At 66.9% G+C, this 57,671-nt stretch carries 48 protein-coding genes and 3 pseudogenes (2 of these 51 running past the window's edge); 17 read left to right on the top strand and 34 right to left on the bottom strand.

The features are described 5' to 3' along the window. Window positions 1-1,168: the 3' portion of a class I SAM-dependent methyltransferase gene (locus ON062_RS02005; protein ID WP_274645448.1), read on the top strand. 29 nt of this gene lie to the left of the window's left edge; the window shows 1,168 of its 1,197 coding nt (coding positions 30-1,197); its start codon lies beyond the left edge, outside the window; its stop codon occupies window positions 1,166-1,168. 111 nt (window positions 1,169-1,279) lie between these two features. On the opposite strand, the gene ON062_RS02000 is transcribed toward ON062_RS02005, so the two are convergent. The 19 genes from ON062_RS02000 to coaA form a co-directional block, all read right to left on the bottom strand. Next, window positions 1,280-1,882, bottom strand: coding sequence for a hypothetical protein (locus tag ON062_RS02000; RefSeq protein WP_274645447.1), 603 nt, complete (start codon window positions 1,880-1,882; stop codon window positions 1,280-1,282). Further along, a complete protein-coding gene (gene tsaD / locus ON062_RS01995) occupies window positions 1,879-2,943 on the bottom strand; it encodes a tRNA (adenosine(37)-N6)-threonylcarbamoyltransferase complex transferase subunit TsaD (protein ID WP_274645446.1) in 1,065 nt (354 codons plus the stop codon). The genes ON062_RS02000 and tsaD overlap by 4 nt, the downstream gene beginning before the upstream one ends. Further along, complete coding sequence (rimI, locus tag ON062_RS01990) at window positions 2,940-3,464, bottom strand: ribosomal protein S18-alanine N-acetyltransferase (protein WP_274645445.1); 525 nt, start codon at window positions 3,462-3,464, stop codon at window positions 2,940-2,942. Before rimI ends, tsaD begins: the two co-directional genes overlap by 4 nt. Then, on the bottom strand, window positions 3,461-4,162 hold the full coding sequence (tsaB, locus tag ON062_RS01985) for a tRNA (adenosine(37)-N6)-threonylcarbamoyltransferase complex dimerization subunit type 1 TsaB (RefSeq protein ID WP_274645444.1): 702 nt from the start codon (window positions 4,160-4,162) through the stop codon (window positions 3,461-3,463). The genes rimI and tsaB overlap by 4 nt, the downstream gene beginning before the upstream one ends. A 290-nt stretch (window positions 4,163-4,452) precedes the next feature. Continuing rightward, entirely contained in the window at window positions 4,453-4,953 is a 501-nt protein-coding gene (tsaE, locus tag ON062_RS01980; protein WP_274645443.1) for a tRNA (adenosine(37)-N6)-threonylcarbamoyltransferase complex ATPase subunit type 1 TsaE, read from the bottom strand. 34 nt (window positions 4,954-4,987) lie between these two features. Then, window positions 4,988-6,112: an alanine racemase gene (gene alr, locus ON062_RS01975; RefSeq protein WP_274645442.1), complete on the bottom strand. Its 1,125-nt coding sequence runs from the start codon at window positions 6,110-6,112 to the stop codon at window positions 4,988-4,990. Continuing rightward, on the bottom strand, window positions 6,109-6,537 hold the full coding sequence (locus tag ON062_RS01970) for a holo-ACP synthase (RefSeq protein ID WP_274645466.1): 429 nt from the start codon (window positions 6,535-6,537) through the stop codon (window positions 6,109-6,111). Before ON062_RS01970 ends, alr begins: the two co-directional genes overlap by 4 nt. Window positions 6,538-7,163: 626 nt before the next feature. Further along, a complete protein-coding gene (locus ON062_RS13920; RefSeq protein ID WP_274645441.1) occupies window positions 7,164-8,996 on the bottom strand; it encodes a helix-turn-helix domain-containing protein in 1,833 nt (610 codons plus the stop codon). Between the two features lie 212 nt (window positions 8,997-9,208). Next, window positions 9,209-10,312 (bottom strand): o-succinylbenzoate synthase, encoded by a 1,104-nt coding sequence (menC, locus tag ON062_RS01960; protein ID WP_274645440.1) that lies wholly within the window; start codon window positions 10,310-10,312, stop codon window positions 9,209-9,211. Next, window positions 10,309-11,322, bottom strand: a complete 1,014-nt coding sequence (locus tag ON062_RS01955; RefSeq protein WP_274645439.1) for a GNAT family N-acetyltransferase — start codon at window positions 11,320-11,322, stop codon at window positions 10,309-10,311. The genes menC and ON062_RS01955 overlap by 4 nt, the downstream gene beginning before the upstream one ends. After that, the gene (locus tag ON062_RS01950) at window positions 11,319-12,512 is read right to left on the bottom strand and encodes a M20 family metallopeptidase (RefSeq protein ID WP_274645438.1); all 1,194 of its coding nucleotides are present in this window, start codon (window positions 12,510-12,512) and stop codon (window positions 11,319-11,321) included. Before ON062_RS01950 ends, ON062_RS01955 begins: the two co-directional genes overlap by 4 nt. Further along, window positions 12,509-15,856 (bottom strand): LpqB family beta-propeller domain-containing protein, encoded by a 3,348-nt coding sequence (locus ON062_RS01945; protein WP_274645437.1) that lies wholly within the window; start codon window positions 15,854-15,856, stop codon window positions 12,509-12,511. The genes ON062_RS01950 and ON062_RS01945 overlap by 4 nt, the downstream gene beginning before the upstream one ends. Further along, window positions 15,853-16,644, bottom strand: coding sequence for an ABC transporter ATP-binding protein (locus tag ON062_RS01940; protein ID WP_274645436.1), 792 nt, complete (start codon window positions 16,642-16,644; stop codon window positions 15,853-15,855). The genes ON062_RS01945 and ON062_RS01940 overlap by 4 nt, the downstream gene beginning before the upstream one ends. After that, on the bottom strand, window positions 16,641-18,695 hold the full coding sequence (locus tag ON062_RS01935; RefSeq protein ID WP_274645435.1) for a dipeptide/oligopeptide/nickel ABC transporter permease/ATP-binding protein: 2,055 nt from the start codon (window positions 18,693-18,695) through the stop codon (window positions 16,641-16,643). Before ON062_RS01935 ends, ON062_RS01940 begins: the two co-directional genes overlap by 4 nt. Continuing rightward, entirely contained in the window at window positions 18,695-19,708 is a 1,014-nt protein-coding gene (locus ON062_RS01930; RefSeq protein ID WP_274645434.1) for an ABC transporter permease, read from the bottom strand. Before ON062_RS01930 ends, ON062_RS01935 begins: the two co-directional genes overlap by 1 nt. 10 nt (window positions 19,709-19,718) lie before the next feature. After that, window positions 19,719-21,302, bottom strand: coding sequence for an ABC transporter substrate-binding protein (locus ON062_RS01925; RefSeq protein ID WP_274645433.1), 1,584 nt, complete (start codon window positions 21,300-21,302; stop codon window positions 19,719-19,721). Window positions 21,303-21,388: 86 nt separating this feature from the next. After that, complete coding sequence (locus ON062_RS01920; RefSeq protein WP_274645432.1) at window positions 21,389-22,777, bottom strand: serine hydrolase; 1,389 nt, start codon at window positions 22,775-22,777, stop codon at window positions 21,389-21,391. 483 nt (window positions 22,778-23,260) lie between these two features. Continuing rightward, the gene (gene glmS, locus ON062_RS01915; protein WP_274645431.1) at window positions 23,261-25,114 is read right to left on the bottom strand and encodes a glutamine--fructose-6-phosphate transaminase (isomerizing); all 1,854 of its coding nucleotides are present in this window, start codon (window positions 25,112-25,114) and stop codon (window positions 23,261-23,263) included. An 87-nt stretch (window positions 25,115-25,201) separates the two neighbouring features. Next, window positions 25,202-26,152 (bottom strand): type I pantothenate kinase, encoded by a 951-nt coding sequence (gene coaA, locus ON062_RS01910; protein ID WP_274645430.1) that lies wholly within the window; start codon window positions 26,150-26,152, stop codon window positions 25,202-25,204. 75 nt (window positions 26,153-26,227) lie between these two features. On the opposite strand from coaA, the pseudogene ON062_RS01905 reads away from it, so the two are divergent. Then, window positions 26,228-27,006: pseudogene (locus ON062_RS01905) on the top strand (Ppx/GppA phosphatase family protein). A gap of 29 nt (window positions 27,007-27,035) precedes the next feature. Beyond that, window positions 27,036-27,341, top strand: a complete 306-nt coding sequence (locus ON062_RS01900) for a hypothetical protein (protein WP_274645429.1) — start codon at window positions 27,036-27,038, stop codon at window positions 27,339-27,341. A 32-nt stretch (window positions 27,342-27,373) separates the two neighbouring features. Here ON062_RS01900 and glmM read toward each other — a convergent pair whose 3' ends face one another. From glmM to rplM, 3 genes are read right to left on the bottom strand one after another with little or no spacing between them, the layout of a single operon-like run. Further along, window positions 27,374-28,729 carry a phosphoglucosamine mutase gene (gene glmM, locus ON062_RS01895; protein ID WP_274645428.1) on the bottom strand — a complete coding sequence of 452 codons (1,356 nt, stop codon included), beginning with the start codon at window positions 28,727-28,729 and terminating at the stop codon, window positions 27,374-27,376. Window positions 28,730-28,746: 17 nt separating this feature from the next. Next, window positions 28,747-29,220 carry a 30S ribosomal protein S9 gene (gene rpsI, locus ON062_RS01890; protein ID WP_274645427.1) on the bottom strand — a complete coding sequence of 158 codons (474 nt, stop codon included), beginning with the start codon at window positions 29,218-29,220 and terminating at the stop codon, window positions 28,747-28,749. A gap of 28 nt (window positions 29,221-29,248) precedes the next feature. Continuing rightward, window positions 29,249-29,695, bottom strand: coding sequence for a 50S ribosomal protein L13 (rplM, locus tag ON062_RS01885; protein WP_274645426.1), 447 nt, complete (start codon window positions 29,693-29,695; stop codon window positions 29,249-29,251). 353 nt (window positions 29,696-30,048) lie between these two features. On the opposite strand from rplM, the gene ON062_RS01880 reads away from it, so the two are divergent. Continuing rightward, window positions 30,049-31,041, top strand: a complete 993-nt coding sequence (locus tag ON062_RS01880) for a TerC family protein (RefSeq protein ID WP_274645425.1) — start codon at window positions 30,049-30,051, stop codon at window positions 31,039-31,041. A gap of 181 nt (window positions 31,042-31,222) precedes the next feature. After that, on the top strand, window positions 31,223-31,648 hold the full coding sequence (locus ON062_RS01875) for a hypothetical protein (RefSeq protein ID WP_274645424.1): 426 nt from the start codon (window positions 31,223-31,225) through the stop codon (window positions 31,646-31,648). A gap of 62 nt (window positions 31,649-31,710) precedes the next feature. On the opposite strand, the gene ON062_RS01870 is transcribed toward ON062_RS01875, so the two are convergent. Further along, window positions 31,711-33,495: an HNH endonuclease signature motif containing protein gene (locus ON062_RS01870; RefSeq protein ID WP_274645423.1), complete on the bottom strand. Its 1,785-nt coding sequence runs from the start codon at window positions 33,493-33,495 to the stop codon at window positions 31,711-31,713. Between the two features lie 142 nt (window positions 33,496-33,637). Between ON062_RS01870 and ON062_RS01865 the strand changes: the two genes are divergently transcribed. Further along, window positions 33,638-34,162 (top strand): AAA family ATPase, encoded by a 525-nt coding sequence (locus ON062_RS01865; RefSeq protein ID WP_274645422.1) that lies wholly within the window; start codon window positions 33,638-33,640, stop codon window positions 34,160-34,162. 30 nt (window positions 34,163-34,192) lie between these two features. Here ON062_RS01865 and ON062_RS01860 read toward each other — a convergent pair whose 3' ends face one another. The 3 genes from ON062_RS01860 to ON062_RS13915 form a co-directional block, all read right to left on the bottom strand. Continuing rightward, window positions 34,193-35,017, bottom strand: coding sequence for a CPBP family intramembrane glutamic endopeptidase (locus tag ON062_RS01860; RefSeq protein ID WP_274645421.1), 825 nt, complete (start codon window positions 35,015-35,017; stop codon window positions 34,193-34,195). A gap of 259 nt (window positions 35,018-35,276) precedes the next feature. Continuing rightward, window positions 35,277-35,855 carry a hypothetical protein gene (locus ON062_RS01855; protein WP_274645420.1) on the bottom strand — a complete coding sequence of 193 codons (579 nt, stop codon included), beginning with the start codon at window positions 35,853-35,855 and terminating at the stop codon, window positions 35,277-35,279. Window positions 35,856-36,071: 216 nt separating this feature from the next. Beyond that, complete coding sequence (locus tag ON062_RS13915; protein ID WP_274645419.1) at window positions 36,072-36,917, bottom strand: CPBP family intramembrane glutamic endopeptidase; 846 nt, start codon at window positions 36,915-36,917, stop codon at window positions 36,072-36,074. Between the two features lie 28 nt (window positions 36,918-36,945). Here ON062_RS13915 and ON062_RS01845 point away from each other — a divergent pair, with 28 nt between their 5' ends. The 4 genes from ON062_RS01845 (at window position 36,946) to ON062_RS01830 (ending at window position 41,807) form a co-directional block, all read left to right on the top strand. Beyond that, window positions 36,946-37,542 carry a low molecular weight phosphatase family protein gene (locus ON062_RS01845; RefSeq protein ID WP_274645418.1) on the top strand — a complete coding sequence of 199 codons (597 nt, stop codon included), beginning with the start codon at window positions 36,946-36,948 and terminating at the stop codon, window positions 37,540-37,542. An 87-nt stretch (window positions 37,543-37,629) separates the two neighbouring features. Further along, complete coding sequence (locus ON062_RS01840; protein ID WP_274645417.1) at window positions 37,630-39,273, top strand: polysaccharide biosynthesis tyrosine autokinase; 1,644 nt, start codon at window positions 37,630-37,632, stop codon at window positions 39,271-39,273. Between the two features lie 6 nt (window positions 39,274-39,279). Continuing rightward, window positions 39,280-40,185, top strand: a complete 906-nt coding sequence (locus tag ON062_RS01835) for a hypothetical protein (RefSeq protein ID WP_274645416.1) — start codon at window positions 39,280-39,282, stop codon at window positions 40,183-40,185. 152 nt (window positions 40,186-40,337) lie between these two features. Then, window positions 40,338-41,807 (top strand): sugar transferase, encoded by a 1,470-nt coding sequence (locus ON062_RS01830; RefSeq protein ID WP_274645415.1) that lies wholly within the window; start codon window positions 40,338-40,340, stop codon window positions 41,805-41,807. Between the two features lie 61 nt (window positions 41,808-41,868). On the opposite strand, the pseudogene ON062_RS01825 reads toward ON062_RS01830, so the two are convergent. Further along, window positions 41,869-42,191: pseudogene (locus ON062_RS01825) on the bottom strand (IS3 family transposase); the annotation flags it as partial. A gap of 634 nt (window positions 42,192-42,825) precedes the next feature. Beyond that, a pseudogene (locus ON062_RS01820) lies at window positions 42,826-43,596 on the bottom strand (IS3 family transposase); the annotation flags it as partial. A 132-nt stretch (window positions 43,597-43,728) separates the two neighbouring features. On the opposite strand from ON062_RS01820, the gene istA reads away from it, so the two are divergent. Next, window positions 43,729-45,288 (top strand): IS21 family transposase, encoded by a 1,560-nt coding sequence (gene istA, locus ON062_RS01815; protein ID WP_274645414.1) that lies wholly within the window; start codon window positions 43,729-43,731, stop codon window positions 45,286-45,288. Further along, window positions 45,285-46,034: an ATP-binding protein gene (locus ON062_RS01810; protein WP_274645413.1), complete on the top strand. Its 750-nt coding sequence runs from the start codon at window positions 45,285-45,287 to the stop codon at window positions 46,032-46,034. Before istA ends, ON062_RS01810 begins: the two co-directional genes overlap by 4 nt. A gap of 238 nt (window positions 46,035-46,272) precedes the next feature. Here ON062_RS01810 and ON062_RS01805 read toward each other — a convergent pair whose 3' ends face one another. Next, window positions 46,273-46,581 carry a transposase gene (locus ON062_RS01805; protein ID WP_274645412.1) on the bottom strand — a complete coding sequence of 103 codons (309 nt, stop codon included), beginning with the start codon at window positions 46,579-46,581 and terminating at the stop codon, window positions 46,273-46,275. Between the two features lie 43 nt (window positions 46,582-46,624). Here ON062_RS01805 and ON062_RS01800 point away from each other — a divergent pair, with 43 nt between their 5' ends. Beyond that, a complete protein-coding gene (locus ON062_RS01800; protein WP_274645469.1) occupies window positions 46,625-46,789 on the top strand; it encodes a hypothetical protein in 165 nt (54 codons plus the stop codon). Between the two features lie 253 nt (window positions 46,790-47,042). On the opposite strand, the gene ON062_RS01795 is transcribed toward ON062_RS01800, so the two are convergent. From ON062_RS01795 to ON062_RS01780, 5 genes are all read right to left on the bottom strand, one after another. Continuing rightward, the gene (locus tag ON062_RS01795; protein ID WP_274645411.1) at window positions 47,043-48,020 is read right to left on the bottom strand and encodes an O-antigen ligase; all 978 of its coding nucleotides are present in this window, start codon (window positions 48,018-48,020) and stop codon (window positions 47,043-47,045) included. A 270-nt stretch (window positions 48,021-48,290) separates the two neighbouring features. Then, window positions 48,291-48,899 carry a glycosyltransferase family 4 protein gene (locus tag ON062_RS01790; protein WP_274645410.1) on the bottom strand — a complete coding sequence of 203 codons (609 nt, stop codon included), beginning with the start codon at window positions 48,897-48,899 and terminating at the stop codon, window positions 48,291-48,293. Between the two features lie 475 nt (window positions 48,900-49,374). Next, window positions 49,375-50,349 (bottom strand): polysaccharide pyruvyl transferase family protein, encoded by a 975-nt coding sequence (locus ON062_RS01785; protein ID WP_274645409.1) that lies wholly within the window; start codon window positions 50,347-50,349, stop codon window positions 49,375-49,377. A gap of 118 nt (window positions 50,350-50,467) precedes the next feature. After that, window positions 50,468-51,679 carry an oligosaccharide flippase family protein gene (locus ON062_RS13960; protein ID WP_368859972.1) on the bottom strand — a complete coding sequence of 404 codons (1,212 nt, stop codon included), beginning with the start codon at window positions 51,677-51,679 and terminating at the stop codon, window positions 50,468-50,470. Window positions 51,680-51,746: 67 nt separating this feature from the next. Then, a complete protein-coding gene (locus ON062_RS01780) occupies window positions 51,747-52,784 on the bottom strand; it encodes a polysaccharide pyruvyl transferase family protein (protein WP_274645408.1) in 1,038 nt (345 codons plus the stop codon). Window positions 52,785-54,106: 1,322 nt separating this feature from the next. Between ON062_RS01780 and ON062_RS01775 the strand changes: the two genes are divergently transcribed. The 4 genes in view from ON062_RS01775 to ON062_RS01760 are tightly spaced (at most 2 nt apart) and all read left to right on the top strand, a layout consistent with a single transcriptional unit that may run on beyond the window. After that, on the top strand, window positions 54,107-55,477 hold the full coding sequence (locus tag ON062_RS01775) for a glycosyltransferase (RefSeq protein ID WP_306802098.1): 1,371 nt from the start codon (window positions 54,107-54,109) through the stop codon (window positions 55,475-55,477). Further along, window positions 55,470-56,516 (top strand): GDP-mannose 4,6-dehydratase, encoded by a 1,047-nt coding sequence (gmd, locus tag ON062_RS01770; protein ID WP_274645406.1) that lies wholly within the window; start codon window positions 55,470-55,472, stop codon window positions 56,514-56,516. Before ON062_RS01775 ends, gmd begins: the two co-directional genes overlap by 8 nt. After that, entirely contained in the window at window positions 56,513-57,496 is a 984-nt protein-coding gene (locus ON062_RS01765; RefSeq protein ID WP_274645405.1) for a GDP-L-fucose synthase, read from the top strand. The genes gmd and ON062_RS01765 overlap by 4 nt, the downstream gene beginning before the upstream one ends. Window positions 57,497-57,498: 2 nt before the next feature. Next, window positions 57,499-57,671 carry the 5' portion of a Dabb family protein gene (locus tag ON062_RS01760; protein WP_274645404.1) on the top strand. 109 nt of this gene lie beyond the right edge of the window, so 173 of the gene's 282 nt are visible here — the first part of the coding sequence; the start codon lies at window positions 57,499-57,501; the stop codon falls past the right edge of the window.

The raw sequence follows: 57,671 nt of genomic DNA, 5'->3' as shown, positions 1-57,671 counted from the left end.
CACCCCCGACGGGCTGCGCCTGCTCGACGAGGTCGGCGAGATCACCAGCACCGACGACGCAGCCCGCACGGTGTCGCGCCTGCGCGCGGGCGGGCACTCCCCCGACCTGGTCTCGGCGGTCGTCACGCAGGCCCGGCTACGGCAGAAGGCACACGCGAAGTTCGGCGAATTTGCGGGGCGGATGCTGTTCACCCGCGCCGGGCTCGAGCAGGCCACGCGGCTCCCTATCGCCGCACGCCACGCCGCACGGTTCCGCGATGCCGAAGCCACCCGCGTGGCCGACCTCGGCTGCGGGATCGGCGGCGACGCGCTCGGGCTCGCGGGCCTCGGGCTACACGTCGATGCGGTGGATGTCGACGAGGTCACCGCCGCCATCGCGGCCTATAACCTGGCGCCCTTCGGCGACGCGGTGACGGTGCAGCAGGGGTCAGCGGAAGCATCCGATCTCTCCCTCGCCGATGCGGCGTGGCTTGATCCCGCGCGCCGCACGGCCGGCCACAGCGAGACATCGCGCACGCGCCCTGAAGACTGGTCGCCATCGCTGGATTGGGTGTTCGATCTCGCGCGCCGCATGCCCGCCGGCGTGAAGCTCGGGCCGGGGCTCGATCGCGCGCTGATTCCGGATGACGTCGAGGCGCAGTGGGTGAGCGCCGATGGGTCGACGATCGAGCTCGTCCTGTGGTCGGGGCCCCTCGCGCGCAACGGTGTGCGGCGCTCCGCGCTCGTGGTGCGCGGCGATGCGGCACACGAGATCACGAGTGAAGCGGATGCCCCTGACGCGCCCGTCCGCGAGATCGGAGCGTTCCTCCACGAGCCCGAAGGCGCCGTCATCCGCGCGCGTTTGATCGGCGATGTCGCGCGGTCGCTCGACGCGGGCATGCTCGATGAGCACCTGGCGTATCTGACGGGTGATGCCGCCGTGACGAGCCCGTTCGTGCAGTCGTTCCGGGTGCGCGAGGTGATGCCGATGAAGACGTCGACGATCAACGCGTCGCTGCGGGTGAACGACATCGGCACGCTTGAGATCAAGAAGCGCGGCGTGGATGTGGATCCGGCCCGGTTCCGCCGCACGCTCGTGTTGCGCGGCCGCGAGTCGGCGACGCTCCTGCTCGCGCGCGTCGGCAGCAAGCGCCTGGCGATCCTGGCCGACCGCGTCGCGGCCGCGTAGCGCGCGCGGGATCCGGCCGCAGCGTAGTGTGCCGCGCCGGCCGCAGCGCCGTGTGCCGCGCCGGGTGTCGCGGTCGCGGCCGCGTAGTCCGCGCGCCGCGCCGGCGCCCGCTCAGCCCCAGATGTTGGCGACGTTCGCGGCGTAAATGAGCCACCCGGCGCTATAGATCACCGACACGGACCCCAGCACGATGGCCCAGACCGCGATCGCCCGCGATTCGAGGGGGCGAAACAGCGCGATGATCGCCGACACGATCGCAACGAGGCCGATCGGGAACCCCCACCCCACGAACAGCGACACCACGAGTCCGATGATCGCGAAACCGAGCGCCCATCCGGCGAGCCCGCGATACGGCGGCGCTTCGGCGGGCATCAGCCACTGCGCGACCGGCGTCGGGTCCGTGTCAGTGCCCGGCTCTTTCGGCGCCGACTGCGACGTGATCGGGGTGGGCGCGGTCGGCAGGCGCGTGAAGCCCCCGCGGTGGGCTCCGGGAAGAGTGGATGCCACGCCATGCGGCCTGTCCTCGGGAGCACCCTCGGTGCGGGGCCGTGCCTCGCTCCGGGTGCGCGCCGAAGCGGGCGCGGGCGCGGGTTCAGGCGCAGGAGCCGCGGGCGCGGCCGGCGACGACTCGGCAGCGGGCGCCGGCGACGACTCACCAGGAGCAGCACCCACCGGCGGATCGGCGGGGGGCGGCATCCGCTCGTCGTCGCTCATGCCCGCGCGACCTGGATTTCCGTGACCGGCAGGGTCGAGTCTGCGCCGAACTCAAGCGTCGAGGCCGGTCGGCCCGACATGATGAGCTCCGACGCGAGCGCGGCGATCATCGCGCCGTTGTCGGTGCACAGCGACAGCGGCGGAATCCGCACCGCGACACCGGCCGCTGCGGCACGTTCGAGGGCGACGTCGCGCAGGCGCTTGTTGGCGATCACGCCTCCGCCAAGGAGCAGGCGCGGCACGTCGTAGTCGCGACACGCGTTGAGCGCCTTCGTCACGAGCACGTCGACGACGGCCTCGCGGAACGACGCGGCGACATCGCCGACCGGGACGTCTTCCCCGGCATCCCGTCGCTGTTCGACCCACCGGGCGACGGCGGTCTTCAGCCCCGAGAACGAGAAGTCGTAGCGATGGGTCGCCATGTCGGACGCGCGCGAGAGGCCGCGCGGGAACGGGATCGCGTTCGGGTCGCCCTCGGCGGCGGCGCGGTCGATCTGCGGGCCGCCGGGGTAGGGCAGACCGAGCAGCCGCGCGACCTTGTCGAAGGCTTCGCCGGCGGCATCGTCCATCGTTTCGCCGAGCATCTCGACGTCGGTCGTGAGGTCGCGCACGAGCAGCAGCGAGGTGTGCCCTCCCGACACGAGCAACGCGACCGTGGGGTACTCGATCGCTGCGCCGTCGTCAGTGAGCACGTCGGCGGCGATGTGCCCGACGAGGTGGTTGACGGCGTACAGCGGCTTGCCGAGTGACACCGCGAGCGCCTTCGCCGCGCCCACGCCGACCATCAGCGCACCGGCGAGCCCCGGGCCCGACGTCACGGCGACGGCATCCAGATCACTCAGTGAGACGTTCGCTTCGGCGAGCGCGGCCTCGATCGAGGGCTGCAGCGCCTCGAGGTGCGCGCGGGCGGCGACCTCGGGGACCACACCGCCGTAGCGTGCGTGCTCGTCCATCGAACTGGCGATCGTGTTCGACAGCAGGGTTCGCCCACGCACGATCCCGATTCCGGTCTCGTCGCAGCTCGTCTCGATGCCGAGCACCAGGGGTTCCGTGCGGTTCACGAGCACACTCCTCCCTGCGCGCGCGCAGCGTCTGCGGCCGATGCGGAGGATTCCGGATGCCGCGCCGCGACCCATCCGCGCAGATCGGCCTTCATCACCACGGCGTCGACATCGTCGGGTTGGTAGTAGCGGGGGCGGCGGCCGATCTCTTGGAAGCCCTCTGAGACATACAGCGCCTGGGCGACGGGGTTGTCGTCGCGCACCTCGAGGAATACGTCGTGCACGCCGCGGTCAGAGGCCTCGGCCATCAGGGCGCGCAGCAACGCGCGACCCCGCCCTCGCCCGCGGGCGGACTCGGCGATGGTGATGGTCTGCACGTCAGCGTCTTTCGCCCCGCGCACCGCGCGGAGCCCGGCGTACCCGACAAGGGCGCCCGCCTGCTCGTCAACGATGTACCAGCCGTGCGGCGACGCGATCTCTTCGGCCATCATCGCCTCGGACCACGCATCCGACGGAAAGCTCGCGCGCTCGAGTGCCATGATCGCGCCGAGGTCATCCGCCGTCGCGCGTCGCAGGGTCATCGCGTGCCCCCGTCCGCCGCACCCGCACCCGCAGCCGCAGCCGGCGTGACCTTCTTCGGTCCGTGCGGCATCGTCACATCGGGAGAACGCAGATACAGGGCGTCACTCGAGGCGACCGATCGCCCGGCCGCCACCGCGCGTGCGGCGACGAGCCCCAGCATCCCGGCAGGAATCGCTTCCGCATCGCGGCGCAGAATCGAACCCGTTTCGAGAATCCCGTCCAAGTCATCGCGCGGGGTGAGCGCCGGCTCGGCCACGCGAACGGGGAGTCCGTCGGCGTCGAGACCGCGATAGACCGTGTACGCGAACTCGCGGCGCCGCGCGTCGGTGACGACGGCGAAGGGTTCGTCCGGGGCATCCTGAAACCCGCCGGCGAGGGCGTCGAAGAGCAGAAGTTCCAGCGCGACGGCGTCGTGGCTGGCGACCGGAATGACCGGGATGCCGCGCCCGAGCGCGAAGGTGCGCGCGGCGGCGATACCGACGCGAAGCCCCGTGAAGGGGCCCGGCCCCATGCCCGCCGCGACGGCGTCAATCGCGGATGCGTCGACCGACGCCTCGGCGAGCGCGCGCTGGATCAGCGTGCCGATCACTTCGGCGTGGCCACGGGGGTCGCTGCTGGTCGCTTGCGCAGCGATCACCCCGTCATCCTCCACGACGGCGACGGCGGTGCCGAGGGAGGTATCGATCGCGAGGAACACCCCTCCAGGTTAGTCGCGCAAGATTGTCCACCAAACGGCCGACATACAATCCGAATGTGGTTCGGTAACGTTGTCGTCACGGTTGGATCCCCAGCCGACCATGCGCCCTGGCAGGCTGACTTTCGCCGCCGGGCTCACGTGCCCCTCATGTCCCCAGCGTGAGGGGCACGAAACTTTTTGCGGGGTGCGATGTGGCCCGCCGCGGGAGCGGTCGGTGACGGGTGTGCCCCACCGCAAGGGCCGCGCGAGAGCGGCCCCGCCGCGAACAGTCGCGCGCCGGCCGCAAGCAGCTACGGCCGCCGCGAGACGGTGACCGCACGCGGAGAGTCGGCATCCAGCGCCTCGGTCGCGCGCGAGTACGTGCCGCAAGCGGTGTCGACGCCGCGGCCGTGCCACTCGCGGTCGAGTTCGATCTCCCACCACTGTTCTCGCAGGCCGTCAACCATGCCCTTGCCCCACTCGACGATCACGACCGAACGGTCGAAGTCGATGTCGAGATCGTCGAGCTCGCCCGGCGACCCGAGCCGATACGCGTCGACGTGCACGAGCGGCGCTCCGCCCACGAGAGACGGGTGCGTGCGGGCGATCACGAACGTCGGGCTCTGCACGGGTCCGCGCACGCCGAGGCCCGCGCCGATGCCGCGCGTGAGCGTGGTCTTCCCCGCTCCGAGGGGACCGGTGAGGACGATCATGTCGCCGGGGCGCAGCATCCGCCCCAGTTCTTCGCCGAAGGCGTGCATATCGTCGGGCGAAGCGATTTCGCGCGTGCCGAGGATGTCGTCGAGGGTCATGGGTGCTCCTTTCGCGCGAGAAGGATGCCGCCGCTCACGTCGTCACCTGTCGCCGCGGCACGCGCGCACCGATGCGGGTGACGATCTCGTAGTTGATGGTTCCGGCCGCGCGTGCCCAGTCGTCGGCAGCCGGCGCACCGAGGGTGGGGTCGCCGAACAGGGTCACCTCGTCGCCCACTGACACCGCGGCGTCGCCGACGTCGACGACGAACTGGTCCATGGCGATGCGGCCCGCGACGGTGAAAGTCTGGCCGCCGATCGACACCGTGCCACGGCCCGATGCCTGGCGCGGCACGCCGTCGGCGTACCCGAGCGGCACGAGCGCGAGCGTCGTCTCGCGGTCGGCACGGTAGTCGAATCCGTACGAGACTCCGGTGCCGGGGCCGACACGTCGCGTCGACGCGACCGCCCCACGAAGAGTCATCGCCGGGCGCAAGCCGAGCTCGGCCGACGAGCGATCATCGAACGGCGACAGCCCGTAGATCCCGATGCCCACGCGCACGCACCCCAGCCGCGCCTCGGGCAGGTCGATGGCCGCGGCCGTCGCGGCGATGTGCCGGACGTGCGGCCGAAGCCCCACGAGCGCCGCCGCGGTGACACCCTCGTGAAAGCGCGCGAGCTGGGCAAGGTCTTCGCTTTTCGACGTATTCGAGAAGTGGCTGAACAGCCCCACCACGCTCACTCGCCCCAGCCGTTCGAGCCGCGCCGCCTCTGCGAACACCATCGCCTGTTCGGCCGGAGCGATGCCGCTTCGCGACAGTCCGGTGTCGAGTTTCAGATGCACCTTCACAGGTCGATCAGCGGATGCCGCAGCCGCGGCGCTCAGCAGTTGATCGCCGTTCGAGATGCCCAACTCGATGCCGTGCGCCGCCGCTTCGTCGAAGGAAGTACCGGGCGCGTGCAGCCATGCGATGACGGGCGCATCGATGCCGCCGCGTCGCAGCGCGAGCGCCTCGCCGATGTCGGCGACGCCGAGCCGTGTGGCGCCGCCTGCGAGCGCTGCCGCCGCCGCACGCACGGCGCCGTGGCCGTAGCCGTCGGCTTTGACGACCGCGATGACCTCGGATTCCGTCAACCGGCGCAGGTGGCGCACGTTGGCCTCGATCGCGCTGAGGTCGATGATCGCTTCGCGCATGACCCCGTCGGGCAGGCGGGTCATGGGGTGGCCTCCTTTGGCGTGGCGAGGGGTGCGGCATCCGGGCCCGCGTCCTCCGCCCTATTGCCCGCTCCAGCCGCGCGCTCGGCGATCACGTAGGCCGATGCGAAGCCTCCGTCGTGGGTCATCGAGAGGTGGATGCTGCTGATCCCGCGTTCAACGATGACGTCGGCCGTGCTGCCGGTGAGCGTGAACCAGGGGCGACCGGATGCTTCGGGAGTGACTTCGATCTCGGTCCAGTGGACTCCGTCCGAACCGCCGAGGGCTTTGATGAGCGCCTCTTTGGCGGCGTATCGAGCGGCCAGCGAGTGCGGCTTGAGCGCGCGCTCTGCTGGCGTGAAGAGTCGCTCAAGCAGTCGCGGCGTGCGCTCGATGGTCTTCTCGAAGCGCGCGATGTCGACCATGTCGACGCCGATTCCCGCGATCACCACAGCCTCCACTCGCGCCGCGGTTGCGGCATCCGTCACTTTATCGCGCCCCGGGTGCGTCGCCCGCTTCGCGCCCGACCCGCGGCGCCACCGCACCCGCGGCGCCACCCGTCGCCACCCCGCCCTCGCCACTCGCCCCTCGCCCCTCGCCCCTCGCTACCCAGCCCACCCGCTCATATGTCACGACACGCCGGGCCACACGCCCAAAACCCGCAAAGTGCGCCATATGAACACCGGGCATTGGTGCCGGAAAGCCGCGCCAACCCTCGCTCCCCCGGTTCATCTGTCACGACACGCCGGGCCATACGCCCACAGACCGCAGAGTGCGCCAGATGAACATGGGCGGCGCGCAGAAAGTACGACCCTCGGCTCTGCGCGACTCCCGCGTTGCGCCACCGCGCCCAGGCATCGGAGCTCTGGCCACCAGGGTCGCCGCTAGCGCCTCCGGCGGCGATAACTGAGGAAGATTCACCCCATGAGGACCAGCGCTCATGGAATCGCCCTCGGGGGCGGAATTCTCCTCAGTTGCTGTCCCGCACGCGAAGCGCACCCCGCACGCGAAGCGCACCCCGCACGCGAAGCGCACCCCGCGCCCGCAGCGCTACCGCCCGCGGCGCGAGCAAGCGCTACCGCCCGCCGCGCGGGGCGAGCACGCGCAGCTGCAGCATGGCGGCGAAGCGCTGCTCGGGGTCGTCCAGGTCGATCCCGCCCACTTCGGCGATGCGGCGCAGCCGGTAACGGAACGTGTTGGGGTGCACGAACAGCCGCGCAGCGGCGGTGCTCACGTCGCCGAACGCATCGAGCCACGCGCGCAGCGTGTCGACCAGATCACCGCTGTGCTCGGCGTCGTACTCCATGAGCCTCGCCACCGGCCCGGTCGGGGTATCCCCGCGCGCCAGCGCGTGGTCGCGCAGTTCGAGGACGAGCGTCTCGGTCTGCACGTCCGACAGCGGCGCCGCCCGCACCGTCCCGCCCTCTCTCAGCACGCGAAGCACTTGGTCCACCGTCGCGCGAGCCCGCGGGAGTGCCGCAATGTCGGCGGCCACCGGCCCGATGCCGACCACAGCCGACAGCCGCCGCCCGACGCGTTCGAGAAAGTCGTCGCATATGCGCCGCGCGCGTTCTTCTGCATGATCGACGGATGCCGCGCCCGCGGCGCTCCGCTCGATATCGCGCCCTGCTGCGGCACTCGCTGTGCCCCTCACGGCCGAAGTCTCGCGCGCGGCGGTCGAGCCCCGCCCCGCGGCAGCACCGCCCGAGCCCCGCCCCGCGGCAGCCCCGCGCGCCGCGACACCGCGCCCGCCGGGCCGAACGCCGCCACCCGCACCGCCACGCCCCGCGGCCCCCGGCAACGGCACGAGCCCGTAGACGACATCGCCGACGAGTGCGGCGGTCGCGCCCGGCTGCGCCGCGGCAAGGTGCATCGAGAAGGCGTCGGCCAGCCGCGACCGGTCGGCGGCGCGGGCGACGTCAACCGTCGGCTCTGGGGCATCGAGCAGCGTGACCCCGAGCACGAGCAGGGGCTGATCGCCGAGACCAAGTCGAGCCAGCGCCGGCTGTGCGCTGGCCCCACCCTCGAGCGCACTCGAGATCAGGTCGGTGTGAAGCCGCCGCTGCACGTCGGCGCCCGCGCGCACCTGCATCAGGTGCAACGCGACGAGAGTCGCCGAGTCGCGCAGGCTCGCGCGTCGCTCGGCGTTCAGATCGCCCGCGACAGCGACCCAGATCGAGCCGAGATACTCATCCCCGGCACGCACAGCGACCGCGAAGCGCGGCACAGTGAAGCCTCCGTCTTCGAGCGCGACCGGCTCGACGCGAATCGGCTCGTCACTGCGCAGCAGCTCGCGAAAGACGCCTCGTTCAGTGAGCACGCTCGCGTACCTCTCGGGCACCTGTCGCCCGAGGATCGTCTCGATGCGCGACGGGTCGGCCTCGTCTTGACGCCCCGAAAATGCCAGCACGCGCGACTCGCGGTCTTCGATCGTGACGGGCGCGTCGACGAGCGCGGCGACCGCGTTGGCCACCGCGAAGAGATCACCCGACGGGATGCCACCCAGTGTCTCGGTCTCCATCGAACCCAGGTCACCGGTGAGCAGCGATCGCAAGAGTGCGGCGAGGTGAGACCAGGATGCCCCGCGCCGAAGCGACAACAGGGAGACACCACCGCGCGCGCTCGCCTGTCGCATGGCGTCGTCGGCGGGGATCGGACCGCGCAGGATTAGCCCGATCGCGTCGCGTTCGGCGAGCTCTTCGAGCAGCACCTGGATCTCGCCCGGATCACCGAGGCCGACGCCGAGCACGAGTGCGCGCCGCGGCAGCGTCACTTCGTCGAGCGGGTCGTGGATGACGAGCCCGCCGATTTCGCGCGGGTCGCCGCTTTCGCCCACGACGAGGTCGAGCAGCGTGTCGCCGAGGTCGTCGAGCACGCGGCCGAGGGTGGCACGGGGTCGAAGTTGCACGGCGGGACGCACCTGTTCGGTTCGCGGGGCCGGGTCGACCCCAGGGGATTCGGCGCCCAGCCTACTTGCCGCCTGCCCCGCAGCGCCCGTCACAGTTCCGCCGACGGCACGCACCGCGACATCGGGCCGAGCACCCGCGACGGCCGGTTCCGCGCACACACCCGCGCACACACCCGCGCACACACCCGCGTGGACCTATCACCCAGCGCCCGTCAGACAGCGATCCATTCGGTATGCGTCGTCCGCTCGCGCAGCGCGTCCTCGCGCGGGGTGACGCCCAGGCCCGGCCCGGTGGGCACGGCGAGGTGCCCCTCTTCGAGGACGAACGGCTCGGTGATGTCGTCGCTGTAATAGCGCCCCGACCCTGACGTGTCACCGGGCAGCGTGAATCCGGGCAGCGCCGCGAGGGCGACGTTCGCCGCGCGACCGAGCCCGGTCTCGAGCATCCCGCCGCACCACACCGGCACACCGTTGGCGGCACACACGTCGTGGATCCGACGCGCTTCGAGGTAGCCCCCGACGCGCCCGGGCTTGATGTTCACGACCGACGTCGCCCCGAGGCGAATCGCTGCCGCCGCAGACTGCGCCGACGTGATCGACTCGTCGAGGCAGATCGGCGTCTGCACCTGACGCGCGAGATCGGCGTGCCCGACGATGTCGTCTTCTTCGAGCGGCTGCTCGATCAGTAGCAGGTCGAATGCGTCGAGGGCCGCCAGGCGTCGCGCATCGCGCAGTGTGTAGGCGGTGTTGGCGTCGACCTGCAGCAGCACGTCGTCGCCGAAGCGCTCGCGCACGGCGCGCACCGGCTCGATGTCCCACCCGGGCTGAATCTTGAGCTTGATCCGCACGTACCCCTCGTCGAGGTACCCGTCGACGGCGTCGAGCAACTCGTCGATCGAGTCCATGATGCCCACCGATACGCCCGACGGGACGCGTGTCGACACGGCCCCGAGCTCACGAGCGAGCGACCGGCCCTCGGCGCGCAGTTCGGCGTCGAGCACACCCATTTCGAGCGCAGCCTTGGCCATCTGGTGACCCTTGAATTGGTGAAGGCGCGCGGCGACCTGCGTGGCATCCAATCCCTCACCGGCGATGGCGGGGATCAAGAACCGGCGCAGCGCGTCGGCGGCACCGTCCACATACTCGGGCGAGTAGCGCGGGTCTGACAGCGCGACGCATTCGCCCCACCCTTCGCCCGCGTCGGTCACGACGCGCAGCAGCAGGATGTCGCGCGAGGTCTGCGTCGAGAATGACGTGCGAAACGGCGAGACGAGGGGCATGGCGATGCGTCGCAGTTCGACGCCGGTGAGTTTCACGATTCACTCCTGAGGGGTGTGGGGTCGGATGCCGCGCCCGCGCGCCGCACAAGATAAGCGCCGCCGCGGTCGAAGCCGATGACACGACCGCCGCCGGCGAGCAGGGGGGCGAGAACGTCGCGCACCGCGCGCCGCCACTGGCGCGCCAGCTCGATGTCGGAGCCGCGCACGGCGGCGATGTCGGCGGGAACGGGAACGATGACGATGTCGGCGTCGGTGGCCACCGGCTCGGGCCGGCCATCGACCAGCCGTACGGCACGCTCGGCGCCGGCGCCGCGCACGCTGAGCTCGTCGACGTGGGGCGCGTGCCCGGCGCAAGCCACAACGACGTCGGGGTCGCGCAGCGGCCAGCGCGCCACCAGTCGGTCGGTGTCGTCGTGACCGTTGATGGCGTCGGCCATCGTGCCGTAGAAGTTCGGCAGGTACTCGACGGGCATCGCTCCGAGCTTCACGATGTTGAAGTAGGCGTTGCGCGAGACCAGCGGATCGAAGGTCCACACGATGTGATCGATGCCACGCTCAAGCGCCCACGCCCGCTGGTGCAGCTTCAACGCCGAGCCGACGTTGCGCCACGGACCGGGACGCACGCCGGCGATATGGCTGTGGAGGGTGCGCACCGCGGGCTCTTCGTGGAACGCGACGGCTCCCCCGATGAGCTCGCCGTCCGAGTACGCACCCGCAACGTAGCTGCCTGCTTTGCTCATCGCGCGCAGCAGCTCGGGCGTCATCGGCGCCCCCTGCTCGCGCCCCCAGATCGTGTGGAAGAGCTGCGAGAGGGCGGTCAGGTCGGCGAGGTCGGTGAGGATGCGCACCTGCACACCCGCGCGCTCGGCGGCGCGCTGAGCGGTCGCGGCGGCTTCGTCGACGACCGCGTCGCGGACGCGCTGGGGCGCATGGTCGGGCGCGGCGGCAGCGTGGTCGGGCGCTTCGGGCGCTGCGGTCGCGGCGCTGGAGCCCGCGGCCGTGCGGCCACCCGCGCCCACGCGGTCCTCTGCGGCGAGATCGGTCATGAGCCACCTGCCAAGAGGTCTTCAATGAGGTCGGCCAGGAATGCGGTGCGCGGCGCGAGAGTGTCGACGATCACGTGCTCGTCGACGGCGTGCGCTCCCCCGCCGACGGCGCCGAGTCCGTCGAGGGTGGGCGTGCCGACTCCGGCGGTGAAGTTCCCATCGGATGCCCCGCCCACCGCGACACCGACGAGGGCCTTCTCTGATCGGCGCTGTGCGATGGCGGTGGCGCGTTCGAACAGCGCGGCCGAGGCTGAGTACTCCAGCGGAGGACGGTTGATCCCGCCCTGCAGCTCGAGCGACGCGCCTTCGAGAACGGGTGCAAGCTCCCGCAGAGCCGCGTCGACGCGCTCCTGCTCGGCAACCGTCGTGGCGCGCACGTCGATGTCGAACCACGCCTCGGCGGGCACGGTGTTGGTCGCCGTGCCGCTCTGCATGAACGTCGGCGTGACGGTCGTCGAACCGGCGGGGTCATCGAGCGCCCGCACGGCGAGCACCTGGTGCGCGGCCTCGACCGACGCGTTGACGCCCTTGTGCGGCTCGAGGCCTGCGTGCGCCGCGCGGCCGTGCACGACGAGCCGGTACATCGAGGCACCCTTGCGGGCGATCTTCACGGCACCGCCGTCGGCAGACGCTTCGAGCACGAGCACGGCGTCAGCGGCGGAGGCCTCTGCTTCGATCAGTGCGCGCGAGGAGTGCGAGCCGATCTCCTCGTCGCCAGTAACCAGAATGGTCACGCCCTCGCGGGATGCGAGAGAGGCGACGGCGTGGAGCGCCATCACGAGCCCGGCCTTCATGTCGAAGCATCCAGGACCGCGCATGACGCCGTCTTCGACGGAGAACGGATGCTGCGCGAGCGAGCCGATGGGCCACACCGTGTCGTGGTGGCACAGCACCACGACACGGTGCGGGTCTGTGGGGTGTGAATCACCGCGGCGTGAGTCGGCGCCCTTGTCGAACCGCCAACGCAGGTGCGTGCACCCGTCGATGACGATCGTCTCGGGGGCGGCCGACAGCAGGTCTTCGCCGACGGTGGCCACGACCTCGGCGCTGCGCGCCACGGCGGCCAGGTCGCGCGAGGGCGATTCGCATTCGACGAGCGTGCGGATGTCGTCCACGAGCGCTTCGGTCGAGCCGACGCGGCCCTGTGAGCGCGCCCGCGTCGTGGAGTCGGTCACTACAGGCGCGGTCACGATAGCTCCGATACGGATGCCGGCTCAGTCAGCGGCGTGGCGCGTGCGCCGAAGTGCAGGTAACGCTGACCGGTCTCGAGGGCGAAGAACGTCACCGGAATCCAGCTGACCGTCCCCGGCGCCTGCAGCGCGAAGATGTGGTCGTTCACGGCCGTGAGCGGGTAGACCTCGGCCTCGTCTTCGGCGAGGTCGGCCATGGCGCCCGTCGTCTCGGTGGTGAGCACGAGACGCCCCTCGGCGTCGTGCATGATCTTCATGCGCACCGACTCGCGCTCGTAGACGCCGAGATACGGCGTGGCGTCGACCTCGACGGGGGTCGCGGGCGGCGTGAACCGCGGGGGCAGCTGCACCTCGGCGACCTCGGCGAAGAACTCGCGCGAGAACTCCCCGAAGAAGTCGTTGGAGTGCCCGCCGTTGACCAGCAGCGTCAGGGCGAGGTTCTGCTCGGGCAGCACACGGAGGAAGCCGTTCTGGCCGAGGGTCGAACCGTCATGGCCGTAGACGCGGTGCCCGCTGTAGTCGAAGCGGATCCAGCCGAGACCCCACGAGTCGCCGAGCGTGATGGAGTCGGGCAGGTCGGCCTGGTGTGCCGCCATCTGGGCGACGGAGTCTTCGCTGAGCAGGCGCGTGCCGTCTGCGGTGACGCCCCCGCGCAGGTGCAGGGCTGCGAATTGCAGCAGGTCTTCGGCCGACTGCACGATGAGTCCGGCAGGGCCCACCGAGCGCGGCATGTCCCACTTGGGCGTCGGGACGATTGAGCCGTCGGGCGCGGGGATGTGCCCGGTCGCCGCACCGAAGCGCAGCGCATCTTCGGCGAGGGTCACGGTGCGAGTCAGTCCCAGGGGTCCCGCGAGGCGCGAAGCGATCGACGCTTCCCACACTTCACCGGTCGTGGCGCGGATGATCTCGCCGAGCATGACGAAGCCGGCGTTGCAGTACGACCACGTCGCCCCGAGCGGGTGGTTCTGCGCGGCATCCGACAACAAAGCCACGAGCTTCTCGACCGCGTCGTCACCGCGGCCGGTGTCGGTGAAGATGTCGCCGTCGATGCCACTGGTGTGGGTGACCAGGTGACGCACGGTCACGTTCGCCTGCACATCGGGGTCGGCGAGCTTCAGCGACGGCAGGATCTCGATCACCGGGGTGTCGAGGGTGAACTTTCCCTCTTCGATCAGCTGCATGATGATCGTCGTCGTCCACACCTTCGAGATCGATCCGATCTGGAAGATGCTCTCGTTCGTCACCGGAGCCGAGGTCGCCTTGTTGAGCGTGCCGAACGAGCCGAGTGCGACCTCGTCGCCGTCGACTCCGGTGCCGAGGCGAATGACACCCATCTGCGCGCCGACGATCCCGTGGCGCTGCGCGAGGGCATCCAGTCGCGACTGCCAGTGGGCGACGTCGATCGGCTCGGGGCGAGCCTGGGCGTCACCGGCGAAGCGGTGCAGCCACTGCAGCACGCGACGGTTGTAGTCCAGGCGGTGCGACAGGCGCCCGGTCAGCGGGAACACGTGCGATCCACCGGGGTACAAGACCATCTCGGTCGGGACGCCGAGGGTCTTCAGCGCCGAGTACCACTGCTGCGCCTGCCCCACGGGGCACCGCCGGTCGGCGTCGCCGTGCAGCACGAGCGTGGGCGTCTTCACCGCCTGCACGTTCGTGATCGGAGACTGCTCGGCGTAGGCGGCGGGGATCTCCCATGGGTACCCCTGCAGCTCGACGTCACCGAGCAGCGCGCCGACGTCCGCGGTGCCGACGAGGCTGCGCAGGTCGCTCACGACACCGCCGGTCACCGCCGCGGCGAAGCGGTCGTCGTTCGCGGTCAGGTAGCACGTCATGTACCCGCCGTAGCTGTAGCCGGCGACGGCGAGCCGTGCAGGGTCGGCGAGCCCTTCGGCAACGAGCTGGTCGACCGGCTCGAGGAAGTCCTTCGCATCCGAGATGCCCCACGCGCCGTCCACGGCGGTGTAGAACTCTTCGCCGTAGCCGTCGCTCCCGCGCGGGTTGAGGATCACCACGGCCCAGCCGCGAGCGACGAGTTCCTGGTGGTAGACGTGCATCTCGTCGGCAACGTCGTTCCAGGCGTTGTGCGGCCCGCCGTGCACGTCGACGAGCAGCGGGCGCGCACCCTGCTGCTCGGGGTCGGCGATGACCCATCCGTGCACCTCGAAGCCATCACTGATCGCGAAGGTGCGCTCGGTCTTCGGGTACACCTCGATGCCCTCGAGCGCGTCACCGTGCGAGGTGCGCACAGTTTCGGCGCCGGTCGCCAGGTCGACGCTCACGATCTCACCGAACGATTCGCGCGTGATCAGCACGACCGCGGCGCGCGATCCGGCGACCGCAAGGCCCGTCACCACGCGTCCGTCGCCGCCGAGCACGCGTTCGCACTCTCCCCCACCAAGAGCCACCGAGTACAGATGGGTGAGGCCACGGTCGCGCGCGGCGAACAGCACGCGCTGGCCGTCGGCGATGAGCACCGGCGAGGCGCCCGGGTAGGCCGGCCCGCCGGTCATGATGTTCCGATCAAGCGTCGCCGCGAGGTCGATCACCGCGCCGTCTTCGAGGTCGACGCGCACCAGCCGCACATGGCCGCGCGGGGCGCCCGGGTACCCGGCGATCACCAGGCTCGCCGAGTCCGGGGTCCAGAGCACGGTGCTGGCGTATCCGCCCTCGAACGCCACGACCGTGGCATCCGCCTTCTCATTGAGGGCGTCGATCGTCCACACCGACCGCACCATCGACCCGCCCGCCGGGGCTGCGGTGAACGCGATCCGCGCACCGTCGGGCGACCATGCCGGAGCATCGACGATGCCCTCGCCGCGGGTGAGGCAGCGCACGGCTCCGGTGGCGACCTCGACCACGTGCAACTGCGGGTGGCGCGTGCCGAACACTCCGGCTCCGTCGGCCTGGTACTCCGCACGGCGGATCACGATCGGCGCGTGAGAGGCGGCGTCGGGCGCGGCATCCACCATCGCGGTGAAGGCGATCCGCGCGCCGTCGGGTGAGAACACCGGAGCGCCCGCGCCCAGGGGCAGAGAGGTCACTGCGCGTGGTTCGCCGCCCGCGGCATCCATCACGAAGATCTGGGGCACGTCATCGACGGCGCGAACGAACGCGATCAGCGATCCGTCGGGCGAGAATGCGGGGGCCGAATCGTTCGGACCGCTGGTCAGCGGACGCGGGTCGTGACCGTCGGCGGCGAGCCACAGGCGCGTGGTCTGCCCATCGGTGTCGACGTCGGGCGTGCGCACGACGTAAGCGATCGTCTGCCCGTCCGGCGACATCGCCGGCGAGAACGGCACCGTGATGCGGGTGATGTCGTCGATGGTCAGATGACGGGTCATGCGGGGCTCCCGGGGGTCTCGTGGATCGCAGAAGGGGATGAGGATGCCGCGCCCCCGCCGGGAATCGCGGCGAGAAGCGTGCGGGTGTAGTCGTGGTCGGGGCGCTCGAGCACCGCCGCGGTCGCGCCGTGTTCGACGATGCGCCCGCGGTACATCACCGCGACCTCGCTCGCGACGTAGCGGACGACGGCGAGGTTGTGCGAGATGAACAGCATCGAAAAGCCCAGCTCGCGCTGCAGGTCGCGCACGACATTGAGGACGGCGCCCTGAATCGACACGTCGAGGGCCGACGTGATCTCATCGGCGATGATCACCTGCGGGCGGCCGGCGAGCGCGCGGGCGAGGGCCACGCGCTGACGCTGGCCGCCCGACATCTCGCTCGGGTACGACTGCGCGAAGCGTCCGTCGAGCTGCACGAGTTCGAGCAGGCGCTCGGCTTCACGGCGCGCGGCCACACCACGCACGCCGCGCGGCATCGCCTCGATCAGGGTGTCAGAGATGCTCATCCGCGGGTCGAGCGACGAATACGGGTCTTGGAACACCATCTGCACGGCACGCTCGCGCCGCGCGCGTTCGATGGATGCCCCGCCCAGCAGAATGCGCCCTTCGCTGACCGGGGCCAGCCCAACGGCGGCACGCGCCATGGTCGACTTGCCCGACCCGGACTCGCCCACGAGCCCGACGACTTTGCCTTCGGGAACGGTCAGCGACACGTCGTTGACCGCGAGGATCGGATGCCGGCGCGTGCCGTACCGCACGGTCACCGCGTCGAATTTCAGCTCGCTCATGAGGTGACCTCCGTGGCGGGCGCGGGTGCGGGTGCGGCGGCCGCGTCTGCGGCGGTCGCGTTGGCCGCGGGCTCGGCACCGGCGCGCACCGTCGGCAGCGGCAGCGGCTCGCCCGCGTGCCAGCACGCCACGCGGCGGCCGTCCGCCTCGGTGACCAGTGCCGGGTCTTCTTCGCGGCAGCGTGCGCTGGCGAGCGGGCACCGGTCGGCGAATGCGCAGCCGGTCGGCACGTTGGCGGGGTCGATCGAACGCCCCGGAATCACCGCGAGCGGCGCATCGATGTCGGTGGTCATGTCGGGCACGGCGGCAACGAGAGCGCGCGTGTACGGGTGCTTCGCCTCGGTCACGAGACGGTCGGCGGGAATGTCTTCGACGATCTTGCCGGCGTACATCACCAGCACGCGGTCGCACACCTCGCGCACCACGGCGACGTCGTGACTGATCAGCACCAGGGCGACGTCGTTCTCGTGACGCACGCGCGCCAGAAGCTCGAGCACCTGCTTCTGCACCGTCACGTCGAGTGCGGTCGTCGGCTCGTCGGCGATGATCAGCGACGGAGTCCCCATGATGCCCATGCCGATCATGGCGCGCTGACGCATGCCGCCCGAGAATTCGTGTGGGTACTGCCGCGCGCGGCGCTCGGGGTCGGTGAGCTTGACGGCGCCGAGGCGGTACACGGCGCGCTCCATGGCTTGCTTGCGGGTCATCCCTCCGCTGCGCCGCGATACCTCGGCAAGCTGCTTACCCATGCGCATGGTGGGGTTGAACGAGGTCATCGGGTCTTGGAACACCATCGCCAGTTCCTTGCCGAGGTGCCGCTGCGTCGCCGCCGCGTGGCTATTGCGTACGTCCTTACCAGCCACCTCGAGCCGCTCGGCGTCGATCGTGACGGGCTCTTCGATCAGCTGGGCGATCGCGAGAGCCGTAAGCGACTTGCCCGAACCCGACTCACCGACGATGCCGACGGCCTGACCGCGGCCGACCGCGAACGACACTCCCCGCACGGGGCGGATGGGCCCGTTCGCACTCGGGACGGTGACGCGCAGGTCCTGCACATCCAGCACCACATCGTTTTCGGGAGTGGATGCCGCAACCTCGCGCGGCGCGCGGGCGAAAGCCTTCTTCGCCGAGCGGAACGGCACGCCGCCCGCCCCCGGCACGCCGAGGTCCTTCGCGATCGCTTCACCCAGCAGGTTGAACGCGAGGCCGGCGAAGACCACCGCGACGCCGGGCGCGAGCGCGGAGGCGGGGTTGGAGTAGATCTGCGCGAGGCCCTCCTGCATGAGGCGACCCCAGTCGTACGCGGGCGCCTGCACGCCGAGCCCGAGGAACGACAGTCCGGCGAAGGCGAGCAACGTGCCACCGAGGCCGATCGTCGCGTTCACAACGAGGGGTTCGCCGATGTTCGGCAGCACGTGACGGAAGAACAGCGCCGGGCGGTGAGCGCCGACGATGCGCGCGGCCGAGACGAAGTCACGACCCTCGACGCTGGCGACCAGCGTCTGGCACAACCGGGCGAACGAGGGGGCACCGGCGAGACCGATGGCGAACATCGCCGAGATCGGGCCGGGGCCGAAGATCGCCGCGAAAAACAGGGCGAGCAGCAGACCGGGGAAGGCGACGGCGATGTTGACGCCCCACGTGATGACGCTGCCGATGCGGCGCCCGAGCAGCAGTGGCGCGGCGCCGAGGATCAGGCCCAGCACCACCGAGACGCTCGTCGCGCCAAGGGCGAGACCGACGGTGAGTTGGGTCGCCACGAGAACGCGGGCGAGGATGTCGCGCCCCAGCGCATCGGTGCCGAACCAGTGCTCGGGCGACGGACCGGCGAGGATGTTCGACGTATCGAACTCCTCGGCTTGAGCCCCCCAGATCATCGGAGCGAAGAGCGCAAGGAGACCCAGCAGCACCGTGCACGCGACCGCGGCGATCCCCATCGGCGAGCGCAGCAACCGGAATCGGCGACGTCGCGTGCGGGCGGGCGCGGCATCCATCGGCTTGTCGAAAGGCTCGCCCGTGAGGGTGTCGAGCGCGACGGGAAGATCACTCATCAGTTCTCTCCGATCGTGGAGCGCGGATCGAGAATCGCGAGCAGAACGTCGACCAGGGTGTTGGCCAGCAGCACGCCGACGCCGTAAACGAGCACCGTCGCTTGCGCCATCGGGTAGTCCTTCGTCGTGATCGACGACACGATCGTCGAGCCGAGCCCCGGCCACGCGAACACGTTCTCGACGAGGACGGTGCCGGCGACGAGGCCACCGAGCAGCAGACCGCCGATCGTGAGCGATGCGGTCACCGCGTTCGGCAGGGCGTGGCGCAGGTTGATCACCCACGCCGGAAGGCGCTTGGCGCGCGCGGTGCGAATGTAGTCGGCGTCGAGGACGCCCATCATCTCGACGCGCATGATTCGCGAGAGCACCGCCGCCGGCCCGAGCGCGAGCGCGAGCACGGGCAAAATGAACGACTCGGGCCCGCTGCGCCCGGCGACCGGGAGCCAGCCCAGGCCCACCGAGAAGATCGCGACGAGGATGACACCGAGCAGAAAGTCGGGGATCGAACTGATGATCACGCTCGTGCTGGTGAAGGTCAGTTCAGTCTTGCGGCCGCGGCCGCGGCGAGTGAGGATCGCCATCGATACACCGAGCGGCACGGCGATCGCCAGCGCCAGCACGAACGCGATCACGGCCAGTTGCAGCGTCGCCGGGAGTCGCTGCGCAATGGTCTGCGACACGGGAAGCCCCGACATCATCGACACACCGAAGTCGCCCGTGAGCAGGCCCTGCAGGTAGTGCCAGTACTGCACGATCAGCGGGTCGTTCAGGCCCAGGGTCTCGCGGCGCGACTCCACGAGGTCCGCCGGGGCGGTCGGGCCGAGCGCCGCACGCACCGGGTCACCCGGGATCAGGTGGATCATCAAGAAGGATGCCGTCACCAGCACCCACAGTGACACCAGCAGCCGACCGGCTCGGCGAAGACCGAAGCGCACCCAGCGTTCTGAGAACAGCTGTCGCCGCTCGGGGCTCGTGGTCTGGGCAGAGTCGACTGCTGGTGTCACCGTTGTCATGCGTCTACCTTCAGCCCAGCATCCGGACCGACAGCGGCTCGAGGTCGCCACCGACTTCGAACTCCGCGCCGTTACCGAACGTGCGACCCAAGCTGTTCATGTAGGGGAAGACATCCGCCGACGCCACCAGCGCAGACTCTGCCGCCAGCCAAGCGTCGCAGCCGTCGGCGCCGGGCACGGTGGCAGCCTCGGCGATTGCCGCCTCATACTCTTCGTTCGCGATGTGCCCGAAGTTGGTGACCGACTCGCCGCTGACGAAGGTGATGATCTGGTCAGGGCTCGACACGTTCAGCGTGATCCAGACGACATCCCAGTCACCGGTGTTGAAGATGGTGTCCTGGATGACGGTCTCATCCTGCGTCTGCAGGTCGACCTTCACACCCAGCGCCTCCCACTGGCTTGTCGCCAGCTCCGCACCGGCGGTGCCGCCCTGGCCCATGCTGGTCTCATAGCGGAACTTGATCTCGAGCGGAGTGCCGTCCTTCTCGCGCACACCGTCGGACCCCATGACCCAGCCGGCTTCGTCGAGAAGCGCCGCGGCTGCCTCGGTGTCGTATGCAGGCATAGCCGCGGTCACCGAGTCACCCACACATGCAGCCGGAGCCAGCGCGGCAAACGAGGTCGGCGGAGCCCCCTGGCCCATCCCGACGACGTCCATCATCTCGCTGTAGTCGATCGCCTGTGTCAACGCGAGGCGCACGGCGGGGTCTGCCGTCACGTGGCCCTCACCCTGGTTGTGCCACTGCTGGCCACCCAGGGACTCGGTCTCGGTGTAGAACAGACCGGCATCGATCAATCGCTGCGCGTCTGCGCCGCCGGTGCCACCGGCGTTGACCTCACCACTGAGCAGCAGGTTCGCTGCCGTGGTCTCGTTCTCGACGACGCGAACGACAACGGATGCCGGGACTCCCGTTTCGGCCGTCGTTGCCCCATCCGGACCCCACGTGTAGTCCTCGCGAACCTCGTAGGTGTAGTGGTCGTTCGGGACAGCCTCGGTGAGAACGTAGGGGCCTGTGCCGTTGGTAGCAGATGCCAACGTGGAGCGGTCGTCCATGCCGGCGTCGCACACCATCGGCAGGCTCGCGAACGCGTTGATCGCGAACGATGCGGGCGCAGCGAGAGTGACCGTCACGACATTTCCTTCGGCGGTGGCGGTCGCACCGACGGGGAGGAAGGCACCGAGCAACGGGCTCTCGTTGGCAGGGTCACCGACGTACTCGATGTTGCGCACCACGGTGTCAGCAGTGAAGTCACTGCCGTCGGCACAGGTGATGCCATCGGCCAATGTGAAGGTCAGCTCCGTCGTGTCGACCGTCCACTCGGTGGCCAGCTGCGACACGATGCTGCCGTCTGCCGGGTCAGCAGCAACCAGCGAGTCGTACGCGAACTGCGTCATCTGGTTGGTGACACTTCCGGCGTTCATCTGCGGATCCAGCAAGCCGCCGTCTGCGCTGACCGCCATCGTGAAGGTCGCGCCGTCGACGTACGTCGCCTCGCCGCCCTCGCTCGAGCCGGTGTCGCCTGAACCCGAGCAGCCGGCAAGGGCGAGCGCCCCTACCGCGAGGGTGCCGACGATGATCAATGGTCGTTTCATGGTGCTCTTCCTTACGTGAAGCACACGCCGGTGCTGTGGGTGTGCGGTCGGGTACTGCTCTTGTGGGGGTGTGGGTCAGCGGGGGTTCATCCCGCGACGCGGGGCATCGCGCGGCCCGTGTGCAAGTAGCGGGCGTTGCCGTCATCGTCGGCGCCGATGAAGACGAAGGGCATGAACATTCCGCTCGTGGGCTCGACCGCGATGATGCGGTCCGGGCCGAACGGTACGTACTCCGATCGCTGCGCGGTCTCGCCGAGTTCGATCGCCAACCCCTTGGGCACGATGTCGATCCAGATGCGCTGCTCAGCATCCTGAGTCACTGTGAGGTCCATCACCGAAGCGCCATACGTCCCGACGAAACGGCTGGCGTCGATGGGCTCGGCGTCGGTCGGGGGCGTGGGGAGGTGCTTGTATTCGACCCCGGCGAGCTCGCCGAGGATGTGCGCGAAGATCTCGCGCGACAGCGGGTAGACGTTGCCTCCGTTGGTGAGGAGGGCCACCGCGATGCCGTGCTCGGGCAGTACGCGCAGGAACGACGCCTGCCCGATCGTGTTGCCGTCGTGGCCGATCATGGTGCCGATGTTGGTATCCATCAGCTCCCACCCGAGGCCCCACGCGTCGCCGAGCATCTCGAGGCGCGGCAGGTCGACCTCGCGCACCTGCATCGCCTCGACCGACGCTTCGCTCAGCACGCGGGTGCCGTCTTCGGCGACGCCGCCCCGCAGGTGCATCGCCGCGAACGCGATCAGGTCGCGCGCGGTCATCGCGAGCATCGACCCGGCCGGTGAGTTCGACCGTTGCATCGCCCAGATCGGCGCGGGGACCACCGGGCCCCCCTCGCCAGCGTCGAGGTGACCGAGTGCCGCACGGAAGCGGATCGCCTGCGCGGCATCCGTGGCCGCGTGCGTCAGACCGAGGGGCGTGATCACGTACTGGTGCAGCGCCTGGTCGTAGGGCATGCCGCGCAGCACCTCGACCAGGCGGCCCAGCACGCAGAAGGCGAGGTTGTTGTAGGAGAACTGCTCCCCCGGGGTGAACAGCTGCGGCACGTCGCCGATGCCGCGGATGAAGATCTCGAGTGCATCGTCGCCGACACCGGTGTCGCGGAAGACGTCACCCTCGAAGCCTGCGGTGTGGGTGAGGAGCTGGCGGACCGTGACGGCGGCCGCGGCATCCGCGTCTTCGAGGGAGAACTCGGGCAGGTAGGTCAGGACGGGCTCGTCGAGGGCGACGATGCCCTCGTCGACGAGCTGCATGACGAGGGTGGCCGTCCACACCTTGGTGATCGAGCCGATCTGGAAGACGCCGTCGACCGTGTTCTCGACCCCCGTGCCGCGGTTGAGCACTCCGGCGCCGTGCTCGACCAGTTCGCCATCAACGTAGACGGCGACGGATGCCGCGGGGATGTCGAGCTCGTCCAGTCGCCGTTCGAGGGTCTCGTGAAGCCATTGCGCAACGTGCTGTGCTCGGGTCATGGCGACAGCCTATGCACGAGCCCGCCGGTCTCGATTGTCCGATACGACGAGGAACCCGGCGGTGACTAGTCGGATCGAACAAGCGCGTCCCTGGCCTGCGTGGGGCTGCTACCTCGCCCTCCCCCAACCCGGGCCGTAACTCCTGAGATCCCGGCCGCCGCGCGGCGCCTGGCGCCCGAGAACTCGCGATTCCGGCCAAGTTTCCGGAGTTACGGACAGATGTCGGGCATGCCGACAAGCGCGGTGACCGGGTCGGCCGGAGCACGGCAGACGGGCGACTCACGAACCGCAACTCCTGAGATCCCGGCCGCGGCGCGCCTCCCGGCGCGCGAAAGCCCGCGCTCTCAGCCAAAACTCCGGAGTTGCGGACTGCTGGCGGGCATGCCGACAAGCGCGGTGGCCGGGTCGGCCGGAGCACGGCAGGCGGGACAGAAGGCGACCGGTCGGGCGGCGGCACGGCAGGTCGCCCGGCCGCGCCGCCGCCTACTCGACCGTGACGGACTTCGCGAGGTTGCGCGGCTGGTCTACGTCGAGGCCCTTGGCCGTCGCCAACCCCATCGCAAAGATGTGCAGCGGCACTACAGCGAGCAGCGGCTCGTACAGCGGGCCCGCCAGCGGGATGCGCAGCACCTCGTCGGCGTACGGCAGCACGGCGGCGTCGCCCTCTTCAGCGACGACGATCACACGCGCGCCGCGCGCACGGATCTCCTGGATGCTCGAGACCACCTTCTTGTGCATCTCAGCCGACTCGCGCGGCGACGGCACGATGACGAAGACCGGCTGACCGGGCTCAATGAGAGCGATCGGCCCGTGCTTCAGCTCGCCCGCGGCAAAGCCCTCGGCGTGGATGTACGAGATCTCCTTGAGCTTCAGCGCACCTTCGAGCGCAATCGGGTAGCCCACGTGGCGCCCCAAGAACAGCACCGAGCGCGTGTCAGCCATCCAGGCCGCGAACTGCTCGATGTGCGCCTGCTCGTCCTCGAGGATGCGGGCAATCTTCGCCGGAACAGCCTCGAGCTCGCGCACCGCATCTGCCACGGCGAGCGCCGACTGAGAACCGCGCACCTGCGCGACGTGCAGCGCGAGCAGGTACAGCGCGGTGATCTGCGCAACGAAAGCCTTCGTCGATGCGACAGCAACCTCGGGTCCCGCGTGGGTGTAGACGATGGCATCCGACTCACGCGGAATCGTCGCCCCCTGCGTGTTGCAGATCGAGACCGTCTTCGCGCCGGCTTCGCGGGCGAACTTGACCGCCATGAGCGTGTCCATGGTCTCGCCCGACTGGCTGATCGACACGATGAGCGTCTCGGGCCCGATCACCGGGTCGCGGTAACGGAACTCGTGCGCGAGCTCGACATCGACGGGGATGCGCGTCCACTGTTCGAAGGCGTACTTGGCCGTCATCCCCGCGTAGGCGGCGGTACCGCACGCGATGATGATGACGCGGTTGATGCCGGCGAACAGGTCGTCGAGGCCTTCGAGCTCGGGCACCGCGACGACGCCGTCACGCACGCGACCGAGCAGAGTCTTAGCGACTGCTTCGGGCTCTTCCGAGACCTCCTTCGCCATGAAGGATGGCCACCCGCCCTTGTCGGCGGCCGCGGCATCCCACTTCACTTCGAAGGGCTCGACCTCGACATCGTTGCCGTCGAAATCGGTCACCTCGACGCCTTCGGGGGTGATCGCGACGATCTGGTCTTGGCCGATCGCGAGGGCGTTGCGAGTGTGCTCGACGAACGCGGCGACGTCGGAGGCGAGAAAGTTCTCACCCTCGCCGAGGCCGATCACGAGCGGCGAGTTGCGGCGCGCACCGACGACGAGACCGGGCTGGTCTTCGTGCATCGCGAGCAGGGTGAAGGCGCCTTCGAGGCGCGCGGCGACCGCGCGGAAAGCGGCGACCAGATCGCCGTCGTGACGGCGGAACTCGCGCCCGAGAAGCACGGCGGCCGCTTCGGTGTCCGTCTCGCTGCGGAAGGTGTACCCCTCAGAAACGAGCTCGGCCTTGATCTCGGCGAAGTTCTCGATGATGCCGTTGTGGATGACGGCGAGCTTGTCGTCGTCGGCCAGGTGCGGGTGCGCGTTCTGGTCGGTCGGCCCGCCGTGGGTCGCCCAGCGCGTGTGCCCGATCCCAGTCGTACCGTCAGCGAGGGGGTGAGCGGCGAGGTCATCGCGCAGCACGCTGAGCTTGCCGGCGCGCTTGCGCATGCCCAGCCCACCGGCGCCGTCGATGACCGCGACGCCGGCCGAGTCGTACCCGCGGTATTCGAGGCGGGCGAGCCCGGCGATGAGGATGGGCTGGCTCTCACGCGGCCCGACGTATCCGACGATTCCACACATGTGATCAATGGTAAGCGCGGGGGTATGCAAGGCGTCCGAACGAATGGGGTCGGATGCCACTGCCCGCAGCCTGCGTGAAGCCGCGCGCTACAGCTTGCGCAACAGCACCCGGTCGACCGAGTGACTGGCGCCCTTGTCGAGCACGAGCGTGGCGCGGTGCTTGGTGGGCGCGACGTTGTCGCGAAGGTTCGGCAGGTTGATGTCGTTCCAGAAGCCCATGGCGGTCTCCACTGCTTCCTCGTCGCTGAGCGAGGCGAACGTGTTGAAGAACGAGTTCGGGTTCGCGAAGGCTCCGGCTCGCAGGGCCAGGAAGCGGTCGACGAACCATCGCGCGACGTGGTTGGGGTCGGCATCCACATACACAGAGAAGTCGAACAGGTCGCTCACGGCGACATCGTTTGGCGACGGCGGCGGCTGCAACACGTTCAAGCCCTCGACGATCACGACGTCGGGCCGGCGCACCGTGACGCGCGCTTCGGGCACGATGTCGTAGCGCATGTGCGAGTAGAAGGGCGCGTGCACCTCGGCCTCGCCGCTCTTGACCTTCGTGAGGAACTCGACGAGCCCGCGCCGGTCATACGACTCGGGGAAGCCTTTGCGGTCCATGATCCCGCGCCGCTCGAGCTCGGCGTTGGAGTAGAGGAAGCCGTCGGTGGTAACCAGCTCGACTCGCGGCGTGCCCGGCCACCGCGACATCAATTCGCGCAGCAGGCGGGCGATGGTCGACTTGCCGACCGCGACCGATCCGGCGACGCCGACGACGAATGGGGTGGTTGAGTCGGGCTCGCCGAGAAACGCACTGGTGTCGGCGCCGAGTCGCTTCGTGGTCTCGGCGTACAGCGACAGCAGTCGCGACAGCGGCAGATACACCTCGGCGACTTCGGCCATGTCGAGGCGATCCCCGAGTCCGCGAATCTGCACGACTTCGGTCTCAGACAACGGTTGCGTGATGCCTTCCGCCAGCCGCGCCCACTCGTCGCGCCCGATCTCGCGGTACAGCGAGTGCGCGGCGGCGGTGTCGAGGGCTTCGGCAGACATCGTCGCCATCGTATCCGGTGAGTGGATGCCACGCCCCGCCGACTGTGGACGGCAGCACCCCACTACTGTGAGATCGTGCGCCTCGGAGTTCTCGACATCGGCTCGAACACGGTCCACCTTCTCATCGCCAACGTTCGCCCCGGCGGCCGGCCACTCGCCACGACGAGCAACCGCACGGTGTTGCGACTCATGCGCTACCTCGGCCCCGACGGGGAAATCATCGAAGAGGGCGTGCAGGCTCTCGTCGCGGCGGTGAAGCAGGCGCGCGAGGTCGCGGCATCCGAGGGAGTCGACGAACTTCTCGCAACGGCGACCAGCGCGGTGCGCGAAGCGACGAACGGCGCCGACGTCATCGCACGCATCGAGGCCGCACTGGGCCAACCTCTTCAGGTACTCGGAGGCGAGACCGAGGCCCGCTACACCTTTCTCGCGGTGCGGCGCTGGTTCGGGTTAAGTCGCACGCCGCGACGCTGCTCGCACCCGTCGCTGAACGCTTTGCCGCGCTCCCCCGTCCCGACCATGTCGTCGGGACGAGCAAGGCGATCCGATCGCTCGCGAAGCTCGCCGGGTACCCGATGGCCGGCTGGTCGGGCAGCGAGCGCATGATATTGCCGCGCTCGGCGCTCAAGGCCTGGATCCCGCGCCTCGCGCGCATCCCTACCGACGCCCGTCAAGAACTCCCCGGCATCACCGCCGATCGCACGTTCCAGATCGTGGCTGCCGCGGTCGTCGTGCACCAGGCGATGAAGGCCATGGACATCGAAGAGCTCGAAGCGTGCCCGTGGGCCCTGCGCGAGGGCGTGCTGCTGCGCTACATCGAGTCACTGTCGTGGAACGCGGCGCCCTCAGCCTGAGCCACGACCGAGCACAAGAAGGAGAGCGGATGCCACACCTCACCGGCACATGGAACATCAGCGTCGCCACGCCAATGGGCGCTCAAGCCTTCGTGCTGCGCCTCGCCGAAGAGGGCGCGACCATCATCGGCGAAGCGCGCCGGGGCGAGACGACCCTGCCCGTGAAGCAGGGCCGCACCGATGGCAACCGCGGCACGTTCGCGTTGAACCTGTCGAGCCCGTTCCCCGTCACGCTGAACTTCGCGGTCACGGCGCAGGGCGACACCCTGTCGGGTGAGGCGATGGCGGGGATGCTCGGCACGTTCATCGTGACGGGCACTCGACTCGCGGCCTGACTGGGGTCACGCCTCGAGGCGCGACCCCAGCACTAAAGCGCCAAGCGCTCCTGAACGACGGCGGCGAGCTTCTCGGCGTGCGCCTGGGCGACCTCCGCCGTGGCGGCTTCGACCATGACGCGCACGAGCGGCTCGGTACCCGACGCGCGGAGCAGCACGCGACCGCTGTCGCCGAGTTCGGCACCAGACTCGGCCACCGCAGCGGCGACGACCTCGTCAGCGACGCGCTCGCGGTCGACGCCGCGCACGTTGATCAGCACCTGCGGGAACACCGTCATCACCGAGGCGAGCTCGGCCAGCGACTTACCGGTGCGCGCCATCTCGGCCACGATGTGCAGGCCCGTGAGCAATCCGTCGCCGGTGGTGGCGAACTCGCTCATGATGACGTGACCCGACTGCTCGCCACCCAGGGAGTAGCCGTTCTCGTTCATCGATTCGAGCACGTAGCGGTCACCGACAGCGGTCGTTGCGACGCGGATGCCGTGGGCCTCCATCGCACGGTGAAGACCGAGGTTACTCATCACCGTCGCGACGAGCGTGTCATCCACGAGCGCCCCGCGCTCCTTCATCGCGACCGCGAGGATCGCCATGATCTGGTCGCCGTCGACGATGTTGCCGTTCGCGTCCACCGCAAGGCAGCGGTCGGCGTCGCCGTCGTGAGCGATTCCGACGTCAGCGCCGTGTTCGACAACGGCGCGCGAGAGCACGTCGAGGTGCGTCGACCCGACACCGTCGTTGATGTTCAGACCGTCGGGGTCGGCACCGATGACGGTGACGCGGGCTCCGGCATCCCGAAACGTCTCAGGTGAGACTCCGGATGCCGCGCCATGCGCGCAGTCGAGCACGACGTGGATTCCGTCGAGGCGATGCGGCAGCGACCCGAGCAGGTGCACCACGTAGCGGTCTTCGGCGTCCGCGAATCGGCGGATCCGACCGACGCCGGCACCGGTGGGCTGCAACTTCTCGCCGGTCATGGCTGCTTCGATACGCGACTCGACGATGTCGGGCAGCTTGACGCCGCCGCGCGCGAAGATCTTGATGCCGTTGTCCGGTGCGGGGTTGTGCGACGCCGAGACCATGACGCCGAAGTCGGCATCCATATCCGCGATCAGATATGCGGTCGCCGGGGTCGGCAACACACCGGCGTCGTACACGTCGACACCCGAAGAGGCGAGACCTGCTTCGACAGCGGCCGACAGGAATTCGCCTGAGACGCGCGGGTCACGCGCGACGACGGCAGTGAGGCGTTTGCCTTCCGCGCGACGGGCGTCGGCGGAACGGCCCTGGCCCAGGACGACAGCAGTCGCCTGGGCCAGGGTGAGTGCGAGATCGGCGGTGAGGGGGCCGTTTGCCAGCCCCCGCACCCCGTCCGTACCGAAAAGCGGCATTCGGAAGGAAGAGCCGATCAGCGCTTCGAGTACTGAGGAGCCTTGCGGGCCTTCTTGAGACCAGCCTTCTTGCGCTCCTTGACGCGTGCGTCACGTGAGAGGAAGCCCGCCTTCTTGAGGGTGGCGCGGTTGTTCTCCGCGTCGATCTCGTTGAGGGCACGGGCAATGCCGAGGCGCAGGGCGCCGGCCTGACCCGAGGGGCCACCACCCGAGATGCGAGCGATGACGTCGTACGCGTCGGTCAGCTGCAGCACGGTGAAGGGGTCGTTGATCAGCTGCTGGTGGAGCTTGTTCGGGAAGTAGTCCTCGATCGTGCGTCCGTTGACAGTGATGGAGCCCGAACCGGGGACGAGGCGCACGCGGGCGATGGCCTGCTTGCGACGGCCGACGGCCGCACCGGGGACGCTGAGCACGGGGCGCTCTGCGACGACGGCGGTCTCGTCGACCGGGGTCTCGGTCGAGTAGTTAGTGGTTTCTTCGATCTTCGCCACGAGTTAGTCCTTAGTCAGTCGGCGGCGCTTACTGGGCGACCTGGTCGAGGGTGAACGTCTTGGGCTGCTGTGCGGCGTGCGGGTGCTCGGCACCGCGGTACACCTTGAGCTTGGTCAGCTGCTGACGGCCGATGCTGTTCTTGGGGAGCATGCCGCGCACAGCCTTCTCCACCGCGCGGATCGAGTTCTTCTCGAGGAGCTCGGCGTAGTTGACCGACGACAGACCGCCCGGGTAGCCCGAGTGACGGTAGGCGCGCTTCTGCTCGAGCTTCTGGCCCGTGAGCGCGACCTTGTCGGCGTTGATGATGATCACGAAGTCGCCGGTGTCGACGTGGTTCGCGAAGGTGGGCTTGTGCTTTCCACGAAGGAGAGCGGCGGCGTGCGAGGCGAGGCGACCCAGAACGACGTCAGTTGCGTCGATGATGAGCCACTCGCGCTGGATTTCGCCAGTCTTGGGGGTGTAAGTGCGCGTCACAGTAGTGCTGCTTTCTTGATTCGAACGGAGAGGTTCGTGAATCCCACTCCGGGGGGTTTGAGGGGCGGATGCCACATCAAACGCACCAGTGGAGGGCTCACGTTCGTGGTACTCGGCCAGCAGGGCTCACGCACCAAAGATCAAGCTTACGTCACCGAGGGCTATACACCAAACTGGCGGCGGATGCGGCATCCACTCCCCTGTGTCACTTATGCTGGTGCGCAATCAAGGGGAGTATTCCCAACGCAGCGACCGCGTCATTACGAGTGTGATGGAGCATTCCGCGCCGCTGGGGCCGATGGCCTGGAAGAGACCTTGGCGTTTTGTGTACGCCTCTCTTTCAGGAGCTTCTTGTGTCTGTATCCCCTTTGGTGTGGTGGATCACGATCGCGGTGACGATCGCGTTCTTCGTCTACGAGTACTTCGCGCATGTGCGAAAGCCTCATGAGCCGTCGATCGGCGAGGCTGCGCGGTGGTCGGCGTTCTATATCGGGTTGGCATTGCTGTTCGGTGTCGGCATCGGGGTGGTGTCGGGCTGGACGTACGGCGGCGAGTACTTCGCGGGGTATCTGACCGAGAAGGCGCTGTCGATCGACAACCTGTTCGTGTTCTTGCTGTTGATGTCCTCGTTCGCGGTGCCGAAGATCTATCAGCAGAAGGTGCTGATGATCGGCATCGTGATCGCGCTGGTCATGCGCGGGGCGTTCATCGCGGTGGGTGCGCAGTTGGTGGCGAATTTCTCGTGGATCTTCTACGTGTTCGGTGCGTTGCTTCTGTTCTTGGCTTATCGGCAGGCGTTCAGCAATCACGAGATGGATCCGGCGCAGTCGCGGTTCATGCGGTTCGTGCGGCGGGTGCTTCCGGTGTCGGATGAGTATGACGGCGACCGTTTGACGACGGTGCGCGATGGCAAACGGTTCGCCACGCCGATGCTGCTGGTGATCGTGGCGATCGGGTTCATCGATCTGATCTTCGCTGTGGATTCGATTCCTGCGATTTATGGTCTGACCGAAGAGGCGTACATCGTCTTCACGGCGAACGCGTTCGCGCTGATGGGTTTGCGGCAGCTGTTCTTCTTGATCGGCGGTCTGCTGGAGCGGTTGGTGTACCTGGCGCAGGGGCTGGCGGTGATTCTCGGGTTCATCGGTGTGAAGCTGGTGCTGCATGCGCTGCACGTGAACGAGTTGCCGTTCGTCAACGGTGGTGAGCCGGTGTTGTGGGCTCCCGAGATTCCGATCTGGTTCTCGTTGTTGTTCATTGGGGCGACGGTGACGGTTGCCGCGGTGGCGAGTTTGGCGAAGACGCGTCGCGATGCCCGGCACGAGGTGGAGTCGCCCGCCGAGTAGCGAGCGTGGGCGCGGTGCGGTGGATGCTTCGACCGAGTGACCGCGCGGGCGTGATCGCGAGGGTGCTCTGCGAGCGCCATCGGCTGCGAGAGCGATCGGCGGCGACATCAATCCACGGCGCCATCGATCGACGGGGCCATAGATCGACGGGGCCATAGATCGACGGGGATAGGGTGACGCTGTGACTCATCGGATGCCGCGCGCTGCCGTCGCTCTCGCCCTCATCGCTGTGGCCGGGGTGTCTCTGACTGCGTGTTCGTTGGATTCGTTGATTTGGGGCGCCGATGGCGCGCACGTGATCTCGACGACTGAGCAACTGATCGATGCGGCGTCGGCGGGTGACGGGGCGGCGTTCGCGTGCGACGGCGCTGAGGTGGAGTGGGGCGAGTCGGCGGCGTGGTCGGGGTTGTCAGCCGAAGAGCCGGAGAAGTTCGTTGCGGAGCACTGGCCCGAGCAGGCTGAGGATGATCCGTCGTGGAGCATTAATCTCTCGCTGCCCTTCGAGCGTGTCGAGTCGGCCACTCGTTTCCCCGGTGATGTGTTCTACCGCGACGAGGCTGGCGAGTTGTGTGTCGTCGATGTCGCATGGGCGACCGTGATCAGGTGACCTTCCAGTCAGATCGACGGCCCTCTCGGGTTGCCATCCAGGCCGCGGGCGGGCACGCGCCGTCAGGCGGCGAGGCGGAAGCGACGCGGCGGTGGATCGATCCCCGCCCACGCGTACTGCAGCGATAGCCGGCGCGGGAGTCGAATCGGCGTGCGGTCGGCACGGCCGGCGGGTGGATGAAGCATGAAGTCGTCTTTGCCCTCGCGGGTGATCCGCCACCCGCCGTGATGCAGTTCCATATGGTGGAAACGACAGAGCAGGATGCCGCGATCGATGTCGGTGCGCCCATTCTCGGCAACCCAAGGATCGATGTGATGCGCCTCGCAGTATGACGCCGGCCTATCGCAGTCCCGCCACCGACATCCGCCGTCTCGCACGGCGAGAGCGATCTTTTGTTTCGCGCTGAACAAGCGCACTTCGCGGCCGAGATCGAGCGGATTGCCGGCTGTGTCGGTGGTGACCTTGACGGTTCCGACATCACACGCCTGCTGCGCGATCAGCCAGCTGGGGAGTGAGGCTCCCCCGTCTTCGAAGTGACCGACGCCGTGGCGCTCCGCTCGCGGAGGATGCGAGGCATTGCCCTCACCCGCGACTGCGTCTGCAGCTGCATCGGCTTCGGCATCGGAGGCCGCGTCTGCGTCGATAGCGCCCGTGTCGCCCTCCGCGGCGCCAAAATCGGGGTCACCCTCGGTCTCGACAGGCTCGGCGGCGTCAGCGGCAGGCTCGACAAGCTCATCGTCGGGGTCACCCTGCCCGTGTTCAATCCCGGCATCCAACGCTTCGTCGGTCACGACGACGCGAACCCCGGCCTGGCGCGTGCCGAACACTTCTTCTGCGTCGGCGAGAGCGCCCGCACGCAGAAGATCCATGAGCAGGTCGTACGCGAGCTGATCGTTGGTGCGCGGGTCAGCCTTGAGTTCTTCGGCGCGCGCCTTCAACTCGGAATCGACGAACGTCGGCCCACCGCGCCGAGGGCGCAGGACGGAGTTCAGGATCGTGTCGATCCACGCGCCCATGAAGTCGTCGAAGATGATCGTGCCTCGCCGCACGCCATCGCGGTCGATCCAGCTGCGATACGAGCGACGCTGGAAGCGCTCATCAAACCGCTCCGCGGCGCCGGCCGCGTCAAGAAGGTCGCGAATCGTGCGGGCCTGGCACGCAAGTTCCTCGACGTCACGCTCGCCCGCCTCGGCCACCAATTGTTCGACAGCCAGGCTCCAGGCTTCTCGCGCTGTCGCCCTCGCGATCTCGGCGTCTTCTGGGCTGAGCGAGGGATCAGGCTCGACCGGCGCGTGAAGCCCCCGGATGATCGCGTCGTGCTGACTGGTGGTGATCGTGTGCGCGAGCAGAGCATCGTCGGCCGGCGCGTGCCACACGCGGGGGCGCGCAATGACGCCCGATGGATGCTCGGGGGCCGTGGCATCCGGATCAGGCTCATCGCCAGGGAGAGCGAGGTCGCTCTCGATGAGCGTGCCGGGGTCTGGAGTGTCGCGCTCGAACTCGAGCGCCTGCATCATGCCCTCGCCGATACGGACTTGCTTGCGCGCATCTGCACGCGTCGATCCGGTGAGGTCTTGCACGAGCGAGACGGCGTTGCGGTGGCCGCGCTTCTGCGCGACGCCGGAGTGTCCGTACTCCCGGGTAGATTGCACAGCGATGGCCCCGGTGGCGGCGACGCAGATGGAATCGCAGATTCGCACCAGGGCTGTGGCCGCATTCACCAGGTCGATCAGGTCATCACCCGATCGGCCCGCGAGCGCGGCGGGCACCTGAGGCCCTTCGATCTCGTCACCGAGCAGCTCGCGCATCTGAAGCGCGAGAGCATCGATATCGGAGAAAATTGCCATACTCACATGGTATCGATACCCTCTGACATTAGTCTATAGTTTCGATATATCTGTGGAGAACTCCCCCAAACACCGAATCGGGTGCACCTGGGGAGGAGGGTCCGCAGCCGAGCCCGAGCGAACTTCGCGAAGAATGGAACGCATGCTGATCGTGATGGCGGGGCTCCCGGGTGTGGGCAAGAGTGCGGTGGCGGGCGAGCTGGCGCACAACCTCAAGTGCGCGGTGTTGTCGGTCGATCCGATCGAGGCGGCGATGTGGCGCGCGGGAGTCGCGCGCAGCGAACCCACGGGCCTTGCCGCGTACGTCGTCGCCGAGGACCTCGCACGCGAGCAACTGAGGCACGGAAACGCCGTCATCGTCGACGCGGTCAACGACGCCGACGCGGCACGAGCGCAATGGACCGCGCTGGCGAGCGAACTCGACGAGACGCTGGCCTTCATCGAGGTGTACTGCAGCGACGAGGCCACGCACCGCGACAGGCTCGAGACCCGGCGCCGCAACATCCCCGGATTCGTTGAGCCCACGTGGGAGTCGGTCACCGCACGGCGCGCGGCCTTCGATGAATGGGAGGCTCCGCGCCTGCGGCTCGACTCGATGCGTCCGCTCGCCGCGCTCACACGCGAGGCGGTGGAGTATGTGACCCAGGCCCGCAGTCGAAATCAGTGAAGGGCAAGAGGGATGCCACCACCGCCGGGCTCAGAGCAGCAGCATCCCGATCCCGATCGCGTTGAACGTCGCGTGGGCGATGAGCGCGCCGCCCAGTCGTCGGGTGACGTAGACGATCACACCGCATCCAACGCCGACGGCGCCGGTGCCGAGCACCACGGCGAGCGAGACGGGCAGCCCGGCCACCAGCGACGGCACGACGTGCAGGGCGACGAAGGCCGCGGTCGATAGCGCGATCACCGCAACCCCGATGATGACGTCGAGCACGAGGTCGCGCGGAGGCTCCGCGGCGTCCGCCACGCCCGCAGGACCCGCCGGACCCGCCGAACCCGCATCGCTCCCCCGCAGCGCGTCCGCGAGCGATCGCTGCAATACGCCCCGGAAGAACACCTCCTCCACCACCGGTGACACCAGCACCGCCACGGCGAATCCGACCAGGATCGCCGCGACGTCGACCGCGCCCCCGAGCGCTCCGCCCGAGAAGACGCCGGCCCCGCGCACCGACGGCGCGAACACCTCAACGAGCGCCCGTGCGACGAGGCCCACACCCAGCCCGATCACGATGTCGGTTACGCGCCACTGGCTCAGCCCGACCGCCCACCGGAACCCGCGCGCCGCCGCGACCCGAACCGCCGCCCACACGGCCAGCACCATCGGCAGCGACAGCACGACGGCATCGACGAGCACCAGCATCCAGCCGCTCAACCCGATCCCGGCGCGCATGCCGGGGTAGACGATCTGCACGATGACGGTCGCGACCAGTCCGATCACGGCGATGGTGGCCGCGGCGCCGGGGCGCGCCCACGCGCTGTCAGAACTGATCCCGGATGCTTCGCCCCTGGCGCCGTCACTCATGCTCACGATTCTGCCCTCTCACGTCGCTCCTCCACGAACCGCGCGCGAGCGCATCGCTGGTGAAACACAGCGTGTGCGGTGAAACACGGTGTGCGCCACGGTGTCTCGGCGCGCACGGCGTGTCTCGCACCTGGAGTAGCGGCGCGCACGGCGTGTCCCGCGCCCACCCCCCGCCGGCGCCCCCCCCGCCGGCGCCGCCCCGCAACGGCGAGAGGCCCCGAACCCTAGCGGGTCCGGGGCCTCTCAGCGTGAATCAGTGTCAGTTGTTACCGGCCGAACGACGGCGGGCGACAGCTGCGGCGACGGCGATACCACCGATGCCGACGGCACCGACGCCGAGCCAGATGGCAGCCATGGGGGCTGCGCCACCCGTGGCGGGCAGGCCGTCCTCGCCACCCTCGCCACCGGCGGCTGCGTCGTCAACGGCGACCGTGATGGTCGTCGAGCCGACAACGTCGCCGTCCTCAGGCGAGAGGGTGACGGTGTAGTCGGTGGTCTCGGTGACGGTGGGAGCGGTGAAGGTCGCGGTGAAGACACCGTCGGTGCTCGAGGTCTTGGTGACCGAAGCCGAGCCGTCAGCCGACGCGAGAACGATCGACGAGAGCGTGGTGCCGTCGACGACGCCCGGGCCCGAGGTGGCGAACACGCCGGTGACCTCGCCGGGGATGAAGCCGGTCTCGCTCGAGCAGGTGATCGTGCTCGTCGCACCCGGTGCGATCGAGGCGGGGCTTGCGACGCAGACCACGTCCGAGGGGTACTCGTCAGCGAATGCTGCCGACGACCCTGCAAGCGAAACTGCGGCGGCGATAGCCGCGACAGCGAAAATCTTCTTCTTCATGGTGTGTGTCCCTCGTGAAGTACGTAGCTGTGGAAAGCAGTGGATTCGAGCCACTCCCGTCGCGACCCGCTTTTGGCATGGTATAGGCATTTTCCCAGCGAAGCAAAGGCACGTGTTTCGGTTTGGTAAACGTTAACCCACGAAACGTGCACGAAACGTGATTCCCACTCCGATCAGGATCGTTGCTCCGACGGGCGACACGCCGCACCAGTGCGGCTAGCCGAGCGCAGTCCCGACCAGCGCGAGCACGACCCAGCTCGCGTTGAAGACCGCGTGCACGAGCACCGCGCCCCACACACGCCCGGTCAGCATCACCAGCGTCGCGCAGACCACACCCAGAACACCGATACCCAAGACTCCCGACACCGTCAGGGCGCCGGTGAGCGAGTGCATCAGCATGAACACGGCCGAGCTCACCACCACAGCAATCACGCCCGCAGAAGCTCCGCCGAGCGGCCGGCGCAGCACCGTGTAGAGGCTCACGAGCAGCACGGCGCGAAAGAAGAACTCCTCCACCACGGGCGCGACAGCAACCGGCAGAAGCACATCAGACAGAAGCCACGACGACCCGAGTCCCCCGTTGATGCTCGTGTACGACGGAAAGGCTCCAGCCCCACCCAGCACCACGTCGAGCCACCCGCTGAACACGCGCAACAGAACACCGAGCGCGACGGCGTACAGCAGGTCGAGCGCGCGAAAGCGCAGCAGCCCGGCCGGGCGCGAGCGCAAGAACGCCCACGCGATGGGCACGATCATGCCGAGCAGCATCAGAGCGTTGGCAAGAACAGGGGCCCAGGATGCCTCCACCAGCGTCTCGACGGCCGCGGCACCGAGCACGCCGATGCCGAGCGAGATGAACGCGACGGCGAGCAGGCGCTCGCGCCAGCGGTAGACAGTGCGCCCGCCCAGGCGCCAGTCCATCCGGGGCACGTGGACGTAGTCAGCACCGGCGGCACGCAGCTCGGCCCGCGTCCGCGCAGTACCCGCAGCGCCAGCACCACCAGCATCCCCCGCAACAGAGGCAACAGAGCCCGCGAGGGCGTCGATAGAGTGGTCGGGCACGCGCCCACGTTACCCGGAGGTCATCGTCGTGTTCGAGATCATGACGGTCTGCACCGGAAACATCTGCCGGTCGCCGCTCGCCGCCGAATTGCTCCGCACGCGCCTCAGCGAATTCAGCCCGACCATCACCAGCGCCGGCACGCGCGGTTTGCCGGCCGCGCAGATGACGCCCGAGGCGCAGCGGCTGGCCATAGATAGAGGAGTACCTGAAGCGGATGCCGCGGCCCACCGCTCGCGCTTCCTCCTCGAGCAGTTTCTCGTCAGCCCCGACCTGATCCTCGCGATGACGCGTGAGCACCGGCGCGAGATCGCCGAGCTTGCCCCGTCGCGGCTGCGGCACACGTTCACGGTGCGCGAGTTCGCGCGCCTCGCGCAGGGTGTGAGTGATGAACAGATTGTGGATGCCGCCTCCGCCGCCGGCGCCGACCCGTCAGCCCGCGTGCGGGCGATGGCTGCGCTCGTCGCATCGCAGCGGGGGCTCGCCCTCCCGCCGGCCGACGCCAGCGACGACGACGTGATCGACCCATATCGGCGGTCGTGGGAGACATACCTGCGCTCTGCCAACCAGCTCGAGCCGGCCGTCGACGCGGTCGTGCACGCGGTGACGGTGGCGCTGGCATCCTGAACACGCGGCAGAAAACTCACCGTGGCAAGATAGTGCGGGACCGCATCGCGCGTGACGACGTCGTGCGCGGCAGCACCGAGAGGCGACATGGAACTCACTGACTATCTGCGTATTCTGCGCAAGAGCTGGCTGCTGATCGTGGTGGCCACCCTTGTCGGCGTTGGCGCAGCAGCCGCATACTCGCTCACGCGCACTCCTATGTATGAGGCGCAGAGCACGGTGTTCGTGTCGTCGCAGGGCGGCGTGACAATCGGCGAGCTGCAGCAGGGGTCGAACTTCACGCAGTCGCGTGTCTCGACGTACACGAACCTCGTCACCACTCCGATCGTGATGAATCCCGTGATCGCCGAACTAGGCCTCGGCATGACGAGCGACCAGCTGGCCAGCCAGGTGACGGCATCCAGCCCCACGAACACGAGCCTCATCACGATCACGGTGACCGACGCTGACCCGGTGCTCGCGGCTGATATCGCGAACGCGCTGGGCGCGAGCCTCACCAGCGCGGTCGAGGCGATCGAGACGCCGCAGGGTAGCGACACGAGCCCGGTGAGCCTGACGCGCGTGCAGGACGCGATCCCGCCGCTCAGCCCGTCGAGCCCGAACGTGCCGTTGAACCTCGCGCTCGGTTTGCTCGTGGGTCTCGCGGTGGGTGTGGGTATCGCGGTGCTGCGTGCGGTGCTCGACACGCGCATCCGCACGGCGCACGATGTCGAGCTGGTGACAGATCGCCCCATCATCGGTGCGATCGCGTACGACCCGAAGGCCAAGACGCGCCCGCTGATCGTGCACGCCGACCCGCTGAGCCCGCGTGCTGAGTCGTTCCGCGCGCTGCGCACGAACCTGCAGTTTCTCGACATGGGCGGTCGCTCGAGCTTCGTGATCACCTCGAGCCTGCCGAGCGAAGGCAAGTCGACGACCACGATCAACCTGGCGATTGCGCTGGCGGATGCCGGCAAGCGCGTCGCACTTCTCGATGCCGATCTGCGCAAGCCCAAGGTGGCCGAGTATCTCGGGATCGAGGGTGGCGCGGGTCTCACCGACGTGCTGATCGGTCGCGCGCGCGTGGGTGATGTGATGCTGCCGTGGGGTGGCCGCAGCCTGTATGTGCTGCCGGCTGGCAAGATTCCGCCGAACCCGAGCGAGCTGCTCGGTTCGACCCAGATGCACACGCTGCTCGAGGTGCTCGAGCGCGACTTCGATGTCGTGCTGTGTGACGCTCCGCCGCTTCTTCCGGTGACGGATGCCGCGATCCTCGCGCGCGCGACCAGTGGCGCGATCGTCGCAGTGTCGTCGGGCAACACGACCCGGCACCAGTTGTCGGGTGCGGTTGACGTGCTCGAGACGGTCGACGCGAAGATCGCCGGTGTGGTGTTGTCAATGGTTCCCACCCGCGGGCCGGATGCGTACTACGCGTACGGCTACGGTTACGGGTACGTGGCAGAGACCCCCAAGCCCAAGCTGTTCGGTAAGAAGAGCGCGGCGCCCGTGCCTCGTGCGTCCGAACAGGCTGCGACGCCCGCCACGGCGCGCACCGGGCAGCCGGCGCCGGCGAAGCCCGCGCCAGCGAAGCCCGAACAAGCGGCACGCCCCGCGCAAGCCGCGCCCGCGCAGGCCACACCCGCACCGGCACCCGGAACAACGGCACAGCCGGCACAGCCCCGCGCGGCAGCGACGACCAGCGACCACGACATCGAGGCGTTGTTCGGACCGCAACCGCCGCGCCAGCAATAGCGGATCATGGCCGCTGACTCGAGGCAGAGGTTCGCCGGCTCGCAGGTGATCGCCATCATCGCGGTCGCGGTACTCGCTGTCGTCGTCGTGGTGCTGGCCGTACTCGCGCTCGGGCACGCCAAGGGCGAGGGCACGAGCGGCGAGGCGGCGCCGGTGCCGACGTTCGACCTGGGCGTGCAGTCGGCCTCCCCCACGCCGACCGAGACGCCGATCCCCGAATTCGATCGCGCCAACGAACGCTTCCTGGCGCAGGGTGCTGGCACACTGTGGCGCGCGACCGCGGGCGAGTGCGGCGAGACCGAGCCGCTGGTCGAGCGCTCTGACGACCGCGGAGACTCGTGGGTCGACGTGACGCCCCTGTACAAGGGCATCGGGCAAGTGGCATCCCTCGACCCCTTCGCCGATGTGCAGGCCGAGATGGTCGCGTCGATGACCGACGAGTGCGAGACGCAGGCGCTGCGCACCTTCACGCAGGGGCTGTACTGGGAGTCGTACCCCGATGTGTTGGCGGCCTCGCGCTACATCGACCCCGCTGACCCGGCGACCGTCGTGCTCGCCGGCGACGAGGTCGACGCCCCGTGTGATGTCGCGCACGGTCTGCGGGCGAGCGGCGACACGGTCGCGCTGCTGTGTGAGGCCGAGGCGTACGTCTTCGACGATGGAGAGTGGATGCCGCTCCCCGGCGCCGGCGCCGTGGCCCTGGCTGTCTACAGCGGCACCGTGGCCGTGGCGCACTCCGCCGACGATTGCGACGGCGTCGCGGTGACGCAGTTCACCGGCGCCGACGCCGGTTCAGCGATCGAGATCGGCTGCGCCGAGGGTGCGGACGCCACCTCCCCCGCCGCGCTCGTCGCGACGGGTTCGGCGTCGTACCTCCTGTGGTCCGGCGACGAGCTGTTTGTCGTGGGGTAAGGGGCTGGTCACAAGCTAAACAGACTGACTGGTAACCTCATGCCGGGGAATGTATCTATGGGGAGATAGCCTTGACGTCGAATCTGTTTGTCGACGCGTCCGAGGACGCAGGTGACCACACCGAGGCAACACCGCTGCCAACGAAACCCCAGATGACCGACGCTTCACACTCCGCACCGCTCCAGACCCCGCGCTGGCGCGAACGCTACGCGCGACGTCTCTTCTTCAGCGACCTGTTCGTGCTGGTGTGGGTCGTCTACGGCACGCAGATCGTGTGGTTCGGGCTCGGCAATGCGCAGGTCGCGATGCGGGCGGACCACCGCATCACCGATCTCTCCTACTGGCTGTTCTCCGCGGGCCTTGTACTCGGATGGCTGTGGGCGCTCCACCTGATCGACTCGCGCGACTACCGCGTCATCGGAACGGGCACGACCGAGTACGTGCGCATCGCCGACGCAAGCTTCCGCGTCTTCGGAATCATTGCGATCGCCGCCTTCCTCCTGCGCGTCGACGTCGCGCGCGGGTACCTGCTGATCGCCCTCCCGGTCGGAATTGCCGTGCTCGTACTCGAGCGCTGGCTGTGGCGCCAGTGGTTGATCGCGCACCGCGCGATGGGCGACTACTCAGCGCGCGTGCTCCTGGTGGGATCTCGCGACTCGGTCTCGCAGATCGCGCAAGAGTTGCACCGTTCGACAAGCGCCGGGTACACCGTCGTGGGGGCGTGTGTTCCATCCGGTCTCGTGGCCGAGACGATCGAGGGCACTGACATCCCGATCATGGGGAACGTGAATGCGATCGAGCGCGCGATCGAACTCACCGGCGCCGACACCGTCGCGATCACGAGCACCGACGACTTACCCCCGTATAAGGTGAAGCAGATCTCGTGGAACCTCGAGGCTGGTAGGCAGCACCTCGTGCTCGCTCCAAGCATCATGGATATCGCTGGCCCGCGCATCCACACCCGCCCGGTCTCGGGGCTCCCCCTGATCCACGTGGAAACACCCAAGTTCAGCGGTGGCCAGCTCTTCCTCAAGCGCATGACCGACCTGTCTCTTGCCAGCATCGGCGCGCTGATCATCAGCCCGCTCCTGCTGATCCTGGCGCTATGCGTGAAGCTTTCGGGGCCCGGCCCTGTGTTCTTTAAGCAGAAGCGTGTGGGCTTGCGTGGCAAAGAGTTCACCATGTGGAAGTTCCGCTCGATGGTGGTGGATGCCGAGGCCCAGCTCGCGGATCTCCAGGCCGAGCGAGATGCGGGCAATGAGGTCCTGTTCAAGATGACCAACGACCCCCGCGTGACGCGCGTCGGCCGCTTCATGCGCCGGTTCAGCCTGGACGAGCTCCCCCAACTCTTCAACGTCATCGGGGGCTCGATGTCTCTCGTCGGCCCGCGCCCGCCACTGCAGTCCGAGGTCGACCTCTACGCGACGCACGTGCACCGCCGCTTCCTCGTGAAGCCTGGGGTCACCGGCGCCTGGCAGGTGGGTGGCCGTTCCGAACTCTCGTGGGACGACTCCGTGCGCCTCGACCTCTCCTACGTCGAGAACTGGTCGCTCCTGGGCGACCTGGCTATCCTCGTTCGAACTGCGAAGGCTGTTTTTCAGCCCGGTAGCACGGCGCTATGATCGAGCGCAGGGTTGCGGCTCCTCGGGGACCGCTACCCGAATATGTGGCAGTTCCTAGCCAAGCCGCCATTGCGACGGTCATCTTCATGATGGCCTCGAACTCGATGGGCGTCAACCGGCTCCGGCGGGCCTGCCGACGACGCAGGTGGTACGTCCGTTCGATCCAGGTCAGCATTGCCGATGCATAGTTGCTCACGGGTGGTCCAGGCGCGGCGGTCGAGGACGTTTTCTGCAGCAGCGCAAAGAAGCTCTCCATGGCGGTGTTTTCTCCGCTTGACCTGACTCTGCCCGTGCTCCCGACCACGCGACGCAGGCTGAGGGCGCAGATCGTCTTCCGGCTGGGGAATTGAGATCCCCGGATGCTCTCCTTGTCGCGCACGGCGAGGTGGAAGGCGCGATTCGCTTGCCGGCCGCCACCCCGGTTCAATGGCGCTGACACCCGACGCCGTTGATCCTCGCGTTCATCGAGGAGCGACGGGCCACGCGCCGCTCGGTCGGGTCGATCTGCCGGGTCCTGAGTGAGCAGGGCGTGCAGGTCGCCGATCGGACGTATCGGGCGTGAAACGCGCCCAACCCTCCGGGAGCGATCTCGCCGACGCGGTCGTGATCGACGCGATCCTCACTGCCCGTGTCGATGAACACGGGCAGGCGACACCGGAATCAATGTATGAGCGACGCAAGATGGCCGCGCTGCCGCGCCGGCAGGGCCTGACCGTGTCGAAACGCCGCGTGGACCGGCTGATGCGTGGTCTCGGCACAACGGATTGGTCCGCGGCAAGGGCACGGGGAACACTGTCCCAGACCGTAACGCGGCCCGGGCGCCGGACCTGCTGGACCGGGACTTTACCGCCCTGGCGCCGAACCGGCGGTGGGTCGCTGACTTCACGCATGGGCCGGGTTCGTGTACGTGTCGTTCGTAATCGACTGCTTCGCCCGCACGATCGTGGGGCGGTATGCCGCGACGACGAAGACGACACCGCTGGTGGGGACTGCTGCACGGATAGGTGACAGGTTGTAGTCACGCCGCCAGTGCGACGGTCGTGTTCATGATGGTCTCGAACTCGATGGGCGTCAAACGGCCCAGGCGGGCCTGTCGGCGGCGACGGTGGTAGGTCCGTTCGATCCAGGTCACCACCGCGATGCGGAGTTGCTCGCGGGTGGTCCAGGTGCGGCGGTCGAGGACGTTCTTCTGCAGCAGCGCGAAGAACGATTCCATGGCTGCGTTGTCTCCGCTCGAGCCCACTCTTCCCATGGACCCGACCATGCGATGCCGGCTGAGAGCGCGGAGCATCTTCCGGCTGCGGAATTGAGATCCCCTGTCGGAATGCACGATGCAGCCGGCGACGTCGCCGCGCATCGCGACGGCGTTCTCGAGCGCCTGGACGGCCAGACGCGACTTCATTCTCGAGTCGATCGAGTACCCCACGATCCGACCTGAGTAGACGTCCTTGATCGCGCAGAGGTAGAGCTTGCCCTCGGCGGTCTTGTGCTCGGTGATGTCCGTGAGCCACAGTTCGTTGGGCGCGTCCGCGGCGAACACGTGTCGGGTCCGGCCGTGCTCGTCGACGACGGCGCAGAGGTCGTCGTGCACGGGCGGTCCCGGTCGGCGGGCCTTGCTCCGCTTGGGCTTCCCGAACGCGCTGAACCAGCCGTTGGTCGACGCGATCCGCCACGCGGTCCGGTCCGACATCGCTTCGCCGGCATCGCGGGCCTCGTCGGCGAGGAGCCGGTGCCCGAACTCGGGGTCGTCCTGGTGGGCGTCGAATAGCGCGTTCGCGCGATACGCCTCCACCACTGAATATTCGCTTCTCTGAGCGCCACCAGTATTGCGGTTGAGCGCCACCGAGTATTCCGGTTCGGCGCCACCTTCCTAGGCTCCTTCTGCCGCGTGGCTGATCACGCGGCAGAAGGAGTAGTTCGGATGGTACGCAGGATCAAGGCGAAGCTGGTGTTGAGGCTTCGCGCGGAGGGGCTCACGGGTCGGCAGATCGCGGCGCAGGGTATGTCTCGGCACTCGGTGTCGGCGGTGCTCGACGCCGCTGACCGGGAGGGCGTCGGCTGGGACGACGTCGCGGAGCTCGACGAGGCGGACGTGTATGCGCGGCTGTTCCCCGGGCGTGGTGAGCACGAGAGTGTTCACGCGCAGCCGGACTGGGACAAGGTGCATCGGGAGCTCGCGAGGGTCGGGGTGACGTTGAAGCTGCTGCATGGCGAGTACGTCGATGCCTGCCGGGCCAAGGGCGAGACGGCGATGGGCTACGACCGGTTCTGCAAGACCTACCAGCGTCACGTGCTGGTGATCGGGGCGGCATCGCGGGTCGGTCACAAGGCCGGGCAGACGGTCGAGGTCGACTGGTCGGGCAAGACTATGCAGCTGATCGACCCGGTCACCAGGCAGGCGACGAGGGTCTACTTGTTCGTCGCGACGCTGCCGTTCTCCCGCTACTCGTTCGTCGAGCCGACGCTGGATATGAAGCAGGACACCTGGCTGCGCGCGAACACGGCGATGTTCGACTGGTTCGGCGGGTCCGTCCCGCGGATCGTTCCGGACAACCTGAAGGCGGGTGTGATCAAGCACCCTGCCGAGGGCGAGGTGGTGCTGAACGACGCGTATCGGGAGCTCGCGGCGCACTATTCGGCGGCGGTGCTGCCGGGACGGGTGAAGAAGCCGAAGGACAAGCCGAGTGTCGAGGACACGGTCGGGAACGTTGCGACGGTGGTGATCGCGGCTCTCCGCGACCGCACCTTCGCGACGCTGCCGGAGTTGCGGGCCGCGGTCTACGAACGTGTCGCCGCTTACAACGCGAAGCCGTTTCAGAAACGCGCCGGGTCGAGGCTTTCGGTGTTCGAGGGTGAGGAGAAGCCGCTGCTGCGGCCGCTCCCGCAGGTTCCGTTCGAGATCTCGCAGTGGCTCTACGGCCGCAAGGTCCAGAAGAACGGACATGTGGTGTTCGAGAGGAACTTCTACTCGGTCCCTTACGAGAACATCGGTCGGTCCGTCGACCTGCGCATCACCGACACCACCCTCGAGGTGTTCGCCGGGGATCAGCGGCTCACCAGCCATCTCCTCGCCCCAGCCGGGGTGGTCAACGAGTACCGGACGCACGACTCGGATCTGCCCGACGGGCCCCGCTACCAGCAGATGGACCCGCAACGGGCACGGGAGTGGGCCGCTCGGATCGGGGAGAACACCACCACGATCGTGAACCGGATCTTCGAGTCCGTCCCCGTCGACGAGCAGGGGCTCGGCGCCGCGCTGGCAGTGCTCAGGTTGACCCGCCGCTACTCCGCCACCCGGGTCGAAGCCGCCGCCGGCATCGCACTCGATTCCCGAGTCCGATCACCCAGGTATGCGCACCTGCGGCCGATCCTCGACTCGAATCAGGACCAACGCGGCACAGGCCCATGGTTCGAACCCGCCGACGAGGAACCCGCCGGCTACGTCCGCGGCGCCGACTACTACGCAGGAGGCACCCGATGAGCCGGCTCGACTGCGAGACGAAGCGGAAGCTGCGAGAGATGGGCGTCCCCGCCCTCGTCGACGCGCTCGACATCCAAGACGAGGGCCTCACGATCGGGCTGGTGTTCGAGGAGCGGATCAAGCTCGCAGTCGACGACGCCCACGCCGCGTTCACCCACTCCAAAGTCGAAGGCCTCATCCGTCGCGCCGGGCTCCGCTACCCGAACGTGGACCTCCGCCGCGTCGACATGCTCGAACAACGCGGGCTCGACAGAGGCGTGATCGCGCAGCTAGGGACCTGCCAGTTCATCCAGAAGCACATGAACGTCGTGTTCCAAGGCTTCACCGGGTCCGGGAAGAGCTACCTCGGGTCGGCGCTGGCGAAGCAGGCGTGTCAGCACCGCTACCGGGCGCACTACATCCGCATGCCCGACCTCGAAGAGACCTGGACCGCGGCGAAAGACAAGCCCGCCGGTCGGGAGAAGTGGTTGCGGAAGTACTCCACGTTCACGCTCCTCGTGATCGACGAATGGCTGCTCGACCCGCCCACCGACGACGTCCGGTCCATACTGCTCGAGCTCCTCGAACGCCGTTACGACGCCACCTCGACGGTGTTCTGCACCCAGTACGCGAAGAAGGACTGGCACCAGCGCCTCGGCGGAGGGGTCCACGCCGACGCGATCATGGACCGCATCGTCCACAACACCCTCTGGATCGAGACCGGCGACGTCAACATGCGGGAGCACACCGCCGCCGCGGCCGGCTGAACCCGGGCCGGTGAGCGTCGCGCCGACCGGGGTGGCGCTCACCGGCAATACCAGTGGCCCTGAGAGTGAATATCGAGTGGCGCTCAACCGCAATAATCAGTGGCGCTCACGACTCCAAATACTCACACCACCTCACTCTCGGTGATGGGGTTCGCCAGCCACCGGTAGTAGGGCTGGCGGGAGAGCTTGAGCACCCGACACGTCACCGTCACAGGGATCCCCGCGTCGGCGAGCTCCGTCACGAGCGGGTAGAACCTCTTCCCGGCAGGTTCGCCTGCGACAGATACGCTGCCGCACGCCGCAGGACCTCGTCCTCCTGCTCGAGCAACCGGATCCGTTTGCGCGCTTCGCGCAGCTCGGCGGCCTCGGACCGGGTCGTCCCGGGAGCGGCTCCGGTCTCGACTTTGGCGCGCTGGAGCCACTTCTGCAACGTCATCGGGTGAACACCGAAGTCTTTCGCAATCTGCTCGATCGTCACTCCGGGCTCGCGGTTCTGCGCGACGCGCACCACGTCGTCACGGAACTCGCTCGGGTACGGCTTGGGCACAGCAACATCCTTCCAGGCCCACCCCACGGGCAAGCCAGATCAGATGTCACCTACTCGTGCAGCAGTCCCGATCACCGCAGGCTGGGTCGACTGGTGCAACGCGCGCCTCCTGTTCTCCGCCCTCGGCGACATCCCGCCCGACGGGCACGAGGCCACGTACTACGCTTACCTCGAAACACCAGCCCACCCGGTGCTGGCACCCGCATAGGAGCGGCAGAGAACCGGGGACGGTTCAGATACTCTCGTGACTGAGCCGCATCACGGGCTCGTCGCGGAACCGTGCAGGGACCGACTGATCTGATGCGGACTCCACCGTTGCTGTAGCAACGGGTACACGACCTCCCGGAGGCGATCGTTCCCATCGATACGATGCGCGTGCTCACGCCTCCGCCGCCGACTGGCGAGTCGGTGTGCTTCGAACGGGCGGTAGCCGCAGTGAGGGCTCGCGTTCCGACTCAACTCTAGGTAGACCCAGCCCGATCTCTGGTTCTTCGCGGGAGCGACGCCCAGGCAGCTAGGACCGGCAACCAGTAGTACGCCTGCTCAAAGAACGCAGACGTCATTCCGAAACTGAGCATCGCAATCATCACTGATGCAGCCAATCCGTTCTGACGTCGAACGATCGCTTGCACGGTCACCAGCAGTGCCGCGGCGATAATCAGCCCGATGGCTAAGCCGAACACCAATCCGCCCTGGTACCAAGCGCGGAGGAGCACATTGTGCACCACCGTTCCCGAACTAATGGACGCTGCACTCTCTGCGCTAAGGCCCTTTCCTAAGAGCGGATCCCGAGCGATGCCAGCGATCGCTGCATCATAAGTCTGTGCACGTATGTCCAGCGTACTGATTGCTTCTGTTTGGCCTGTTACCTGATAGAAACGATCGAGCGGATTTCGCAATGCGAGAGCGACCTCTGGGATTCCCAGGAACCAAATCGCAAAGCCGACGACGATCGCTGCGACGAACGCGATCCTCAGCACCCGGTAGCCAGCCGCGTACAAAAGAACAAGCACACCAAACGCGCCCGCAGACATTGAGCTCAGACTCCCCGTCGCCAACAGACCAGCGACATTGACCGCGAGAAGTGCGAAGCAGAATGCTCGGTTTGCGTAGCCACGAATAATGCTGGCGACACACACAAGGATTGCGATCACGGCCATCACCCCGAGCACATTCGGATGCCCTGCCAGCCCAGGCGATCGCCCGTTTGCCGCTGCCTCACCAAGCGGACTCGCACCAAAGACCTGCGCAATCCCCGCGAGCCCGGAAACGCTCTGTCCCACGACGAACGCCCCTGCGGCCCACCTCATGAGGCGCTGATCTGCCGTGTAAATGCCTCGCAGCGTGAAAGGAGCTACTCCAAGCAAAATTGCCAGTTGAAGCCCCACGTAAACCGTCTCGCCTAACCCGGCCTCTCCACTAGATGTGATCGTAGCCACGACTGATGCGTACCCAGCGAAGATCCAGATGCCCCACCACTTTGGGCTTCGAGCGATCGTGAGGATGGGTCCTAGAAGTATGAGGCCCATAACCACATAGACCCACATCCGCGCTAGCGGGGGAGGCAACACGCGATAGATGGGAATGAAGAACGAGACCGACACCCACGCCGCGCCAATCGCACCTATCATCATGCCCGGCGCAAGGCGCGGAGCGGATCGAGCTGTACTTTCCCCGCGTGCTTCAGTCATTGCAACGCCTCGTCCGACTCATTGAGAAGGACCCACCAACGCGCTTACCACACCAATAATCTCATCGTTGTAGGCGGAAGTCATCTCCTCAAACTTCGCGATGGACGCTGCGTGCGCTTCGGCCCAGTCCAACTGATCCGCCCACGCGCTCACTGCGGAAACGAAGTCCTGATGTACCGGAACCAGCAAGTCGCTCGGTGACAGCATCTCATGCAACGTGCCAACATCGTATGCCGCGACTGGAATGCCGGCACCCATAGCTTCCAAGACGACAAGAGGAGCCGCTTCATTCTTGTAGGTGGACGGAAAGACGAAATGGGTCAGTCGTCCGAAAAAATCTCGCTTGTCCGCGCCGTAAACGGCGCCTAGGTAGCGGAAGTTGGCACCTAGCGCTAGTTGCGCTCTCGCAATTTGCTCGCCTGCCTGATGGTTCACGATCGGGCCTGCGACGATGAGTTCGACCTCGCGCCCAGCACGTCGGAGATCTACGGCGAGATCGACGACCTCGCGTATTCCTTTCTCTTGCGTTAGGTTGCTAAGGTGACCGAGGACGACTGACGGCGCGCCTGCTGTAATTCGGGGCTCTGCGGTCACGGTGTCGATCAAACCAGCATTCGACAGTGTCATGCACCGCACTCGGGCCCCAAACCTTTCGCGCAACGCCGTTGCCATGCCGACGCTCAGCACCACGTGGATGGCTCGGGGGCCGGAGCCTCGTACTAGCCATCGGTACCTGACTGCACGCTTGGTAACGACCTGATAGCTATGATAGTGCAGGACAAGATTACGCTTACGGATTCGCGCGGCAAGCACCAGCCCAAGCGAGACCCACGCGCCCGAACCGCTGTTGACAGACAGGTAAACAGGCACGCTTTGCCGCTCGCAAAGTATGGACCACAGAGCGCGCGCACTTCTTGTCATCTTTCTCAACAACTTACCTAGTGCGCTTCCCCCTCCCTCAGATGTGTCAACAACTACGAGGTCATGCATCCGCAATTTTAGAGCTTCGAACAACGCGACGCTTGCCAGCGACTGGCCGTGAGTGGGGGGCGGCATCGGCGCGATGAAAAGCACCCGATCGACTCTCATCGCGCTCCTTGAGTTACTCACTTCCACGCACCATTTGCGCTGCAACGCTAACCATGCTCTCGCGTAGATCAACGGCCGCTCGCCTGGAGTTCGCGATTTCGGCCTTGTCAATCGTCGCTTGCACAATGTCCGCCCACTCGACACCGTCCAGCGAGAGGGGAACCTGGGCAAGCGAGAGCCATGGTGCGAGTGTCTCGGAGAGCTTATCCCTGCCGTCGCTGACGATCACCGGTGTCGCGCCAGCCTGTGCGCCCAACAGAAGAGCGTGTAGCCGATTACTGACGACAACAGAGCACGTCGAATACTCGCTCCGGACTCGGTGCTCTTGTTCGGCGTGACCCCGATCGCCCCAGGCCACAAGTCGAACCCCCGACGCCTCCGAGAGCATTCGATGCACCTCGTCGTCCCGTCCCACCTGCGACACGAGCACGGTGTCGATGTCAGCCTCACGTAGGTGGCGGGCCGCGCTCGCGAACTGCGAGGGGTCCGGGCTAAAGTCATACCTGAAGCTGAAAGCGATCCGTCGAAACACCCGAGACGGATCCACCGTCTCGGGCAGGCCCGCGAACGCCAGGTCAGGACCCACGCGCACCCGAGATCCCACAACCAGCAAAGATGCACGATCTCGTACCGACAAGAAGTTGAAGCTCTTCACAAACCTTCGGATCAGATGTAGGGACGTGCGGCTGGGGTCGACATGACGGAAGGACCGGCCTGCGGAAACCACGGCCCCACCCTTGCGCTGGACATAGCGCGCATTCACCGTATTTAGGACCAGCTTTGCATTGCTACGCAGTCCCCTCTGCACTATCTGAGGACCCGGGGCGAACGCCAGCAGCACGGGCACCCGACTCGCCTGGCGGATCAACTCGAGTTGGAACTGTAAACCGCTCTTCAACAGCATCACGTCGCGAAGAGAACCGAAGGCATTGATGTATGAATCTGGCATGTCGCCGACATACACCCTCAGCGATACCCCCTCAATCATGAGCCAATGGAGCAATTCTCGACGTATTTCAATGTCCCCTAGATTGTCATGTTGGGCAGCAATACTCACAAATGCTGGGACGCCCTGCAACCTCATTGTGTCCGCCCTACGACCATCATCAACCCACATCGTCAGTCCCCCGAGATATGTAGTGAACGTACCGGGTAGCAAGCAGTACGGATTGGACAACGTATCCGAGCCCGAGGCCCAGCGCCGCTCCCGTAGCTCCGCCAGCGACCCCTCCTACGATCACTCCGCAAAGGCACGTCACCGTCATACCGAGTGCGACCCGGCTAACGTACTTTCCCATTCCCCACCCCTGAAGTACCGCGGTCAGGAGCGACGCAGCACCCGCGAAAATCAGTGATAGTGATGTGATCTGAATCACAGGGATAGCGCCGATGTAGTCGGGACCGAGCAACAGATCCACAGTCGGCGCGGCAAGGGCAGCGACTGCGCAGTAGAGGAGGACCAGCACGGCTGTGCTCGCGAGAATCATGACATTGAGCTGTCGGCGTGAGCTCGCTCCTGCGCGCGCAGCGGCAGGCAATAGTACCGTCGCGAGCGATGTCGGGAGGATTCTGAGGGGGGACGTCAATCTCGCAGCAATGCCATAGAACCCCGCTTGAGAAAGGGGCATAACGAGAGCGGCGATTACCGTGTCGAGGTTGCGAAGCTGAACCGCGATCGAGTTGTGCCAATAGGCCTGCGAGTCTAAGAGAATCGCCCGATAAGTAGCGGTACTGGAGCTTGCTGTCAGCCTGGTGCCGACCCAGCGACGGGAGGCCCACCACGAACAAAGCGCAGCGACCGCGACGGCAATCGAGTAGACGAGAACGGGGGGGAGCCCTGTTTGCCCCATCGGCACGAAGATCAAGAGAGCGAGCAAACGTCGGGACATCAGATTTATGCTGTTGACAATCGCGTCACCATCCGCAATCGCCACGCCGAGCCAGACATCGGCACTCCGCTCAGCGGCAGACGCAATCGCGAGCGGCACTAGCCACCAGAATCGATGGTCGGCAACCCCGGCTACGACCGCAGCTACAACCAGCACGCCAGCATACGCAACTGAGGTCCTACCGTTCAGTTGAAGTGCCTTGACAACGGCACCTTCTGAATCTCCGCGTGCGCGCGCGCGGACGACAAACGTCCCGAGGCCCAGCCCCGAAAGGGCGAGTGCGACAAGGAGCCCTCCCTGTACCGCGGAGAACAGTCCGAAGTCGGCTGGTGAGATAGCTCGGGCCAACAGCACAACCATTAGCGCCTGAAGGAGTGCCGCGACGATTCGGCCGCCTGCAACCCAAGCAAACTGGACAGACGTTTTCATATGCGTTCGGGAAGATCTGGCGCTACTGAGGTACTAGCGCGACCGCGTCGCGAATCCTTGAGGCCCACTAGCGCTCGCTCAGCCATTCATCCAGAGCATCAAGATGGCCGAGCGCCCGCTCATCCAACTCCTCGCGATCGACAACATCCGCCATTGTCGGTCGCGAGTTCCCATCCAGGATTGACGAAAGAATCTGAACCACGGCGTCTGGACTGGGGGCCAGCGCACCTTCTATTCCAAGCTCCCGATGCTGCGAAACGGTTTTTCCCCGCCCTCCGAATGAAACAAACGGAACACCGCAAACGGCGGCAACGAGGCCGACGTGAAGCTTGTCGGTGACGACTACCGACATAGAGCTGAGCGTGCGGATAAACGCCTGGAGACCCTCATAGCGGACAGCTGCTTGCGTGCCAACACCCCACTCGTAAGGCGACTCGAAATGCGAGCTGTGGGTGATTAGCGGGACGACTTTGACTTCCTTCCCAAACCGCGCTTGTATGGCCTCCACGACGGGAAGAGCGTGCCTTGCGTTCAAGCTGACTCCGACCACAAATCCGTCCTCCCGGACGGCACCTATGTCGTAGAAGCGCCGAGTGGCGAACAACACGTCAGGGTAATGGCGGTATCTCTTCCCGAATACTCGTTGCATGAGTTCGACATCAGACCGCAGGCGGACCGTCCCGTACGCCGGCAACGGGCCAGCAAAGAAGGCTCGACGACTTCCCCAAATCCGAGGCCGCTCAACTCCATCGCTCCCTATGGAGATGGGCACGACCGCTGATCTACCGCTCTTGAGACACCTATTCAGATCCCGAAACTCTTTTTCTACGACCCGCGATGCCGGGCTAGCGAGTGTTCTGACGACCGATGTCGTCGAGAGCATCGCACCGCCGCCGATGACTATAGGGCCGCGAGTCCACGTCGCTAGCGACGGCAATGCTTCTGCGTCGATCTCGTCCCCCAGGCCTGAGTTACTGGAGATCACCACCGGGACTCGACCCCGACGCCTAAGATGCCGCGCGAAAATGTCTGCCATCAAGTCGTCGCCGAAGTTCCCGTGCCCGTATGAACCCCAGATCGCGATGTTGCCTAGTGCGTTCGACATCAGATCTCGTCCTCAACAGACGCAGGGGAGATTCGCGACGCGAGCCTTCGCGCTCGAGCTAACGGGTTCTTCCAGATCAGATGGTCAAACCACCATCGATCGGCCGCTCGCCATGGGTGCACCTCACTCGGAGGTTGGAGGTCGGAGTCCAGTCGCTGAAGTGGAACTACTTGATACTTGGATGCGTATCGCGTGTGCGTGCTGCTACCACCAAATCCTATATTTCGGACTAAGTTCTTTGTCGGGCATACACAAAGCCCGCTCTGCGAGATGCATGACAACATCCATCGAGACGCCCATGCTTGGTCGTTCGGATCCGATTTCTGACGCAGCCACAGCTTAATGAACTGATTTGCCTCACGACGCCTCGGGAGAAGATCCGAGACCGCCTCGCGGGCTCTACGATCCTCAAGAATCCTCATATGGTGGTCGTAATGTCGCCATGCTCTCGCCCAAGTCCCCCATCCCCAAATGTGAATAAAGTTTGAGAAATAGTGAGAGTACGGGTAGTCGGCCATTACTCTCGCGGGGACGAACTGGTTGCCGCTTACCATCATCACCCGGTCGTCCTGAGCATAGTGGTCTAGGTTCTGCGCCATAAACGAAAAGAAATCGGGCGCAGGAACGCAGTCATCCTCTAAGACGGCTACGCGCTCGTGGCCCTCACCAAGCACCCAATCAATTCCGAAAGGAATTGCGCGCGCTACGCCGAGATTAGCGTCCGGAGTTCTCAGCGACACGTTGTGGCGCGTACTGCTCCACTCGCTGACCCATGCGCGTACCGCCGCGCATCTCTCACTCTCGTCGCCTCGATCCGGTCGCGCCCGGTCGAGTAGAACATAGACTGGACCATCGTGATACTTCGCAACGGCACCAAGCACCTGACTTAGATGATCCAGGCGATTGAAGCCGATCACTAATACGGGAAGATCAAAACTCGCGGATCGCGTTGCTTCAGGCATCAGATTCCAAGGTCAGTGAGAATGTTTCAGTCTCAGGGCACTGGCTGTGTCGCGTGCGTCAATACGCTACATCGCCGCATCGAATGGTCTTAGCGATCCGACTGCCTGCCTGACCCGAGACCACGCGCGCCCGTTTAGGACCACAGTTCCCTCGAGGCACACGTGTTGCGTTGGATCGGCCGCCGAGTTCGGCGGTGGCAGTGTGGATGCCGAGCCGGACACAACGGTCTATCGCAGCTTCATCACCAGGTGCACGATGCATCCCACCCTACATTGACGGGTCTGCGGTGTTCGACACCTAAAACGACGCCCGTCGAGTTAGTTCCGCAACCGACAGAAGTTACGCCGCCTCATGGACCGATGATCGTACAGGGGCGACCCGCAACGTACCTGCGGGCGCAAGACGATACAGTCGTCCCGATGACTTCTGCTCGAGCGCCCCAGGTTCTTGTCCTGGGTCTGAACTTTCCTCCCGAATCAACGGGAATCTCCCCGTATACCGGCGCGATGGCTCGCGGCCTTCACCGGAATGGCTTCGATACTCAGGTCCTGACGACGCATCCGCATTATCCGGAGTGGCGGACTCAGCCGGGAGGTCGTCAGTGGCACCGCAGGGACGATCGGGACGGCGTTCGCGTCGATCGCCTCCGCCACTACGTCCCGTCGTCGCCAAGGGGGATACGAAGGTTGATCTCCGAGTTCAGCTTTGGTGCGCGCGCCACCAGTCGACGCTGGGGGCGACCTGATGTGATCATCACGGTCTCACCCGCCATGATCGCATCAGCTATGGCCGTATTTAGGGCGCGCGTCACCCACCCTCGCACTCCCGTTGTTGTCTGGGTTCAGGATCTCTACACACTCGGCCTAGCTGAGACCGGTCAGGCAACTGGTATAGCGCTCGCAGCGATGCGCGCTATCGAACGCTGGTTGCTCCGAAGTGCGGATCAGGTCGTCGTCATTCACAACCGTTTCGCTGATCGCGTCGTGCGCGACTTCGGAGTCGAACGACGCAGAGTCGCCGTGGTAAGGAACTGGACGCACCTTTCGCCAACCCCCGGTTACGACGTTGGAGCAGTTCGTGCTTCGCACAACTGGGCCCAGGATGATGTCGTCGTTCTGCATGCAGGGAACATGGGGCTCAAGCAGGGCCTCGACAACGTCATTGAAACCGCCAGGCTCGCATCGAGCCGCGGCGAACGCGTGCGCTTCGTGCTGCTCGGCGCGGGTAGCGAACTCGAGAGGCTGAGAGCGTTGGGAGCTGGTATCCCGAACCTCGAGTTTCTGTCGCCTGTCAGCGACGAGGAGTTCACCGCAACCCTAGGTAGCGCAAACATTCTGCTCGTCAACGAGCGCCCTGGGGTAGCGGAAATGGCGGTACCCAGCAAGCTTACGTCCTACTTCGCGTCAGGCAGACCCGTGGTTGCAGCTACAGACCTCAACGGAATTACTGCGGACGAGGTGAGGGCAGCAGACGCAGGCGTTGTCGTTCCGGCTGGAGACCCATTCGCGCTCCTTTCCGCTGTGCTCGAACTCGGCTCCGACGAGGCTGAAGCATTCCGCCTCGGCAACAACGCTCGCCTCTACCGGCAAACAGTGCTTGATGAAGATACGGCAATCCGCAGCTTCTCCGAAATACTAGGGACGCTGATCCAAGAGGGCACCGCACCTCAAACTCGTCCAGACCACACGAAGCCTGTCGAAGACACAAGCACGGAGGAACTCCTTGACTAAGAAGGCACTGATCACCGGGATCACCGGGCAGGATGGCTCGTACCTCGCCGAACTCCTGCTCGCGAAGGGGTACGAGGTGCACGGCATGATTCGCCGCGCGTCAACCTTCAACACGCACCGGATCGACCACCTGTACGTCGACCCGCACAGCCCGGACGCAAAGTTGTTCCTGCACTATGGCGACCTGTCTGACGGCGCTCGCCTGGTCACCCTCCTCGCTGAGATCAACCCCGATGAGGTTTATAATCTCGCAGCGCAGTCCCACGTACGGGTGTCGTTCGACGAGCCGGAGCACACCGCGAACACGACCGGGACAGGAACGATTCGGCTCCTTGAGGCAGTGCGACTCAGCGGCGTCCGCACGCGGTTCTACCAGGCGTCGACGTCGGAGTTGTACGGCGCAACCCCACCGCCACAGAACGAGGAAACCCCGTTCTACCCGCGCTCTCCCTACGCTGCGGCGAAGCTTTACAGCTACTGGATCACTAAAAACTACCGCGAGGCCTACGACATGTTCGCGGTGAACGGCATCCTGTTCAACCACGAATCGCCCCGCCGCGGTGAGACGTTCGTGACGCGCAAGATCACCCGTGCCGTCGCCCGCATAAAGGCCGGCTTGCAGAAGGACATCTACCTCGGCAACCTCGACTCGATCCGCGACTGGGGCTACGCCGCAGAGTACGTCGAAGGCATGTGGCGCATGCTGCAGGTTGACGAGCCCGAGGACTTTGTGCTCGCGACCGGCGTCGGCTACACGATCAAGGACTTCCTCGAGACCTCGTTCGGGCACGTCGGGCTCGACTGGAAGGAGTTCGTCAAGTTCGACGAGAGGTACCTCCGGCCTACCGAGGTCGACGCGCTCATCGGCGATCCCACAAAGGCGGGCGAGAAGCTCGGGTGGACGCCCACGATCGACGGCAAGGAACTCGCCAAACTGATGGTCGATGCCGATGTCGAAGCCTTGGAACACGGGGCCGACTGGCGTGACACCGTCAACCTTGCGTCCTGGACCACCGAGCCGACCCTGGTTCTGAAGTGACGGTTGCCGTGGACGGCGTCGAATACACGCCCGCGGAGCTCGATCGCGACGCCACCTTCTACGTCGCGGGCCACCGTGGCCTCGTCGGTTCGGCGATCTGGCGCAAGCTGGAGGCATCGGGCTTCGAGAACATCGTCGGCAAAACGTCGGCAGAACTCGACCTCAAGAATCGTGATGCAGTGTTCAGCTACATGGCGGACGCAAAGCCGAAGTACGTCGTCCTGGCCGCGGCGAAAGTCGGTGGCATCCTGGCGAACTCGACATACCCCGTCGACTTCCTCAGCGACAACATGCGCATCCAGGTCAATGTTCTCGATGCCGCACTGGCGAACGATGTCGAGCGGGTGCTCTTTCTCGGGTCGTCGTGCATCTACCCGAAGTTCGCGGAACAGCCGATCCGAGAAGATTCCCTGCTCACGGGTCACCTTGAGCCCACCAACGACGCGTACGCGATTGCGAAGATCGCGGGCATCCTGCAGACGCAGGCCGTTCGGCGCCAGTACGGCCTCCCGTGGATTTCAGCGATGCCGACGAACCTGTATGGGCCTAACGACAATTTCTCCCCCAAGGGCTCGCACGTGCTGCCAGCGCTTATTCGTCGCTACGACGATGCAGCCAAGAGCGGCGCTGCTTCTGTGACGAACTGGGGAACAGGCACGCCTCGGCGCGAGTTTCTCCATGCCGACGACATGGCCGATGCCTGTTTGCACCTCATGGAGCACTACGACGGACCCGACCAGGTTAATGTCGGCACCGGTTCAGACGTGACCATCAAGGAGATCGCAGACACGATCGGCGAAGTGACGGGGTTCACCGGTGCAACCGAGTGGGACACCTCAAAGCCGGACGGCACTCCTCAGAAACTTCTGGACGTGTCGAAGCTTGCCGATGCCGGGTGGACTTCGAAGATTTCTCTTCAGGAAGGGCTGGAGCGCACCGTCGCTTGGTATCGCGACAACGTTGACGCGCTGCGCGAGTAGCCGTGTACCGCCACATCGTGCTCTTTCGCGTCCATGATCACGTGGAGGATGCGTACCTCGATGCCGTAGTGGACATGATGCAGACGTTCGAGATGTTCCCCGGCGTCATCTCATGGACGACAACTCGCTCTCTCGACGAGCGTAAAGGGCGCGTGATTGTTGAGGACTCGACGTT

Origin of the sequence: Microbacterium sp. C7(2022), from assembly GCF_028823665.1 — a bacterium.
In the GTDB taxonomy this organism is placed as follows: domain Bacteria; phylum Actinomycetota; class Actinomycetes; order Actinomycetales; family Microbacteriaceae; genus Microbacterium.
Note: the sequence above shows the minus strand (reverse complement) of the source record. Positions and strands in the feature narration are given on the sequence as shown.

Excerpts from the sequence above, each read along its gene's own strand:
- ON062_RS02000 (WP_274645447.1), bottom strand. The coding sequence starts at position 1,882 with ATGAGCGACGACGAGCGGATGCCGCCCCCCGCCGATCCGCCGGTGGGT.
- rimI (WP_274645445.1), bottom strand. The coding sequence starts at position 3,464 with ATGACCCTGCGACGCGCGACGGCGGATGACCTCGGCGCGATCATGGCA.
- tsaE (WP_274645443.1), bottom strand. The coding sequence starts at position 4,953 with ATGACCCTCGACGACATCCTCGGCACGCGCGAAATCGCTTCGCCCGAC.
- alr (WP_274645442.1), bottom strand. The coding sequence starts at position 6,112 with ATGACCCGCCTGCCCGACGGGGTCATGCGCGAAGCGATCATCGACCTC.
- ON062_RS01955 (WP_274645439.1), bottom strand. The coding sequence starts at position 11,322 with ATGACCGATCTCGCCGCAGAGGACCGCGTGGGCGCGGGTGGCCGCACG.
- ON062_RS01945 (WP_274645437.1), bottom strand. The coding sequence starts at position 15,856 with ATGACCCGTCATCTGACCATCGACGACATCACCCGCATCACGGTGCCG.
- ON062_RS01940 (WP_274645436.1), bottom strand. The coding sequence starts at position 16,644 with ATGAGCGAGCTGAAATTCGACGCGGTGACCGTGCGGTACGGCACGCGC.
- ON062_RS01935 (WP_274645435.1), bottom strand. The coding sequence starts at position 18,695 with ATGAGTGATCTTCCCGTCGCGCTCGACACCCTCACGGGCGAGCCTTTC.
- ON062_RS01930 (WP_274645434.1), bottom strand. The coding sequence starts at position 19,708 with ATGACAACGGTGACACCAGCAGTCGACTCTGCCCAGACCACGAGCCCC.
- ON062_RS01925 (WP_274645433.1), bottom strand. The coding sequence starts at position 21,302 with ATGAAACGACCATTGATCATCGTCGGCACCCTCGCGGTAGGGGCGCTC.
- ON062_RS01920 (WP_274645432.1), bottom strand. The coding sequence starts at position 22,777 with ATGACCCGAGCACAGCACGTTGCGCAATGGCTTCACGAGACCCTCGAA.
- glmS (WP_274645431.1), bottom strand. The coding sequence starts at position 25,114 with ATGTGTGGAATCGTCGGATACGTCGGGCCGCGTGAGAGCCAGCCCATC.
- coaA (WP_274645430.1), bottom strand. The coding sequence starts at position 26,152 with ATGTCTGCCGAAGCCCTCGACACCGCCGCCGCGCACTCGCTGTACCGC.
- ON062_RS01900 (WP_274645429.1), top strand. The coding sequence starts at position 27,036 with ATGCCACACCTCACCGGCACATGGAACATCAGCGTCGCCACGCCAATG.
- glmM (WP_274645428.1), bottom strand. The coding sequence starts at position 28,729 with ATGCCGCTTTTCGGTACGGACGGGGTGCGGGGGCTGGCAAACGGCCCC.
- ON062_RS01870 (WP_274645423.1), bottom strand. The coding sequence starts at position 33,495 with ATGGCAATTTTCTCCGATATCGATGCTCTCGCGCTTCAGATGCGCGAG.
- ON062_RS01865 (WP_274645422.1), top strand. The coding sequence starts at position 33,638 with ATGCTGATCGTGATGGCGGGGCTCCCGGGTGTGGGCAAGAGTGCGGTG.
- ON062_RS01860 (WP_274645421.1), bottom strand. The coding sequence starts at position 35,017 with ATGAGTGACGGCGCCAGGGGCGAAGCATCCGGGATCAGTTCTGACAGC.
- ON062_RS01855 (WP_274645420.1), bottom strand. The coding sequence starts at position 35,855 with ATGAAGAAGAAGATTTTCGCTGTCGCGGCTATCGCCGCCGCAGTTTCG.
- ON062_RS01840 (WP_274645417.1), top strand. The coding sequence starts at position 37,630 with ATGGAACTCACTGACTATCTGCGTATTCTGCGCAAGAGCTGGCTGCTG.
- ON062_RS01835 (WP_274645416.1), top strand. The coding sequence starts at position 39,280 with ATGGCCGCTGACTCGAGGCAGAGGTTCGCCGGCTCGCAGGTGATCGCC.
- ON062_RS01830 (WP_274645415.1), top strand. The coding sequence starts at position 40,338 with ATGACCGACGCTTCACACTCCGCACCGCTCCAGACCCCGCGCTGGCGC.
- istA (WP_274645414.1), top strand. The coding sequence starts at position 43,729 with ATGGTACGCAGGATCAAGGCGAAGCTGGTGTTGAGGCTTCGCGCGGAG.
- ON062_RS01810 (WP_274645413.1), top strand. The coding sequence starts at position 45,285 with ATGAGCCGGCTCGACTGCGAGACGAAGCGGAAGCTGCGAGAGATGGGC.
- ON062_RS01800 (WP_274645469.1), top strand. The coding sequence starts at position 46,625 with ATGTCACCTACTCGTGCAGCAGTCCCGATCACCGCAGGCTGGGTCGAC.
- ON062_RS01790 (WP_274645410.1), bottom strand. The coding sequence starts at position 48,899 with ATGACACTGTCGAATGCTGGTTTGATCGACACCGTGACCGCAGAGCCC.
- ON062_RS01785 (WP_274645409.1), bottom strand. The coding sequence starts at position 50,349 with ATGATTGAGGGGGTATCGCTGAGGGTGTATGTCGGCGACATGCCAGAT.
- ON062_RS13960 (WP_368859972.1), bottom strand. The coding sequence starts at position 51,679 with ATGAAAACGTCTGTCCAGTTTGCTTGGGTTGCAGGCGGCCGAATCGTC.
- ON062_RS01780 (WP_274645408.1), bottom strand. The coding sequence starts at position 52,784 with ATGTCGAACGCACTAGGCAACATCGCGATCTGGGGTTCATACGGGCAC.
- ON062_RS01775 (WP_306802098.1), top strand. The coding sequence starts at position 54,107 with ATGATCGTACAGGGGCGACCCGCAACGTACCTGCGGGCGCAAGACGAT.